We start from the raw sequence: 50,279 nt of genomic DNA on the forward strand, positions 1-50,279 counted from the left end.
GTAGCTGCGAAGCTTTGCCGTTGCCGCGAGAACCTTGGTCAAAAACAGGTTCAGGTAGGCCAGCAAGTCCTTTTCATAGCTCGCGAACCTGACCTGGTGCAGCCAGAACTCCACGCTGCCGCGGGTGAACTTGCCGAGAAACGCAACCACTGTCTGCAGGATGACCTGACTTTCACGTATCAACAGCAAGCACAAACCACGCAAGAACGCTGCTGCTTCCTGCCCAACCAGTGCGCCTGCCATCGAGCCCACGGGAGTGCCCACCGCCCCCACCACAGCGCCGATGATCGGCGCGATCAGGGTCATCAGGCAGGCCACCAGCAACACCCACTCTTGCCATTCCGGCGGCTGCGGCGTTGCCTGGCTGCCGTCCGCCGCGTAGCGCTTGCCCAGGCGCAGGCACACCGCAGCCAGGTCACGGGCACTGAGCACAATCACCACCCCCGGCACCAACGACAGCAGCATGTCGGCGATGACCACGCTCAGTGGCCGCTCCTCGGCAAACTCGCCAAGCACCAGGTCACGCAGCCAGCCAAAGCCGTCGGCCACTTTTTCCACCGCTTGGTCCAGCCAGTCAGCTGTCGAACTCATGGCTGGCCACCTGCTGAGGTGCAGCCGGCAAGCAATGCCTGCAAGGCAGCATCCAGCTCGGTTGCAGTCGTCAGCTGCAGCGGGCCCGGGCCAACTTCGTAGCGCACTTGGGCGCTGCAACCGGGAGTGACGCCAGCCAGGCGGGCATAGCCGTTCTGGTCGACCACGCCCTGGCGCTGGGTGCCATCGGACAACGTTGCCACGTAGGCCGTGCCCGCAATCGGCGTACCGTCGGCATGCACCAGGCGAAACTCGATTTCGTCCTGCTCAGGTGCAGGCGGTACTCCGTAACGTGCAGGCGCCTTGACCTGGGCGATGGCGTGTAACAGCAGTGGTTCGGGGCAACCGATTTCGATGCGGCCATCGCTCAGCTTGATAAAGGCCCCGCCGCAGCTCAGGGTCAGCGACGTTCGGCTGTCGATATGCACATGGCCGTGATGACTGGTGATCGACACATCCTCATCGGCGTCGACCCGCAGTTGCCCGCCGACCTGCACGCGCTTGTCCAGCGCGACCTGCTCGGTGGCCTCAAGGCCGACCATGACACTTAGCGCACCGCCAACGGCCAGCGACTTGCCCAGGCCAATGCTTTCAACTTTGCCAAGGGCGACCGTTTCGCGCTTGCTGGCGCCAACCTTGACGCTGCGGTTGCCGCCGATGTCCACCACTTCGTCATGCTCGACGCGTTCGCTACGGTCATTGCCAATGAGCGTGGTTTCGTTGTGTTTCACAACATTGTTCTGGTCGCGCTCGGCATGTATGAACACTTCCTGCCGCCCCAGCTCGTCTTCGAAGCGCAACTCGTTGAAGCCATCGCCTTTATGGGTCTGGCTCTTGATGGTCATGCGGGTCTTGTGATCCGGAAGGTCGTACGGCGGCAGCTGGTCACCGCAATAGGTGCGCCCGGTGATCATCGGCTGGTCGGGGTCGCCATTGACGTACTGGACAATCACATCCTGGCCGATACGCGGGATGGCCATCGAACCCCAGCTGCCACCGGCCCAGCCTTGCGACACCCGTACCCAGCAGGAGCTGAACTCGTTGTTCTTGCTCTCCCGGTCCCACGGGAAGCTGACCTTGACCCGCCCCCATTCGTCGCAATAGATCTCCTCACCAGGCGGGCCGACCACGGTGGCCATGTGTGGACCATCGATGCGCGGCTTGGCCATGGGGGCCGGGCGCCACTCGGCCATGCCCTGCACCAGCAGCGCATCGTTCACGTAGCGGGTGCCTTGTTCAGCACCAGCCGCTTCTTCCTGCAGGCTGGTGAGCTGGGTACCTTCGTGACACAGGCTGATCACGCGCCAGTGAACATTGAGATCTTCCCGCGGGTGGCCGACGAGGGTGAAGCTCAGGCCTGTCTGCAGGCGCACGTCGTCGCCCTGCACTTCGGCCAGGCATGCGTCGTGGCGCAGCGCCGTCAGCCGCGTTTCAGTGAAGGGCTTGCCCACCGCATCGCGCTTGTAGCGCCCCGGGTAATCAAAGCGCTCATAGTCCAGAGACTGGTGCGTGACGCCACTGGTATGGGCCTTGTGCTCCTGGCGGTAGGCCGGGTTGGTGAAGGTGTAGTCGCGCTGCACTTGCCGCGCAGTACGTACCTGCTCGCAATAGCGCAAACGCCGCAGGCACGCGCGGGCCTGGTCGCCACCACTGCTGGCGTGGTACAGCACCTTGTCGGGGCCGACATCATCCTCATCCAGCCAAAGCGCCTCGTCGTCCTCTGCCTTAAGCGCGCCCCGGCTGAGCAGCCCAAACGACAGCAAGCGGTCGGTAACGATCAGCGTGTGCTGCCGGGCGCAGTGTTCGAAGCGGTAGACGAACCCCTCTTCAGCGGCAAGGCGATGGATGAAGTCGAGGTCGGTTTCACCCGCCTGAACACAAAACTCCCGCACTTGGTGCTGCGCGCTGCTTTTCAGCTCAAAGCGGGTGATGCCCTGACGCTTGAACATGAGTTCAAGAATCTGCGGCACGGTTTTCTGCTGAAAGATCCGCCAGTTCGAACGCAACCGCGCGCGGGCCAGCTGCGGCTCGACCACGGCGTGGTAGCGCGTGCGACAAAAGCCGGTTTCGCCCTGGCTGAAGGCACTGACCAAGCCATGCACATGACGCAGTGGCCGGTCTGCGCAATACAGGGTGAATAGCGCAGGCTTGTCCAGCACCTGGCCGAAGTCGATATCACTTTCGTAGCTGACAAGTTCCAGGTTCAGCACAAATGGCTGGTTGAGTGCTTCATCCAGCTTGAATGAAACCACTTCGAATTCCGTTCGCCCGGCGAGCGCCTGAAAACTGAAGCGAAAGTCAGACTGTTTCATGAGTTGCTCTACCCGCCATCATGTTTACCGGCGAAAAACAACCACACCCTGGCTTTCTTCAAGATGAGAATGTCGAACGAAATTGGCCTGCCACCCAGGTGCAAGCCCGCTAAATGCTTGGCATTGCGGGCTTCACCCCATGATGGCGATCAGGATGAGGCAGTGGATTGAGGAGCAACCTAAACCGTATCACCACGATAAGACAGGAACGGTGGGTTTAATATAAATGGAGATTCCGCAGGCAATTTCCTACAGCATAAACTTACAACTTTTTATCATGAGACCCGTTTGCCTAACTGCCGACCCTGCAACTCAGATAATTATTCGATCCAAACTTCTTGAACCGCTTGGATACTCGCCCCTGTGCAGGGCGTCGCACCGATATAGGATTGGGCACATCCGGACATGCACCAGCCAGCCCCATTTGGCGGTACGAATACGCACCAAAACAGTGCGCAACTGTCATGCATGGGGCAATGCCGTTCGCCCCTCACCCTCTCGCGCGCCCTACGTTCACCTCCGCTTCAATACGCCAACGTTTGCGTCTATTCCGCGGCATCACAATGGTGACCAGTGGGTCACCTTTTTATCTTTTTCTCTCCTACACTCAGGTTTCGGCCCGCCATTTGCTCAATGGAAGAGTGACGAAAAAAAGTCGAACTTTACGGAAAGCGGGCAGGTCAGGAACTAAGTAGGCCAAACGCAAAGGGACTTCCCAGCCACGGCCACCAACCCAACAGCCCAATCGCTTTCGGCCGGAACGCCGATCGCGCCGTGCGTGCGCGCACGACACAGGGGCATGGAACGCACTACGCAGCATTCAGCAAGCAGAGAGAACCAGCACGAAACATCGCCACGGGTGCCAGCACCCGACCAAGCATAGGGACGGAGAGAAGTATGATCAGTGCCGCTGTCGAGCCTCACGTAGACGCTTTCAAACCGGATAACCGCGAGCCGCTCACCCCGGATTTCGCCACGACAGGCAAGGCACCCGGCGCCCAGCGCCAGCACAACCCGAACAAGCGCAAGATTCTGTTCGTGACCTCGGAAATCGCCGACCTGGTGAAAACCGGTGGCCTGGGTGACGTGTCCGCTGCCCTGCCCCGTGCCCTGGCGCACCTGCACGATGTGCGGGTCCTCATCCCCGGCTACCGCCAGGTGATGGAAAGCGACAACCCTATACATATCGTGGGTGAACTGGGCGGCCATGCGGCCCTGCCGCCATGCAAGATCGGGCGCATGGACATGGCCGACGGCCTGGTCATCTATGTGTTGATCTGCCCCGAACTGTACCAGCGCGACGGCACACCCTATGGTGCCAACAATGGCCGCGACTGGCCCGACAACCACATCCGCTTCGCCCGCCTGGGCCTGGCTGCCGCCGAAATCGCTGCGGGCGAAGGCAAGATCCACTGGACGCCGGAAGTGGTGCACGCGCATGACTGGCCGGCCGGCCTGGCCCCGGCCTACATGCACTGGCGCGGCCTGAATACGCCCACGCTGTTCACCATCCACAACCTGGCGTACCAAGGTGTGTACAGCCGCGGCTGCAGCCCGGAGCTGGCAATACCCGAACATGCCATGCAGCAAGAAGGCATGGAATTCTACGGCAAGCTGTCGTTCCTCAAGGCCGGCCTGGCCTACTCCAGCCACATCACCACAGTCAGCGCCACCTATGCCCGGGAAATCACCACCCCTGAATTCGGCTGCGGCCTGGACGGTTTCCTCGCCAGCAAGGCCCAGCAAGGCCTGCTCGGTGGCATCCCCAACGGCATCGACGAAAGCTGGGACTCGGCTACCGACAAGCACCTGCAACACAACTTCAGCATCAATGACTGGGAGGGCAAAGCGCGTAACACCCAAGAGGTGCGCGAGCTGTTCGGCCTGGACGATTCCGAAGGCCCGCTGTTCGCCGTGGTGTCACGGCTGGTCTATCAAAAGGGCCTGGACCTGACCCTGGGCGTGGCCGACTACATCGTCGAGCAAGGCGGGCAGATCGCGATCATCGGCCGCGGCGAGCCGGAAGAGGAACAGGCCATGCGCGAGCTGGCGCTGCGCCACCCGGGCCGCATCGGTGTGCGTATCGGCTTCAATGAAACCGATGCCCGGCGCATGTTCGCCGGCAGCGATTTCCTGCTGATGCCGTCGCGCTACGAGCCGTGCGGCCTCAGCCAGATGTACGCGCAACGCTTCGGCTCGCTGCCGGTAGCACGTAATACCGGTGGCCTGGCCGACACCATCGAGTGCGGCGTGACGGGCTTCCTGTTCAACGAGTCCACCGTCGAGAGCTACCGCGAGGCACTCAGCCGCGCCTTCTATGTATACGGCAAGAAGGACCTGCTGAACGCCATGCGCTGCCTGTCGATGACCCAGCCGTTCAACTGGTGCCAGGCGGTTGAACCCTATGCCCGCCTGTACGAGGACCTGGTCAAGCAGACACAACTGAGCCATTACTGAGCGGGGGTCGGAAGATGCACAGACATGGCGCACACTTGCTGGACGCCACGTCGGCGCGCTTCGCCCTCTGGGCGCCGGATGCGCGCAGCGTGAGCGTGGAACTGGAGCGGCAGCCGGCCATCGAACTGCTGCCGGATGATGAGGGTTGGTACAGCGGCGTTGCGCCATGCCAGGCCGGTGACCGTTACCACTACCGTATCGACGGTGAGCTGCAGGTGGCCGACCCGGCCTCGCGCTACCAGCCCGACGGCGTACACGGGCCAAGCCAGGTAGTGGATGTGGCCGGTTACGCCTGGCAACACCCGTGGCAGGGCCGGCCTTGGCATGAGGCCGTGATCCAGGAGGTGCATGTCGGCCTGCTCGGGGGTTATGCCGGGGTTGCCCGGCAACTGCCGCGCCTGGCCGAACTGGGCATCAGCGCGATCGAGCTGATGCCGCTGGGGCAGTTTCCCGGCGAACGCAACTGGGGCTACGACGGCGTACTGCCATACGCCCCACAGAATACCTACGGCAGCCCCGAGCAGCTGTGTGCACTGGTCGACCAGGCCCACGGCCACGGGCTGATGGTGCTGGTCGATGTGGTGTACAACCACTTCGGCCCCGACGGCAATTACCTGCACCAGTACGCCAGCCCTTTCTTCCGCGAGGACCGGCAGACACCTTGGGGCGCGGCCATCGACTTTCGCCGCCCGCAGGTGCGCGAGTACTTTATCCAGAACGCCCTGATGTGGCTGTGCGACTACCGCTTCGACGGCCTGCGCCTGGATGCGGTGCATGCCATCGACCAGCCCGACTTCCTGATCGAGCTGGCCAAACGGGTGCGCGCCGCCGTAGAACCGGGCCGGCACGTTTGGCTGGTGCTGGAGAACGAGCACAACCAGGCGGGCCTGCTGGAACAGGGTTACGACGCCCAGTGGAACGATGACGGCCACAATGCCCTGCACGTGCTGCTGACCGGTGAAACCGAAGGTTACTATGCCGACTTCCAGCATCGCCCCATCGACCAACTGGCACGGTGCCTTGGCGAAGGTTTCGTGTTCCAGGGCCAGGCCAACCGGCACGGCAAACCACGCGGCGAACCCAGCGGGCATTTGCCGCCCAGCGCCTTCGTGTTGTTCCTGCAGAACCACGACCAGATCGGCAACCGCGCGCTGGGTGAGCGCCTGACCCGCCTATGCCCCGCGCCAGCCCTGCGTGCAGCCACCGGCCTGTTGCTGCTGGCCCCCATGGTTCCGCTGCTTTTCATGGGCGACGAAGCCGGCAGTTGCCAGCCGTTCCTGTTTTTTACCGACTTCCATGACGCGCTGGCCGACGCGGTACGCGAAGGCCGTCGTGGCGAGTTCGCCCACTTCGCCGCGTTCGCCGACCCCAAGCAGCGTGAGCACATTCCCGACCCCAACGCCGAACAGACATTCGCCTCTTCACGCCCGCAGAACAAGGCGGTGATCGCCGGCTGGCACGGCCTTTACCAGCAACTGCTCGACCTGCGCCGCCGCCACATCATCCCGCACTTGCCCGGCAGCCGTGCGCTGGGCGCCGAGGTGCACGCTGACAAAGCGCTGACCGCGCGCTGGCAGCTGGGCAACGGCAACACTCTGCGCATCGACCTGAACCTGGCCGACACCCCACAGGCGGTCGAACTGCCCGCGCCATCCACACGGCTGTTCGACAGCAGCGACACCCGCCACCCGGATACCCACCTGGCTGCCTACAGCTGTGTGGTCAGCCTGCTTCCCCCTGCCCAGGAGCGCCCATGAGCGAAACCGCCCTGCACCGTCTGGCAACCAGCGTCGGGCTGAACCGCGACTGGATCGACGCCAATGCCAGGCCCCAGCGTGTCAGCGACGACGTGCTGCGCAACATCCTCGAAGGCCTTGGCCACCCGGCCGGCGATGATGCGGCCGTTGCCGCCAGCCTGCGTGCGGTGGAAACCGCCGAAGACAGCGAACACCTGCCGCCCTTGCTGACCGCCGACGTAGGCCAGCCGCTGGCGCTGTCGCGCTACTTCAGTGCCGCCAGCGTGGCCCACTGCACCCTGGAAGATCACACCTCGGTCACCCTCAGCCTCGATGACCAGGCGCGCCTGCCCGGCGAGCTGCCCATCGGCTATCACCAAGTGGAAATCGACAGCCGCCGCTTCACCGTGGCGGTGGCGCCAACACGCTGCCACAGCCTGGAAGACAAGGTGCAACAGCCGCCACCACGCTGCTGGGGCCTGGCAGTGCAGCTGTACAGCCTGCGCCGCCCCGGCGATGGGGGCTTCGGCGACTGCCTGGCGCTGGAGCAGTTGGCCCGCTCGGCCGCCGAGCGCGGCGCCGATGCCTTGGCTATCAGCCCGATTCACGCCCTGTCGGCCATCGACCAGGAACACTACAGCCCCTACTCACCGTCCAGTCGCCTGCTGCTCAACACCCTGTACACCAGCCCCGCGGCCCTGCTGGGTGAACGGGAAGTGCGCATGGCCATCGAAGCCTGCGGGCTGGAGCAACAACTCGAAGAGCTGGAGCAGCGCCCTCTGGTCGACTGGCCACGCGCCGCCAGCGCCCGGCTGCGTTTGCTTGAAGCGCTTTACCAAGGCTTCAGCCACGGCGACCACCCGCTACGCACAGATTTTGACAGCTTCCGCGAAGCCGGCGGCCAGACCCTGGAGCACCACTGCCGCTTCGAGGTTCTGCAGGCCCAGGCAGTGGAGCACGGCCTCGGGGCCGACTGGCGCAACTGGCCCAAAGCCTGGCATGACCCCTACCACCCGGAAGTGGAGGCTTTAGCCAATGCCTACCCGGCCAAGGTCGAGTTCCACGCCTTCTGCCAGTGGCTGACTGAACGTGGCCTGCAACGTGCCCACGAAGCGGCCCGCAGCAACGGCATGGCCGTGGGCCTGATCGCCGACCTGGCGGTGGGCGCCGATGGTGCCGGCAGCCAGGCCTGGAGCCGCCAGGACGAACTGCTGGCCGGCCTGAGCGTGGGTGCGCCGCCCGACATCCTCAACCACGTAGGGCAGGATTGGGGCATTTGCGCCTTCTCGCCCGACGGCCTCAAGCGCAATGGCTATCGCGCCTTCATCGAGATGCTGCGGGCCAACCTCGCCCACGCTGGCGGCCTGCGCATCGACCATGTGATGGGCCTGCGCCGGCTATGGCTGATCCCGCAGGGGGCCAAACCCAGCGAAGGCGCCTACCTCGACTACCCGCTAGACGACCTGTTGCGCCTGCTGGCGCTGGAGTCGGTGCGTCACCAGGCGATCATCCTCGGCGAAGACCTGGGCACCGTGCCCGACAGCCTGCGCGAAAAGCTGGCCGAGAAAGCGGTGCTGGGCATGCGCGTGCTGCCGTTCGAGCAGACCCAGCCGGGCCAGTTCAAGCCGATTCTCGACTGGCCGGACAATGCCCTGGCCACAACCGGCACCCACGACCTGGCGCCACTGGCCGGCTGGCTGGCAAACCGCGACATCGACTGGAGACACCGCTTGCACCTGATCGACGCCGCTACCGAATTGCACTGGCGACACGAGCGTCAGAAAGAACGCGAAGGCCTGCGCCGCATCCTGGAGGCCAACTACGGCGAACTGAAGGACAACGACGCGCTGATCGATGCGGCCATCCGCTTCGTTGGCCATACCCGTGCACCGCTGGTGCTGGTACCGCTGGAAGACCTGCTGGGCTGCGACGAGCAACCCAACCTGCCGGGCACCACCAATGGCCATCCCAACTGGCGGCGGCGCTTTGCCCGTCCGGTACGCGAACTGCTCGACGACGAGGATGCCGCACGGCGCCTGGAGCTGCTGGCCCAGGCCCGCGAACAGGCGTGGGAGCGTGACCGATGAAGCCACTGACCGCGACCCTGCGCCTGCAATTCCACAGCGACTTCACCCTCGACCACGCTGTACCGCTGGTGCCGTATTTCGCCCAGCTGGGCATCAGCCACCTGTATGCCTCGCCCATCCTCAAGGCCCGCGCGGGCTCGCGCCATGGCTACGACGTGGTCGATCCTACCTGCGTCAACCCGGAGCTGGGCGGCGAGGCCGCGCTGGAGCGCCTGGTTGCCGCCCTGCGCCAGCATGGCATGGGGCTGATCCTCGACACGGTGTCCAACCACATGGCCGTAGGCGGTGCCGACAACCCCTGGTGGCAAAGCCTGCTGGCCTGGGGACGGCGCAGTCCGTATGCAGAGTTCTTCGACATCCAGTGGCACTCCAGCGACCCACTGCTGGCCGGGCAACTGCTGTTGCCGTTCCTCGGCAGCGACTACGGCGTGGCGCTCAGGAATGGCGAGATACCACTGCAGTTCGACAAACAGCAGGGGCTGCTGCAAGTGGCCCATTACGCGCATCGTTTCCCGATCTGCCCGGTCGATTACGGCTGGATTCTCGCGCTCAGCCCGGAACCTGCACTCAAGGTGCTGGCCGAGCGCTTCACGGCATTGGGCGACTCGGCCACCCCGCTGGCCGATAGCCTGCCGCTCCAAGCCGAACTGGCCCGCCTGGTGCGAGAAGGTGCCGACCTCGAATCGGCCCTGGTGGCCTTCGACAGCCGCAGCGAGGCCGGTTTCAAGCGCCTGCACCTGCTGCTGGAACGCCAGACCTACCGCCTGGCCAGCTGGCGTACCGCTGCCGACGACATCAACTGGCGGCGCTTCTTCGACATCAACGAGCTGGGCGGCCTGCGCGTGGAGCGCGCCGTGGTGTTCGAAGCCACCCATGCCAAGCTGTTCGAACTGATCGAACGCGGCCTGGTGGACGGCCTGCGCATCGACCATATCGACGGCCTTGCAGACCCGCGTGGCTACTGCCGCAAACTGCGCCGAAGGGTTGATAGCCTGCTGGCGCGGCGGCCGCTGAATGCAGGGCTGGAGCACTTCCCTCTGTACGTGGAAAAGATCCTGGGTGCCGACGAGCACCTGCACCGCGACTGGCTTACCGACGGCACCACCGGCTACGAGTTCATGAACCAGGTGTCGCTGCTGCAGCATGATCCGGCCGGCGAAGCGCCGCTGAGCGAACTGTGGAGCAACGTCAGCGAGCGCTCGGACTTCCCTGAAGAAGTGCGCCAGGCCCGTCACCTGGTGCTCAACGCCAGCCTGGCCGGTGACTGCGAGTCGGTGGCCCAGGCACTGTTGCAGGTGGCGCGCAACGACCTGATGACCCGTGACCTGACCCTGGGCGCGATTCGCCGGGCCTTGCAGGCGTTGGTGGCGCATTACCCGGTTTACCGAACCTACTTCAATGCCTGCGGGCGCCCGGCGCAGGACGAAACGTTCTTCCAGCAGGCCCTGACCAATGCCCGGCAAGACCTTGCCGAAGCTGACTGGCCGCTACTGGACCAACTTGAACGGTGGCTGGGCGGGCAAGCCTGGCGGCATCTGCCACCGGGGCGCGCCCGCAAGCAACTGCGCCACGCCTGCGTGCGCTTCCAGCAACTGACTGCGCCCAGCGCCGCCAAAGCCGTGGAAGACACCGCCTTCTACCGCAGCGCGCGGCTGCTGTCGCGTAACGACGTGGGTTTCGAGGCCGAGCGCTTCAGCGCCCCCCCCATGCATTTCCACAACGAGGCCCAGCGGCGCCTGCGCGATTTCCCCGACAACCTGCTGACCACCGCCACCCACGACCACAAGCGCGGCGAAGACACGCGTGCACGCCTGGCCGTACTCAGCGAGCGCGGCACGTGGCTGGCCAGCCGGGTAGAGCATTGGCGTGAGCTGGCCGCCCCCCTGCGCGCGCAGTTGGACGACGGGCTGGCACCCAGCCCCGGCGACGAGTTGATGCTGCTGCAGACCCTGCTCAGCAGTTGGCCCTTGGACCTCGACCTGAACGACGACAATGCCCTGCGTCAATACGCCGAGCGTGTTCGCCAGTGGCAGCAGAAGGCCCTGCGCGAGGCCAAGCTGCGCAGTAGCTGGAGCGCGCCGAACGAGGCCTACGAAGGCGCCTGCGCTCATTACCTCGACGGCCTGCTGCTGGACAGCGAGAACCAGCAACTGCGCAAGTCGCTGGCCGACGCGGCGCAGCTGCTGGCCTGCCCCGGCGCTCTCAATGGCCTGGTCCAGGCCCTGTTGCGCATGACCACACCCGGTGTGCCCGACCTGTACCAGGGTAACGAATACTGGGACTTCAGCCTGGTCGACCCGGACAACCGCCGCGCCGTGGACTACGCTTCGAGGCGTCGCACGCTGGACGATGCCACGCCGGCCGCCGAGCTGCTGGCGCACTGGCGCGACGGCCGTGTCAAACAGGCCTTGATCGCCCGCGTGCTGGACTGCCGCCAGGCCCATGCCGAGCTGTTCCGCCGCGGTGCCTACCTGCCACTGACCGTACAGGGCCGGCACGCTGACAAGGTCATTGCCTTTGCTCGCCTGGGGGAAGGCGAGCACGCCATCGTCGTCGCCCCGCGCCTGGCCAGCAGCCTGCTCGGAGGTGCCGCTACACCGTTGATCCCGGCGCAGAACTGGGACGACACCCGGCTGGTATTGCCGTTTGCCTTGTCACCTGCCAACTCGACGGGACTTTTCGCCTGTGCGGCGGTCAGCTCTTCAAAGGAGTTGCCGTTGAGCGCCGTGCTGGCGGAATTTCCGGTCAACGTGTTGATACAACAATCTTGAGCATCAGGAGCGTCATGATGAGTGTCGATGAAAAGCGTATTCGCGAATTTGCCTACCAGATCTGGGAATCCGAAGGTAAGCCCGTAGGGGAAGAAGAACGCCACTGGGAAATGGCCCGCAAGCTGGCCGAGGCCGAAGCGCTGGCGCCCAAGGCAGCCCCGCGCAAGAAGGCAGCGGCCAAGCCGAAGGCGCCTGCCGAACCCAAGGCGGCTGCCCTGCCGGGGGTTAAACCCACTGCGGTGAAAAAGCCCCGGGCGGTGAAAAAGCCTACTGCCGGTTAAGCCTGTCCGGGCCTCTTCGCGGGTAAACCCGCTCCTACAGGTTCATCACAGGCGCATGTAGGAGCGGGTTTACCCGCGAAGTGGCCAATGCAGGACAGCACAATTCCCCTTCCATCACGGCCACTCGAGGATCGTCATGAGCCCCCGCACCCCAAAGAAAACCCGCTCGGTCGCACCATCGCGCATTCGCGAAGGCATGCCCTTCCCCCTCGGCGCCACCTGGGATGGCCTTGGGGTCAACTTCGCTCTCTTCTCGGCCAACGCCACCAAGGTCGAGCTGTGCCTGTTCGACTCCACCGGCGAGCAGGAACTCGAGCGCATAGAGCTGCCCGAATACACCGATGAGATCTACCATGGCTACCTCCCGGACGCTCACCCCGGCCTGGTCTATGGCTACCGGGTGTATGGCCCCTACGAGCCGGAAAACGGCCACCGCTTCAACCCCAACAAACTGCTGATCGACCCGTATGCCAAGCAACTGGTCGGCAGCCTGAAATGGTCCGAGGCACTGTTCGGCTACACCATCGGCCACCCCGATGGTGACCTGTCGTTCGACGAGCGCGACAGCGCGCCTTTCGTCCCCAAATGCAAGGTTATCGACCCGGCGTTCACCTGGGGCCGCGACCAGCGCGTGCAGATCCCATGGGAGCGCACGATCATCTATGAAGCGCATGCCCGCGGCATCAGCATGCGCCACCCGGCTGTGCCTGAAGAACTGCGCGGCACCTTCGCCGGCCTGGCCAACGACGAGTTGCTCAAACACATCAAGGACCTTGGTGTGTCGAGCATCGAGCTGTTGCCGATTCACGCCTTCGTCAACGACCAGCACCTGCTGGACAAGGGCCTGAACAACTACTGGGGCTACAACAGCATCGCCTTTTTCGCCCCGCACCCGCGCTACCTGGCCAGCGGCAAGATCGCCGAGTTCAAGGAGATGGTCGCGCACCTGCACGACGCGGGGCTTGAGGTGATCCTGGACGTGGTCTACAACCACACCGCCGAAGGCAACGAGCGCGGCCCGACCCTGTCGATGCGCGGCATCGACAACGCCTCGTACTACCGCCTGATGCCGGACGACAAGCGCTACTACATCAACGACTCCGGCACTGGCAACACACTGGACCTGAGCCACCCCTGCGTGCTGCAGTTGGTCACCGACTCGCTTCGCTACTGGGCCGGCGAAATGCACGTGGACGGCTTTCGCTTCGACCTGGCGACCATCCTTGGCCGTTACCACGATGGCTACAGCGAGCGTCATGGCTTCCTGGTCGCCTGCCGCCAGGACCCGATGCTGAGCCAGGTCAAGCTGATTGCCGAACCGTGGGATTGCGGCCCCGGCGGCTACCAGGTGGGCAACTTCGCCCCGGGCTGGGCGGAATGGAACGACCGCTTCCGCGATACCGCACGCGCCTTCTGGAAAGGCGACGAAGGCCAGCTGGCCGATTTTGCCGCGCGCTTGACCGCCTCGGGCGACATGTTCAACAACCGCGGGCGCAGGCCCTATTCCTCGGTCAACTTCATCACCGCCCACGACGGTTTCACCCTGCGCGACCTGGTGTCCTACAACCACAAGCACAACGAAGACAACGACGAAAACAACCAGGACGGCACCGACAACAACCTGTCGTGGAACTGCGGCGTCGAAGGGCCGACCGACGACCCGGCGATCAATGCCCTGCGCATGCGCCAGATGCGCAACTACTTCGCCACCTTGCTGCTGGCCCAGGGCACGCCAATGATCGTTGCCGGCGACGAGTTCAGCCGCACCCAGCACGGCAACAACAACGCTTACTGCCAGGACAGCGAGATCGGCTGGGTGAACTGGGACCTGGACGAGGAAGGCCAAGAGCTGCTGGCCTTCGTCAAGCGCCTGACGCGCCTGCGCCTGGCCTACCCGGTGCTGCGCCGCTCGCGCTTTCTGGTGGGTGACTACAATGAGGCAATTGGGGTCAAGGACGTGACCTGGCTGGCACCCGATGGCAGCGAGATGAGCGTTGAGCAATGGGAAGACCCACACGGGCGTTGCCTGGGCATGCTGATAGATGGCCGGGCGCAGGTCAGCGGTATCGCCCGGCCAGGTGCCGAGGCCACCGTGTTGCTGATCGTCAATGCCCACCATGACATCGTGCCATTCAAGCTACCGGCCGTGCCCGAAGGCGATTACTGGAGCTGCCTGGTCGATACCGACCGGCCGGAGTTGCGCAAGGGGCAGCACCTGCAATTTGATAGTACGTTCGAGGTGAAGGGTCGGTCGATGCTGCTGATGGTGTTGCAGTACGACGAGGAGTGAACGGTGATAGCCCAGGCAGGTCCTACGTTGTGATCGCCACGCCAAACCCGGTGGGAACGGTGTACCGGCCCCCACAGGGTTTGGCGGCGACAGTGAGGCAGGGTTAACTTCAGGAGGAATCGTGAGCCTCGAAGCCGGCAGTAATGGTTTCGCCAGCGTCAGCCAGGCCCCGGCCGTGAAACGCCTGCGGGTACTGACGGTGAATACCCACAAGGGCTTCACCGCCTTCAACCGGCGCTTTATCTTGCCGGAGCTGCGCGAGGCGGTGCGCAGTACACAGGCCGACATTGTCTTCCTTCAGGAAGTGCTCGGCAGCCACGATCGCCACGCCGCGCGCTACCCCGGCTGGCCGCAGACCTCGCAGTACGAATTCCTCGCCGACAGCATGTGGAGCGACTTTGCCTATGGCCGCAACGCGGTCTACCCTGACGGCCACCACGGCAATGCGTTGCTGTCCAAATACCCGATCATCGAGCACCGCAACCTGGACGTGTCGATCACCGGCCCCGAACGCCGCGGCCTGTTGCACTGTGTGCTGGAGGTGCCGGGGCAAGGCCAGGTGCATGCGGTCTGCGTGCACCTGTCGTTGCTGGAAAGCCACCGGCAAAAGCAGCTGCAGTTGCTGCGTAAACTGCTGGACGCCCTGCCGGCCAACGCCCCGGTGATCATCGCCGGCGACTTCAACGACTGGAAAAGCCATGGCAACCGCACCCTTGGCCTGCAACGCGACTTGCACGAAGCCTTCGAGCGCCACCACGGCCACCTCGCCCGCACCTATCCTGCCCGCCTGCCACTGCTGCGACTGGACCGCATTTACCTGCGTAATGCCGAAAGCCATGGGCCGCGGATTCTGGGGCACAAACCTTGGTCGCACCTGTCAGATCATCTGCCGCTGGCAGTGGAAGTGCGCCTTTAGCAATCATTCTTCATAGCCACGGCACGGCAAATAGCGATCCCCGCTATACCCTGCTGTTTTTACCGATAAAACAACAGGTTGAGCGTTACGACGTACCTTGAACACTTCCTTCACGCTTTCTTGACGCAAGCGGTGACCTCTCCTTAGCTGAACAGTACCAAGCTGTAAAAAACTTGCGCCGGGCCTCTAGCTCGCGCCTTCGTGCGCGTTTGCGATAACTGGCGTGCTGGTTTGGGTCGCCCACTGTTTTTGCCGTACAGCTCGTGACAACAGGCCAGGTTCTCGGGCTGCACCACAAAAACAAAGGAGATCCGCCATGAAAAGCACCACGAACCCCTTGCGCTTCGACAGCATTTTCTACGCGGTTTCCACGTCGCTGCTTCTGGCAACCCCGGTGGAAACGATCGCGTACGAACTGCAGGGTGACCCCACCTCCCCCGGCTTTCTGCAGCAACCCGTGGCGGCGCAACTGTCGCTCGACCCGCTCAGTGCCAGTGGGTTGAGTCTCGGCACCCTCAATGCGTTTTCGCAGCAGATGAGCGAACGCCACCAGCAGCCGGCACCGGACCTGATTGCCAGTCAGTGGGCGCAGTTCTTCCCCACCAGTGCGCGCGGCCGCGCGCTGCCCCCGGCACAGCTGGAGGCGCCCAGCCAGCAACTGATGATCGGCCCGGACCTGTTCGTGCGTGAAACTGCAGCGGGCGATGTGCACCGCGCAGGGATTTTCGTGGGGCACAACAACCTGCAAAGCAGCTTCAGAGGCGCGCGCCCTCTGCTGGGCGACAAGCAGCGCAAAGCGGTGAACTTGAGCGGGGAAAGCCTGGGGGTGTACTGGAGCATGACCCATGAACAGGGTTGGCACCTGGATGCCGTAGCCATGGGCTCGCGGATCGACGTGATGGGCCGTGGCGAAAACGGCCAGCGCCTGGACGACAGTGGCCACGCAATGACCTTCTCGGTAGAGGGCGGTTACCCGATCCGCCTGGGGGGCAACTGGGTCATCGAGCCCCAGGCACAGTTGATCAACCAGCAATTCTTCCCTGGCAACCAGGTGCAGGAAGAGACCTTGCAAGCCTTCGACAGCCAGCCGAGCTGGAGCGGCCGGGTCGGTGCCAAGTTGTCCGGGCGCTACGAAGTGCGCGGCATGCCCATCGAACCCTATGTGCGTACCAACGTGTGGTATGACTTCAGCAATGCCGATGAGGTGAAGCTGGACCAGGTCGACAAGATCTCCAGCTCGCGCTATTCGACCACAGTGGAGTTGGGCTTGGGGCTGGTGGCGCGGGTGACGCCTTCGGTGGCGTTGTTCGTCAGCGCCGATTACAGCAGTGATGTGGATGACAATGACCTGAACGGGTTGATTGGCAGCCTTGGGGTGCGGATGCGGTGGTAGGCAGGGCCGGCCCCTTCGCGGGTAAACCCGCTCCTACACGGGTCACCGCCGGGTGCGGTGCCTGCGTAGGAACGGGTTTACCCGCGAAAAGGCCAGTACAGCCAACCGATCAGGCGGGCTTCATGATCAACACCCCCAGCGGCGGCAGGTTCAGGGCCAGCGATAATGGCTGCCCGTGGCTGGCCACTTCGTCACTGGCCACCGCCCCGAGATTGCCGACATTCGACCCGGCATACAGCTCGGCATCACTGTTCAGAAGCTCCTGCCAACGCTCGCCGAACGGCACGCCAATGCGGTAACCCTCACGGGGTACCGGGGTGAAGTTGGCCACCACCAGCACCGGCTCGCCGCTGCTGCTCCAGCGCAGCCAGGCGTACACGCTGTTCTGCGCGTCGTCACCGATCAACCACTGGAAACCCTGCGGCTGGCAATCCTGCTCGTGCAACGCCGGCTCTTCGCGGTACAGGCGGTTGAGGTCGCCCACCAGGCGCTGCACACCCTGGTGCTCGGGATACTGCAGCAGGTACCAGTCCAGTTCGGCGTCGTGGTTCCACTCACGCCACTGGCCGAACTCGCAGCCCATGAACAGCAGCTTCTTGCCCGGGTGTGCCCACATGAAGGTGAGGTAGGCACGCAGGTTGGCGAACTTCTGCCAGCGGTCGCCGGGCATCTTGTCGATCAGCGAATGCTTGCCGTGCACCACCTCATCATGGGAAATGGGCAGGATGAAGTGCTCGGAATAGGCATAGATCAGCCCGAAGCTCATCTCGTTGTGGTGGTAGGTGCGGTGCACCGGGTCGTTCTGGATGTAGTGCAGGGTGTCGTGCATCCAGCCCATGTTCCACTTGTAGGCAAAACCCAGGCCGCCCTGTTGGGTAGGTTGGCTGACCCCAGGCCAGGCGGTGGACTCCTCGGCGATGATCAGCGCACCCGGGGCCTCGTGGGCAGCCACGCCGTTGAGGTGGCGGATGAAGTCGATGGCCTCCAGGTTCTCACGCCCGCCGTGGCGGTTGGGTACCCATTCGCCGGCCTTGCGCGAGTAGTCGCGGTACAGCATCGAGGCCACCGCATCGACGCGCAGGCCGTCGATGTGGAAATGCTTCAACCAGTGCAGCGCCGAGGCCATCATGAAGCCGCGCACTTCATTGCGGCCGAGGTTGTAGATCAGCGTGTTCCAGTCCTGGTGGTAGCCTTCCAGTGGGTTGTCGTATTCGTACAGGGCCGTGCCGTCGAAGCGCGCCAGGCCGTGTTCGTCAGTGGGGAAATGCGCCGGCACCCAGTCCAGCAGCACACCGATACCCCCTTGGTGGCAGGCGTCGATGAACGCGGCGAAATCTTCGGCACTGCCGTAGCGCGAGGTGGGTGCGAACATCGACAGTGGTTGATAGCCCCAGGAGCCGCCGAACGGGTGCTCCATGATCGGCAGCAGTTCGATGTGGGTAAAGCCCAGCTCCTGCACATAGGGCACCAGCCGCTCGGCCAGTTCCCGCCAATTGTAGAAACGCCCGATTTCCCCCGCTTCGTCCAGCTCGCAACGCCATGATCCTGGGTGCAGCTCGTAGATCGACAACGGCGCGTTGTAGGCATGGCGCTGGGCGCGTTGCGCCATCCAGTCATGGTCCTGCCAGGCGTGGCTGAGTTCACCGGCTACCTTGGATGCCGTGCTCGGCGGCAGCTCGGTGGCACGGGCCAGCGGGTCGGCCTTCAGCGGCAGTATGCCGTCCTTGCCGAGTACTTCGAACTTGTAGGTTTCGCCCACGCCCAGACGCGGAATGAACAGCTCCCACACCCCCGCACCGTGGCGCAGGCGCATGGGGTGACGGCGACCATCCCAGTTGTTGAAATCACCCACCACCGACACTCGCCGGGCATTCGGCGCCCAGACCGAGAAACACACGCCGTCGATGCCATCGACCTGAGTCGGCTGGGCACCGAAGCGCCCGGACAAATCGCGGTGATTGCCTTCCGCGAACAAGTGAAGGTCCATGTCTCCCAATTGCGGGCCGAAGCTGTAGGGGTCTTCGGTAACTTGCTCGCCACCGGCCCAGACGATGTGAAGCTGATAGGGCTGTGCCTTATCGAGGTGCGCGCTGAACAACCCGGGCAGGCTGCCCTGCTCCATTTCGGCAAGCACCCGCCCGTCATCCCGGGCCTGAATGCGCACTTTCAGGGCATTGGGCAGAAAGGCGCGGACCACCTGCCCGCCTGCGCCGTCGCCGTGGGGGCCGAGTACCGCAAAAGGATCGGCGTGTTCGGCGCGGGCCAGGGCGTCGAGGTCCCGTTGCCGAAGGCCACCGTTTTCACGCGTTGTAACGTTCATTCTGACTCTCCCCAGGTACTGATCAGTCCATGCAGACCATGCAAAGGCACGGCCAGCCAGCTCGGACGGTTTTCGGCTTCGTATGTAATCTCGTAGGCGGCTTTTTCCAGGCAGAACAGCTCCAGCGCCGCGCGCTCGCCCTCGGCGTGCTGCCAGGCATGGGGCATGGCGGCAGTGGCCAGGCCATAGGCTTCGACAAAGGCATGCCGGGACTGGTGCAGGTACTGCCGGGCAACCCGCTGCCGGGCTTGCCGCGACGGCTCGGAAAGGTCCACCGCAGACGCGCTGCGCAAGATCATCGCAGCAGCATAGTCGAAGGATCGCAGCACGCCGCTGACATCCTTGTAAGGGCTGTGTTTTGCCCGGCGCTCTTCAAGGGGCCGGGAGGGTTCGCCTTCAAAATCGATGAGGTAGGCATCCCCCTGCACCACCAGCACCTGGCCCAGATGCAGGTCGCCGTGCACACGCATCAGCAGGCCACCCTGAGCCTGCTCGGCGAGGTTGTCGATGTGCTGTGCCAGGCCGTCACGCTGTTGCTGCAGGTCGTCGACCAAGGCCTGGCTGTCGCCGTCCAGCGTGTCGCGATGCTGGGCCAGCAGGTCGAGGGCGTGGGTCAGTTCGGTGCTGATCTGTGCACGCCAGCGCTCGCTGTCCTGCGCATCGCTGGGGCGCGGCTGGAAGGCCGGGTCTTCGGTGGGTGCGGCCAGCAGCAGGTGCATCTCGCCCAGGCGCTGGCCAAGCAAGGCGGCAAAGCCGCTGAGTTCGGCCAATGCGTCAGTGTGCGCTTCGGCGTCGTTGCGGGTGGGCTCCATCTGGTCGCGGATGGCCCTTTCCAGCGTGTTCTGGGTCCAACCCCAGGCATCGCCCTGGTTGCTCAGGTAACCCTGGGCAATCATCAGCAGGTGCGGCGCGTGTTGTTCGTCCACCCGGCTGACCCAGGCCAGCAGCGGCGAGATGTTGGCAAAGCCGGCGGCGGTCAGGTAGGCACTCATTTCCAGCTCTGGATGGATGCCCGGGTTGACCCGGCGGATCAGCTTGAGCACCACGCGGTCGCCGATGACCACCGAACTGTTGGACTGCTCGGCGCTGAGGTAGCGCACTTCGCTCTCCTCGTCGAGCGCCAGGCCGGCCAGCTGTTCTGTGCATTCGAAGCGCAATTCACCCTCAGCGTCGCCACACGGCAGACGCAGGCCATCCTGGCAGGCTTGCATCACGGCGTGAATGAACGGCTCGAGGACGAAGGCGTCTGTGATCAAGCCAACCTGGTGGGCACGGCGCACCCGCGACAACGCCAGCTGCTGCGGCAGCGCGGTATGGATCTGTTCCTCACGCAGCAGGCCGAACGGCAGCTGGTAGCGGGTGGCCGTGCCGTCGCTGAGCACCTCGATTTCGCTGAGCAACACCGGCGTGGTGGCGGTGCCGAAACGCACGCCGTAGCACAGGCGCACGGCATCGATCGGCCCTTCCTTGCCGGCGAACCAGCGGCGCTTGGGCAGGTACTGCGGCAGGATGGTGCTTTGCAGCGTATCGCTTGCGGGGGCTTGCAGCAGTTCTTCCATGCGCTTGCGCAGTACCAATGTGGTCAATTCGGGTAACCCCTCGGTGGGCTGGATGTGCCAGCTGGGCATGCGATCGCGGCTGGCCAGCAGGAACCAGTAGAACGCATAAGGTGGCAAGGTCAGCAGAAACGGCAGTTGGCCGATTGGCGGGAACGCGCTGCCACCCAGCATCTCCACCGGTACTTTGTCGGCGTATTGTGACAATTCGAGTTCGGCAGCCTGGGCGGCACGGGACACGTTGGCCACGCAGAGGATGACCTCGGTATTGCCGTCGGCGTCGGTATACTCGCGGATATAGGCAAGGATGCGGCGGTTGCTGGGCGTGAGGGTACGCAGGCTGCCGCGGCCAAAGGCCTTTTGCTGCTTGCGCACCGCCAGCATGCGCCGGGTCCAGTTCAGCAGTGAATGCGGGTCGTGGCTTTGCGCCTCGACGTTGACAGTCTGGTAACCGTAGAGCGGGTCCATGATCGGCGGCAGCACCAGGCGCTGCGGGTCGGCGCGGGAAAAACCGCCGTTGCGGTCTGGCGACCACTGCATGGGTGTGCGAACGCCATCGCGGTCACCCAGATAGATATTGTCGCCCATGCCTAGTTCGTCGCCGTAATACAGGGTTGGCGTGCCGGGCATCGACAACAGCAGGCTGGTCAGCAGCTCTATGCGCCGACGGTCACGCTGCAGCAGGGGCGCCAGGCGCCGGCGAATGCCCAGGTTGATGCGCGCGCGGCGGTCTTCGGCGTAGTAGTTCCACAGGTAGTCGCGCTCGCGGTCGGTGACCATTTCCAGGGTCAGTTCATCATGGTTGCGCAAAAAGATCGCCCACTGGCAGTTGGCCGGGATTTCCGGGGTCTGGCGCAGGATGTCGGTGATAGGGAAGCGGTCTTCCATGGCCAAGGCCATGTACATGCGCGGCATCAACGGAAAGTGGAAAGCCATATGGCATTCGTCGCCGTCGCCTTCGCCGAAGTACGGGCGCGTGTCTTCAGGCCACTGGTTGGCTTCGGCCAGCAGCATGCGATCGGGGTAGTTGGCGTCGATCTCGGCGCGGATCGCCTTGAGCACATCGTGGGTTTCGGCGAGGTTTTCGTTGTTGGTGCCGTCGCGCTCGATCAGGTAAGGGATCGCGTCCAGCCGCAAGCCATCTACACCCAGGTCCAGCCAGAAGCGCATGACGCCGATCACCGCCTTGAGCACCTGCGGGTTGTCGAAGTTGAGGTCCGGCTGGTGGGAGTAGAACCGGTGCCAGAAGTACTGGCCGGCGACCGGGTCCCAGGTCCAGTTGGACTTCTCGGTGTCGAGGAAGATGATGCGCGTGCCGTCGTACTTCTGGTCGTCGTCCGACCACACGTAGAACTCGCGCGCCTTGCTGCCGCGCTTGGCGTGGCGGGCGCGCTGGAACCACGGGTGCTGGTCGCTGGTGTGGTTGATGACCAGCTCGGTGATCACCCGCAGGCCGCGCTTGTGGGCCTCGGCGATGAAACGGCGGGCGTCGGCCATGCTGCCGTAGTCAGGGTGCACGGCCTTGTATTCGGCGATGTCGTAGCCGTCGTCACGGCGTGGCGAGGGATAGAACGGCAGCAGCCACAAGGTGTTGACACCCAGCTCGGCGATATAGTCGAGCTTGCTGATCAGCCCGGCGAAATCGCCGATGCCGTCATTGTTCGAGTCGAAGAACGACTTGATGTGCAGCTGGTAGATGACGGCGTCCTTGTACCACAGCGGGTCGTCGATGAAGGCTGCCGGGCGGGAACGCTTGGCCATGTGCGACTCCTTTCAATTGCATGTTTGCCCCTTCTTGCACCATCGCTGTGGGAGCGGGCGTGCCCGCGAATCAGCCACCGCGGTGCTTGGCACCGGCTCTGCCGGTGTTCGCGGGCGTGCCCGCTCCCACAGGGGAAAAGGCTACAGACCGGTTTTACCCGGCTTTCTCGATGCGCCAGATGCCGAACGGCAGGTGCCAGGGCTCTATGCGCATCCATTGGGTCTTGCCGTACCACGACCAGCGGTGGCCGTTCATCAGGTCTTCACCCTGGGTTTCGGCGTTGTCGTCCAGCCCCAATTCCCACAGCGGCAACTCGAAGTGCGCCTCCTGGGCGTTGTGCGGGTCGAGGCTGACGGCCACCAGGATGTAGTTGTCCCGCTCGGGCGTACGCTTGGCGAAGTACAGGATGTTGTCGTTCCAGCAATTGAAGAAGGCCACGCCCAGGTGGGTTTGCAAGGCGCGGTTCTGCCGGCGAATACGGTTGAGCTGGGCGATCTCGGCGATGATGTTGCCGGGCTGGGTGAAATCGCGTGGGCGGATTTCGTACTTCTCCGAATCCAGGTACTCCTCCTTGCCCGGCAACGGCGTGCCCTCGCACAGCTCGAAGCCCGAATACATGCCCCACAAGCCTGAGCCCATGGTCGCCAGCGCGGCACGGATCAGGAAACCTGCGCGGCCTGAGGTGTGCAGGAAAAACGGGTTGATATCCGGGGTATTGACGAAGAAGTTGGGCCGGTAGCACTGGCTCCACGGCGGCTGATTGAGCTGCTCGAAATATTCGCGCAGCTCCTGCTTGTGGTTGCGCCAGGTGAAATAGGTATAGCTCTGTGCGTAGCCGACCTTGCCCAGGCGCGCCATCATCGCCGGCTTGGTAAAGGCTTCGGCGAGGAAGATGACGTCGGGGTGCTGGCTGCGCACATTGGCGATCAGCCATTGCCAGAACGGCAACGGCTTGGTGTGCGGGTTGTCGACACGGAAGGTCTTGACGCCCTCCTCGACCCAGCCGACCACCACATCGCGCAGGGCGAGCCACAGCGAAGGCACGGCCTCTGGCGCATAGAAATCGACGTTGACGATGTCCTGGTACTTTTTCGGCGGGTTTTCGGCGTAGCGGATGGTGCCGTCCGGACGCCAGCTGAACCAGCCCGGGTGCTCCTTGAGCCAAGGGTGGTCCTGGGAGCACTGGATGGCGAAATCGAGGGCGATTTCCAGGCCGTGTTCCGCCGCCGCAGCCACCAGTCGACGGAAGTCATCGCGGCTGCCCAGTTGCGGGTGAATCGCCTCGTGGCCGCCCTCCGGGCTGCCAATGGCATAAGGGCTGCCCGGGTCGCCCGGCTCGGCCTTGAGGGCGTTGTTGCGGCCCTTGCGATGCTGCATGCCGATGGGGTGGATGGGCGGGAAGTACAGGACGTCGAAGCCCATGTCGCGGATCATCGGCAGCCGTTCGTGCACGTCGTTGAAGGTGCCGTGACGCTGCGGGTCGTCGGTAATCGAGCGCGGGAACAGCTCGTACCAGCTGGCGAACAATGCGGCCGGGCGGTCGACATCAAGGGGGAAATCAGGACTGCGGGTCAGGTAGCTACGGTGTTCGGCTTCACCCATGAGGCGGGCGGTGGTCGGGTCGAGAAACACGGCCACCTGATCATCGGTACTGAGCGTGGCCAGGCGGCTCTGCACAGCCTCGAGCGCCTCGCGCAGGGCGCCGCTGCACAGCTCGATGCCTTTGCCCAGCATCAAGCGGCCTTCTTCCAGTTCCAGTTTTACCTCGACGCCGGCGTGGTACTTCTTCTCCAGATCGTGGCAATAGGTGGCAAACGGGTCGATCCAGGCCTCGATACTGAACCGGTGCGGGCCCAGCTCGGTGGGGGTGAATTCGGCCTGCCACAGGTCGTTGCCCGCCGACTGCATCGGCACGCAATGCCAGCGCCGGCTGTGGGCCTGGCGCCAGTTGAGCATCACCGCCAGGCGGTCGTGGCCGTCGCTGTAGGCCTTGGTGCTGACGGCCACAGGCTGGCCGCTGACGGCCTTGGCGGCGAAGCTGCCGGCGTCGAGCACGGGTTGGGTGTCTTCGATCACGATGCGTGGCGCCAACAGCGCCTGGGCCAGGCTAATGGCCTGGTCCGGGTGATCGTTCGCCATGGGCACGCTTTCAAAGGGCTCGTTTCGTGACATCGACCTTGCTCCCTCAGGCTGGTGGCGGTAAGGGTTCAGAGCCGGGCACAGGCGGGGGGTTCAAAATAATTGAGCGAACGGCAGCTGCCAGCGGTCAGAGCCTACAGCACCTCTTCACCCACCCACGCGAGGTCAGGCCATGAACATTCCCATTCCACCGGAGACACCCGATCCCAATATCGACGACCCGAGCTTGCCGCCACCCGTACCGGAAGAAGACCCGGACGAGCTGCCGATCAAGCCGACCGTGCCGCCGACAGTGGGCGACCCGCCGAGCCAGGAGCCACCGGTGAAGGCTTAAGGGTAGACCACGGCACCGGCGTGAACAGCTGATCTGCGCTGCTCCATTGAAAGGTTGAGGATGACCGGGTGCTTGGCAAGGTGAAGATCTTGCATTGATCGGGCCGGCCTCTTCGCGGGTAAACCCGCTCCTACCAGGGACCGTGCCGGCCTTGAATGCGGCGCTGCCCCTGGTAGGAGCGGGTTTACCCGCGAAGAGGCCGGCCGCGCCAGCACATCAACCCGCAGATGCAGCCGCAATCTCCGCCACACTGATCTCACGCATCCGGAACTTTTGCACCTTCCCGGTCACCGTCATCGGGAAATCGTCGACAAAACGTATATACCGCGGCACCTTGAAGTGTGCGATGCGCGCCTTGCACCAGCCCTGCAGCTCCTCGACCGTGGCGCTGTGCCCCGGGTGCAGCTTGATCCAGGCGACGATCTCTTCGCCATAGCGGCTGCACGGAATGCCGATCACCTGCGCATCGGCCACCGCCGGGTGGGTGTAGAAAAACTCCTCCAGCTCACGCGGGTAAATGTTCTCGCCGCCGCGAATGATCATGTCCTTGTTGCGCCCGACGATGCGCACATAGCCCTGCTCGTCCATCACCGCCAGGTCACCCGAATGCATCCAGCCGGCCGGGTCGATGGCATCCGCCGTGGCCTGGGGGTTGTCCCAGTAGCCAAGCATCACGCTGTAGCCGCGGGTGCACAGTTCGCCAATCTCTCCGCGAGGGACGATGCAGCCATCGGCGTCCACCAGCTTGTTCTCCAGCTGCGGCTGGGTGCGGCCGACGGTGGTCACGCGCAGCTCCAGATCGTCGTCCGGGCCGGTCTGCAGCGACACGGGGCTGGTTTCGGTCATGCCGTAGGCGATCTGCACTTCTGCCATGTGCATCTGGTCGATGACCCGGCGCATCACCTCGATCGGGCAGGTAGCGCCGGCCATGATGCCGCTGCGCAGGGTCGACAGGTCCATGTGGGCACGGGACGGGTGGTCGAGCATGGCGATGAACATGGTCGGTACGCCGTAGAGGATGGTGGCGCGCTCATCGGCCACGGCGCGCAAGGTAAGTTCGGCGTCGAAAGCATCGTTGGGGTAGATCATGGTGCTGCCGTGGGTGATGCAGCCGAGGTTTGCCATGACCATGCCGAAGCAATGGTACAGCGGCACCGGGATCACCATACGGTCGCGGGCCGTCAGGCCAAGGCTTTCACCCACCATGAAACCGTTGTTGAGGATGTTGTAGTGACTGAGCGTGGCACCTTTGGGTGCACCGGTGGTGCCGGAGGTGTACTGGATGTTTACCGGCTGGTCGAATTGCAGGCTTTGCTGACGGGCTGTGCAGGCCTCGACAGACGTCTGCCCTGCCCGCTCGGCAAATGCGTGCCAAGGCAGGAAGCCGGCAGGCGGGTTGGCGGCCAGGCTGATGACGCCACGCAACTCGGGCAGGCATTCACTGACCAGCTCACCAGGCGCGGCACTGGCCAGTTCAGGCACCAGCTCCTGCACCATGGCGTGGTAATCAGACGTCTTGAAGGCTTCAGCGCAGACCAGCCAGCGGCAGCCGGACTGGCGCAACACGTATTCCAGCTCACCCACGCGGTAGGCCGGGTTGATGTTGACCAGAATGGCACCGACCTTGGCACTGGCCAGCTGCAAGATGCACCACTGGGCGCAGTTTGGCGACCAGATGCCAACGCGGTCGCCGGTGTTCACGCCCAGTGCGATCAGGGCGCGGGCGTATATTTCGACCTGTTCGGCCAACTGCCGCCAGCTGTAACGCAGGCCCTGGTGGCGGGACACCAGGGCCTCGCTGTCGCAACAGCGGGCCACGGTGGCATCGAAGGCCTGGCCGATGGTCTGGGTCAGCAAGGGTCGGTCCTGGCGACCGCGGGTATAGCTCGGTTGACTCATGGGTGTCCCTTCTTGTGGTTGTTTTGGGCACGGCTGAAGCAAGCGGGAATACTCTGGCGCAGATTTACGTTTACGTAAAGGTTACGAGTGGATTGACAGTGACCTCATGCAGGTTTACGTTAACGTAAAGGTGATGAACGACACCCACTTGAGGCGCCACGCCGCCCTCTGTGGGAGCGGGCTTGCCCGCGAATGCGACCAATCAGGTAATGACGGTGAACCTGCTGACGTATTCGCGGGCATGCTCGCTCCCACAGGGGGCGGGGCTGGATCCCAAGCTATGGTGTAACCCAATTTCAAGAACAAGAAGGTGCCCCAGCATGCATTACCCCTCCCTGAACTTCGCCCTGGGCGAAACCATCGACATGCTCCGCGACCAGGTGCGCACCTTCGTCGCCGCCGAACTGGCCCCGCGCGCCGCGCAGATCGACCACGACAACCTGTTCCCCGCCGACATGTGGCGCAAGTTCGGTGACATGGGCCTGCTGGGCATCACCGTACCGGAAGCGTACGGTGGCGCTGGCCTGGGCTACCTGGCCCATGTGGTGTCGATGGAAGAGATCAGCCGTGGCTCCGCCTCGGTGGCGCTGTCCTACGGCGCCCATTCCAACCTGTGCGTCAACCAGATCAACCGCAACGGCACCCACGAGCAGAAGCTCAAGTACCTGCCCAAGCTGATCAGCGGCGAGCACATCGGCGCCTTGGCCATGAGCGAGCCCAATGCCGGCTCCGACGTGGTGTCGATGAAACTGCGCGCAGAAAAACGCGGCGATCACTACGTGCTCAACGGCAGCAAGACCTGGATCACCAACGGTCCCGACGCCAACACCTACGTGATTTACGCCAAGACCGACCTGGACAAGGGTGCGCACGGCATCACCGCGTTCATCGTCGAGCGTGACTGGAAAGGCTTCAGCCGCAGCAACAAGTTCGACAAGCTGGGCATGCGCGGGTCCAACACCTGCGAGCTGTTCTTCGACGGCGTGGAAGTGCCGGCAGAGAACATTCTCGGCCAGCTCAACGGCGGCGTGCGCGTCCTGATGAGCGGCCTGGACTACGAACGTGTGGTGCTGTCCGGCGGCCCGACCGGCATCATGCAAAGCTGCATGGACCTGGTGGTGCCGTATATCCACGACCGCAAGCAATTCGGCCAGAGCATCGGCGAGTTCCAGCTGATCCAGGGCAAGATTGCCGACATGTACACCCAGCTCAATGCCAGCCGCGCCTACCTGTATGCCGTGGCCCAGGCCTGCGACCGTGGCGAAACCACCCGCAAGGACGCTGCCGGCGTGATCCTGTACACCGCCGAGCGTGCCACGCAAATGGCCCTGGAGGCGATCCAGATTCTTGGCGGCAACGGCTATATCAACGAATTCCCGGCTGGCCGCCTGTTGCGCGACGCCAAGCTGTACGAAATCGGTGCCGGCACCAGTGAAATCCGCCGGATGCTGATCGGCCGCGAACTGTTCAACGAAACCCGCTGAACATAAGGGACGGGCGCACATGGCTACCTTGCACACCCAGATCAACCCGCGTTCGGCAGAATTTGCCGTCAACAGCGCGGCCATGCTCGAACAGGTCCAGGCCCTGCGCGGCCTGCTCGCCCAGGTTGCCCAGGGCGGCGGGCCCAAGGCCCAGGAACGGCATACCTCGCGTGGCAAACTGCTGCCGCGCGAGCGTATCGACCGCCTGCTGGACCCGGGCTCGCCGTTCCTCGAGATCGGCCAGCTGGCCGCCCATGAGGTGTACGGCGAAGACGTGCCAGCGGCGGGCGTGATTGCCGGCATCGGCCGCGTGGAAGGCGTGGAATGCATGATCGTGGCCAACGACGCCACGGTAAAAGGCGGTTCGTACTACCCGCTGACGGTGAAGAAGCACCTGCGTGCACAAACCATCGCCCTGCAGAACCGCCTGCCGTGCATCTATCTGGTGGACTCCGGCGGCGCCAACTTGCCCCGCCAGGACGAAGTGTTCCCCGACCGCGAGCATTTCGGGCGCATTTTCTTCAACCAGGCCAACATGAGCGCGCAAGGCATCCCGCAGATCGCCGTGGTGATGGGCTCGTGCACCGCTGGCGGCGCGTACGTGCCGGCCATGGCCGACGAAGCGATCATGGTGCGCCAGCAGGCGACCATCTTCCTCGCCGGCCCGCCGCTGGTGAAAGCCGCCACCGGCGAAGTGGTGAGCGCCGAAGACCTCGGCGGCGCCGATGTGCATTGCCGCACCAGCGGCGTCGCCGACCATTATGCCGACAACGACGAACACGCCCTGGCCATCGCGCGACGCAGTGTGGCCAACCTCAACTGGCACAAGCTCGGCAAGCTGCAGCGGTTGGCACCAGTGGCACCGCTTTATGCGGCCGATGAGCTGTACGGCGTGGTTCCGGCCGATGCCAAGCAACCGTTCGACGTGCGCGAGGTGATCGCCCGCCTGGTCGATGGCTCGGTGTTCGATGAATTCAAGGCGCTGTTCGGCACCACCCTGGTGTGCGGCTTCGCCCACCTGCACGGCTACCCGGTGGCGATCCTGGCCAACAACGGCATCCTGTTCGCCGAAGCCGCGCAAAAAGGCGCGCACTTCATCGAACTGGCCTGCCAGCGCGGCATCCCTTTGCTGTTCCTGCAGAACATCACCGGTTTCATGGTCGGCAAGAAATACGAAGAAGGCGGCATCGCCAAGCACGGTGCCAAGCTGGTCACCGCCGTTGCCTGCGCCCAGGTGCCGAAGTTCACGGTGATCATCGGCGGCAGCTTTGGCGCCGGCAACTACGGCATGTGCGGCCGCGCCTACGACCCGCGCTTCCTGTGGATGTGGCCCAACGCGCGGATTGGCGTGATGGGCGCCGAACAGGCCGCCGGCGTGCTGGCCCAGGTCAAGCGCGAGCAGAGCGAACGCAGCGGCCAGCCATTCAGTGCCGAAGACGAAGCCAGGCTCAAGCAACCGATCCTCGACCAGTACGAGCGTCAGGGCCACCCCTATTATTCCAGCGCCCGCCTGTGGGACGACGGCGTCATCGACCCGGCACAGACCCGCGACGTCCTCGGGCTGGCGTTGTCTGCCGCGCTGAACGCGCCGATCGAACAGAGCCGCTTCGGCATTTTCCGGATGTGACCCATGAGCGATTTCAGCACCCTCGAAGTGATCCGCGACCCGCGCGGCTTCGCCACCCTGTGGTTAAGCCGTGAGGACAAGAACAACGCCTTCAATGCGCAGATGATCCGCGAGCTGATCGTGGCCATCGACCAGTTGGCCGAAGACGCCAGCCTGCGCTTTGTGCTGCTGCGCGGCCGTGGCCGGCACTTCAGCGCCGGTGCCGACCTGGCCTGGATGCAGCAGTCGGCGCAACTGGACTTCAACACCAACCTGGATGATGCCCACGAACTGGGCGAGCTGATGTACGCCCTGCATCGCCTCAAGGCCCCGACCCTGGCCGTGGTGCAAGGTGCAGCCTTTGGCGGCGCGCTGGGCCTGATCAGCTGCTGCGACATGGCCATCGGCGCCGAAGACGCCCAACTGTGCCTGTCGGAAGTACGCATCGGCCTGGCCCCGGCGGTCATCAGCCCGTTCGTGGTCAAGGCCATTGGCGAACGCGCCGCGCGCCGCTACGCCCTCACCGCCGAGCGTTTCACTGGCGTGCGCGCACGCGAGCTGGGCCTGCTGGCCGAGGTGTACCCGGCCAGCGAACTGGACGACCACGTCGAAGCCTGGGTAAGCAACCTGCTGCAGAACAGCCCGCAAGCATTGCGCGCCACCAAGGACTTGCTGCGCGAAGTGGACGACGGCGAACTCAGCCCGGCCCTGCGCCGTTACTGCGAAAACACCATCGCCCGTATCCGCGTCAGCGCCGAAGGCCAGGAGGGCCTGCGCGCTTTCCTGGAAAAACGCCGCCCTGCCTGGCAAACCGTTGACAAGAAGGAGCCGCGCCCATGAGCCGCCCCGCTTTGACCACCCTGCTGGTCGCCAACCGCGGCGAAATCGCCTGCCGGGTGATGCGCACCGCCAAGGCCATGGGCCTGACCACTGTCGCCGTGCACAGCGCCACCGACCGTGACGCCCGTCACAGCCGCGAAGCCGACATCCGCGTCGACCTGGGCGGCACCAAGGCTGCCGAAAGCTACCTGCTGGTCGACAAGCTGCTGGCCGCAGCCAAGGCCAGCGGCGCCCAGGCCATTCACCCAGGTTATGGCTTTCTGTCTGAGAACGCAGGTTTCGCCCGCGCCATCGAGCAGGCCGGGCTGATCTTCCTCGGCCCACCGGCCAGCGCCATCGACGCCATGGGCAGCAAATCGGCAGCCAAGGCGCTGATGGAAGCGGCCGGCGTGCCGTTGGTGCCGGGCTACCACGGCGAGGCCCAGGACCTGGACACCTTCCGCGCTGCGGCCGAACGCATCGGCTACCCGGTGCTGCTCAAGGCCAGCGCGGGAGGCGGTGGCAAGGGCATGAAAGTGGTCGAGGAAGAAAGCCAACTGGCCGACGCCCTGGCCTCGGCCCAGCGTGAGGCACAGTCGTCGTTCGGCGATGCGCGCATGCTGGTGGAAAAGTACGTGCTCAAGCCACGCCACGTGGAGATTCAGGTGTTCGCCGATCAGCACGGCAACTGCCTGTACCTCAACGAACGCGACTGTTCCATTCAGCGCCGCCATCAGAAGGTGGTGGAAGAGGCCCCTGCCCCCGGCCTGTCGCCCGAACTGCGCCGGGCCATGGGCGAAGCGGCGGTGCGTGCCGCCCAGGCTATCGGTTACGTGGGTGCCGGCACGGTGGAGTTTCTGCTTGATGCCCGCGGCGAATTCTTCTTCATGGAGATGAACACTCGCCTGCAAGTGGAACACCCGGTCACCGAGGCCATAACCGGCCTGGACCTTGTTGCCTGGCAAATTCGCGTGGCCTGCGGCGAAGCCCTGCCGATCACACAGGAACAGGTACCGCTGATCGGCCATGCCATCGAAGTACGCCTGTATGCCGAAGACCCGGCCAACGATTTTTTACCCGCGACCGGCAAATTAGCGCTGTACCGTGAATCGGCACCTGGCGAAGGCCGGCGGGTGGACAGTGGGGTCAGCGAAGGCGATGTGGTGTCGCCGTTCTACGACCCGATGCTGGGCAAGCTGATCGCCTGGGGCGAAGACCGCGAGCAGGCGCGTTTGCGCTTGCTGGCCATGCTCGATGAGTTCGCCATTGGCGGGCTGAAAACCAACATTGCCTTCCTGCGGCGCATTCTCGCCCACCCGGCATTTGCTGCAGCGGAGTTGGATACTGGCTTCATTCCCCGCCACCAGGATGTGCTGCTGCCGGCGCCACGTGCGCTGCCGGCTGCCTTTTGGGAGGCGGCAGCCGAAGCCTGGCTGCAGGGCCAGGCGGGGCATCAGCGCGAAGACGATCGCCATTCGCCGTGGAGCGGGAGTAATGGCCTGCGCTTGGGCCTACCGGCACGCAGCAGCTTGCATCTGGTGAGCGCTGGGCAAGATCAGGCAGTGGCCCTGGAACGCAGCGCTGCTTCTACCTGGCAGCTGCAAGGTGAGCAGTTGGTGCATGACCAGAACGGCGTGCGTCGCCAGCATCTGGCAATCCGTCGCGGTGGCACGCTGTACCTGCACTGGGAGGGCGAAATGCATGCCATCGAAGCTTTCGACCCGATTGCCGAGGCCGAAGCCAGCCACAGCCATCAGGGTGGGCTGGGTGCGCCCATGAACGGCAGTATCGTGCGGGTGCTGGTCGAACCTGGCCAGGTGGTGGAAGCCGGTACTGCGCTGGTGGTACTGGAGGCCATGAAGATGGAGCACAGCATTCGTGCGCCGCATGCCGGCACGGTGAAGGCGCTGTTTTGCCTGGAGGGGGATATGGTCAGCGAAGGGACTGTGCTGGTCGAACTGGTGGAATAACGGTGCCGGAGGGCCGCTTTGCGGCCCTAACGCAACACAAGGCCGCCCCTGCAACAGCCCGTAGGAGCGGGTTTACCCGCGAAAGGGCCGGGCCTGCTGGCCAATCTCTACCCGTCGCTCACCGTTGCCGCCGCTACCGTATTCGCGGGTAAACCCGCTCCTACATCCGATCGGGGGTGGACACATGTTGGTGATTAGGCGCAGGCCGCGTGTAGGAGCGGGTTTACCCGCGAAAGGGCCGGCCCTGCTGGCCAACTTCCACCCGCCGTTCACCGTTGCCGCCACTACTCAAACCCTTTCAAAAAGCCCCATGCACCCGCACGACCACCCCAAGAAATTCGCAACCCTCTTCGCACAACAGCGCCGGGTAGTTACTGTTCAATGCCTTCAGATAACGCTGCCCACCTTCCTCGGCCAGCTCGCGGAAAATCGCCGGCTTGCCCGGCTGACGAGCGATAACCAAACGCCCCGCCTCAGCCTCTACACCTGGGTCCACCAGCATTCGCATGCCCTGCGGCACACTGCGGCCACTGACAGCGCTCATGGCATCGTTTTCCACGGTTAGCCAGAACGCCTTGCCCTGTGCCAGGTAGTCAGTCTGCTCGAAAACAGCAGGCTCTACAGCCGTCGCAGCCTCTAACTCACTCCAACCCAGCACCGGGTAACGGAAGCAAACGATGTACCGCATGAGGTCGAGTTCATCATCGTCTGCTATCTCGTAAACACTACGCTCCTCGCCAACCTGCCCCTGGATACGCAGCTGCAGGCTGACGTTGTAATGAGGCATTCCAAGCTCGACGAACGTGCGGTTCATCGATTCGATTTTCGGCTGACGCCGCTTGTTCACCCAATGACCGACACTGCCTTGAGACACACCAACGCGCTCGGCAAGCTGCTCTTGAGTGAGCCCTAGCTCCTCCATCCGGTCACGGACGAGGGCAATCCATTTATCCATATTCATCGCTGGCACGATACGGACTGCCTTCAAGCGCTCAATAAACATTCAGTATTATTTATCGGGAAGAATAAAAATACTGTAGGTATTACCATCGACCTGACCCCTTCCCTACTGGCTCCGGCAGGTATCAGGATGAAACTACCGAAAAACGACGAAACAGATCTCGACAGCGAAGCCGCCCGCCGCGCGCTCGACTATTACCTCAACCCCAACCCACCGCGGCCCACCCTGGACAACAGGATCTGGACCCTGCACGAAGGCGTAACCGGCGAACAGGCCAAGGAACACGCCATCGCCCTGCTGCGCTGCGCTGCGGCCACCGCCCAGGAAACCGCCACCCACAGCACGGCAGCCAGCGCGAACTGACGTTCGCGTTGATGCACATGATGGACATGGCTCGCGCACTGCTGGAGCACAAACACACCGAGTGACCGGGTTTATAGACAAGAAAGGAGGGAGAGTACGTGATGGCCGCGTAACGGCAGAAGCCCCGATTGCCGGGACAAGGAAGCGCGCCGGTAAAACTTTTTTACCGGATTAGCGAAAATTCATTTGACTGCCAAATGATAACGATTATTATTGCACTCAGCTGATCGCGAGATCCGCTGGATAACCTGAAAGCTTAGGTCGCTCTCAGATTATCTCCTCATCAGGCTAATCACGGTTTTTGACCCGGCTTTTTTGCCGGGTCTTTTTTTTGGCTCTTCAGGCTAATGAAGATCGTGATGGCGCGCATGATAGCAAAGGTGTTTCAGGGCGTGAACGCTCGTTACAAAACTTTGCGGAATCAGCACTTGAGAATCAATATCGTTTCGACTACGCTGTTTCCGCATCAAGGAAGATGCCCCCTCCTCCCCTTTATAGAGCAAGGAGCTGTCCATGACCCGTCTGCTGCTGCCCCTTGAGCACCCCACTCCTGCTGCCGAGCATGATGCCGACGATGCCCTGCTGCATGCACTGAGGCGGCTACCACGGCGCGTACAGCAAGTATTCCTGCTTAACCGCCTCGATCAGCTGGACTTCGCCAGCATCGCTGTGCGCCTTGACCTGCCACTGGCGAGTATCGAGCGCAACATGGGCCAGGCACTGCAGGCTGGCCGCTCGCGCCGGGATGTGCTGGCGAGCGTGGCCGGGCAATGGTATGTGCGCTTGCAGAGCCCGCAGGTGACGGCGTGCGAGCGTATCGACTTCCGCCGCTGGCTGGATGCCGATACGGCGAACTTGCAGGCGTTTCACGATACGGAACTGCGGTGGCGCAGCCTGCTGGCGCCGGCACGGCAATTGGGCCATGACGGCTGGTATCGGCAAGGCCGGGCGGCGCTGTCGCTGGGCGGCTGCTCGGTTGCGGTCGGGCTGGGCGTGGCGGCGTTGGTGCTGGTTGGGTTCTGGGCTTGATCAGCGCTTCAGCATGCCTGTACGTCCCTGCCGCTGAGCATGCACCGTGCGCATGCCCGACTTCAGTTGCTCGATAGCTTGGGTACAGACATGCCGTGCCTGGGCTCGCTCTTCGTTTTGCACCGCCTCCTGCCTACATGACAGGCACATCCGCCTGTTCGGCCAACGCCACCCTGACTGGCTGTTGCAACAACCCTCGGGGCAACCGAAAACCTTTGAACGGTTGTTGAGTAATAGGATTGAAGGCCTTTTCCGCGTTCAGCCGGTAGCGCATCACACCATCACCTGTTTTGAAGCTCAGGTCCACGCTGGTTGCCGTACGCCCATTGAGCGCACCGCGGCTCAGCAGGCGAAACATCGACCAAGGCCCTCGATACTCCAGGCTGCTGCTATTGCCGTTCTGCCTGAGCAGGGTCAGGTTGCTGCGCACGTGTTGCCCCAAGGTATTGGGCCAGACAATACCGGTGATCTGGCTTGGGCCGTGGGTGTAGGAAATCAGCTGGCCATCCAGATCCAGCAGGCTGGTGCGTTGATTTGCACTAAGCCCCAACGGCTCGATACTGAACTGCACGCTGAGGTTACCGCGCTGATCAAAGAACGTTTCGCGGATGCGATCGGCCCGTTCCAGCTGCTCGATCACATCGGTACGGATCAGGGATCGCCCCTGCAAACCATTCTGCAAGGCTTCCAGATTGTCCTTGAGGAAAAGCTTCAGATATTGATCCTGGAACTGCTGCAGTCGCCCATTCGGCCCGAAGAACGCTTCAAAGTCTTCCAGCGAAGCGTCGGGTGCCCTGACTACGAAAGGGTAGCGCTCTGCCAGGCGCTGCTGGAAGAAGCTGTAGACTTCAGCATCCCATCGCCGCTCCAACTCGCGCAGCGCTTCAACGTTCAGCACCTGTGCCGTTTGATGTGCCACCTTTCTAACGTGGTGATTGATTGGCTCCGGCAAGCCAGTGGCAACGCGTTGCAAGGTGCCGATGGGGTCGTGCCCGGTCATTGAAAAGCGTTGATGCACTGCGTGCAGCGCAGCCTTGCCTCGGTCTGGGCTACCCTGTACCGCCTTGGCATAGTCGTGGACGGCGACTATGGCTGCGTGGGTTTCATCGTAGTAGCTCGGTTTTTCGCCTGCAGCGTGCAACATGGCGCTCAAGCCTGCAAACGCCCGCTGAATGACCAGCGCCTGTTGTTGCTCAGGCTTGCTGTTGATCGAAACGGGCGAAGGGGCCTCATCCGCCACGCCAACATTAACCGGTGATAACAGCGAACTGTTGTCGCGAACCGTCTCCAGCAATCGGTGCAACGGCGCCGCTGGCCCGGCCAACTGTTCAAGGATCGTGACGCCATGATCCAGGTCTCGAAAATCCGCCACGGAGAATGCGTTCAAGGCGCGGCGCCAGCTGTCGATGTAGTCGGCGCTGTACAGGTTGCGCAGGCGCTCGTTCAGCGCAGCCTGGTCGGCATCGGAGTAATCCAGTTGAGCACGTTCCCCCAGTGCCCACTGGTCGATCATGGCCATTTCCGTAAAGCGCTGACTACGCGGTTCAAAGTACTCCTTGAAGCCTTTGGCGGTGAGCATTGGCGCCAGCAAAACACCATTGTCGCCCTGGCTCGAGCCGGAAGACAGCTGGTAAACGACATCGAACGCAGGCCCCACCTGATGACGCAGGTCCAGACCGGTATGCAACTGCTCCTGGGCCTGCTGCTTCAGGCCCGCATACACGCGTTGTGGCAACGGCACCTTACGCAATGTCTGCTGCACGTGGCTGACACGCTGGCGATACTGCGGCAGGTCGGTATCCGCGTAGGTCAGCGCATACTTCAGGTGCCGCATGAGGTCTCGTTGCAGCTGCCCCTGGCCGGGGAACGCCTGTTGCCACTGTCGCGCCATCCAGTCCTCGACCCATTCCGCTCGACGGTTCCGGCGATCCTCAAGCATCCGGTAAACCCGGAGCGCGGCCATTTGCTGCTCGCTGCCGGGGGGCGCCGCATCCATGGCCTCGATCACGCCGCTGGCCAACGCAGGCAAGAAGCGCCTGGACAACAAGCTGAGGTACGCCTCATCCACGGTCGGCCCGATGGTACGGCCCTGGTACAGCCCCAGATCAGCAACACCCGGCCACGCAGCGCGGTAGTCGCCAAACACTGCTACCGCATCGCGGATCTGGTCCAGCGGCTCCAGCAAGTTGCGCCCGGTCGGGTCCAGACGCTGATCCACTTCGTGATGGCTGTACTCCCGGCTCTTGGCCAGCACGCTGGCGGCTTTGACGCCATTGATGTCGAAGTAACGATGCCAGCTGGCGATGGCGACGCAGAAGGCCAGAACGCCTACAGAAGAACCCACCCACAGCAGTTGGCGCTTGCGCCGAGCCACCCTGACGTTATCGCCGGCAAGGCCGGCCTCTTTGTAGATGACCCGCCCAAAGGCCTGTTGAATGAAGTAGGCCAACGCCTTGGCCTGCGGCTTGCCCTCAAGCAACGGGAGGCTGGTCTTGTAAGGCTGCGCCGCCTCACGGACAAAGGCGTTGCGCACGTCACCGTGCTGTACGACTGACGACCAATACACACCGCGCACCAGCGCCGGGGTGGTGAAACGGTCACTTGCCAAGGTCTCGCGCAGAAAACTCAACAGCATTGGACGCAACCCGAGCAACTGCCTATGCAGTGAGTAGAGACGTGAACGCAACGCAGGGCTACCCTGCACGTCCAGACGATCGATCACCTGCTCGAACAGCTGCTCCAGCAACCGATCGTAGTGTTCGCCATACTCGCCCAGCCAAGCGTCGAAGGTGTCGACAGCATCCAGCTTGAACGTGAATCCAAACAGGCTATTGCGCTTGGCGGCCGAAAGCTTGCTGTAGAATTGGTCGAAGCCGTCCAGCAGATCGAACTTGCTCAACACGACATACAGCGGCAAGCGCGAGCCCAACTGGCTGCTCACCTCGTAAAGACGTGTGCGCAGCAGGTGGGCAAGGGCCGTGCGTTGCTCGACGGTACCGTGCAGTAGCGCAGGCAGGTCGACAACCAGCACCAGGCCGTTGAGGGCTCTCTGGCTTCGATTGCGCTGCAGCCAATCCAACAGATGCTGCCACAGTTTGGCTTGGGTTCCAGACGGTACCGAAGACTCAACGTCAGTGGAGTCACTGCCCAGCGAATCTGCGGGGCCGTTCTGGCTGATAAAGGCACCGGGCGGGTCGATGATCACCGCATCATTGCTGATCCACCACCCCACGGGGTAGGCGAGCGCCTGCGCTGGCCGGCCCCGTGCCTGCGCCTTGTCGATGCGGGTCAACGAGAAACTTTGATCGGTGCAGTCAATAAAGCTGCTCTTGCCGGCCTGCCTGGCGCCCAGCACGAGGTACCACGGCAATCGGTACAGCGCGCGACGCCCACCGGCATTGTCCAGGTAGCGTGCGAGCCCTTGGCTCAACGCCTTCTCTTGTGCATGAACGAACGGTTGCGTCGGATCCACCTCGGCAGCCATCGCCTGCTGACGTTCTGCTTGCAAGCGACGAAAGCGCGTTCTCAAGACAACCAGCCAGCTCAACAGCGCCACCAACACGAACACCAGGCTGGCCATACTACGATGCGCCACACTGGCCAACGGCTGCTGATCGCGCCACGTCCATTGCGGGCCGAGCCACCAGATGGCGACCAGCATCAGCACAGCGCCAAGCCCAAGTAGCAGCGGCATTGCCAGACCGATACGGGTCATCAGCGGCCAGCCCCAACGTTTGAGGTACTTCCAGAGTTGATTCATCGAGGCTCCTGCTCCTTGTTCCGATCGGCCAGCACGTGGGAGGACGCGTATTGTTGAAGCCGCTGGAATACCTCGGGCTCCCAGTCGCTGGCGGTGGTTTGCTGCATCGTGCGCGCTACCCCGGCGCACAGGTCCTGGGCTAACCAGGACACGCCTCGTGCGGCCAACAGGTCCGCTGCGATGAGGGTGGTATGGCAGCGCTCGCGAGGGGCTCGAAAATCTGCCTGCATCCCCTGCAGCCTTAGCAACACCGGTTCTACGCCGCCGCTTTCCAGCTGGCTGACCAGTTCTTCGCGAAGGCTGGTGAACTCTTGGGAAGCTTCGGCTTGCTCGGATTGCCCGTCTGCCCCTTTGAGCCAGGCCAGGCATTGGTCGTCGACAAACACCCGACCGTCGCTGAAGCACAGCTGCTGCAGCGCTGGCATGCGCAGCACGAAACGAGCGGTCGCCGCACGGATGGCCTCAGCCACTTCGCCCATCGCCAGCCGCGACGCGGCGGTTGCGGCAAGAAAGCTGCCGCGAATCCAGAAGGGCGAAGCCGACACACTTTTTTCGACCCGCTGGAGCAACGCTGCGTCGATTACAGTGCCGGCGATGGCCTCCTCATAGTCGCTGGCAATATCCCGCGGCACTGCCATCAACTCTGTACGGTTGCACTGCCGGGTTTGCGGTGCGGCCTGAATGTGGGCCCACAGACCGAAGCGCCGCAGTTGATAGCCGGTCGGGTCGTAAGGGTCCTGCTGATTGATCAGCTCGGCCATGCTCAAGATGGCTCGGCGCGTCTCGCGCTCGTTACCGCCCGACAAGCAGGGTTTCGGCGTGGCGATGACATCCGCCAGCGGCGCAGGTTGCGGGCTCTCCACCGGAGCCTTGGGCGCATCGCGCTCGCCAATACCGTTGGCAAGCGCCGTGTGTTTGTGCAACAGGCGCTCCAGCTCAACCAGAACAGCCGGGGCAAGCTGGGCGGCTTCCTGCTGACGTAGCAAACGGGCCAATGCACCCTTCGCCGCTGCGGCGTGAGCCGGGGTGTACGTGAAACGATCAAGGCGCGGCAGCGCATCGATCAAGCGATTGAACAACAGGCCAACGATCTTGCGCTTGGTCAGGAAGCCTTTCGGGCCAGGCGTTGGATGAGCGGTTTCCCAATAGTTGTCGATCATTCCGCCCAGCAACGCCAAGGTGAACCCCCAGCGCTCCCAACAGCCACTGCGCAGCCACGCAACGCTCAAGTGCGCGACGATCCGCAGATGCTTGCACTGTCGCTCCAGGTACTGAGCAGAGGCCTCCTCGATGTAGTCCCAGTCGATAGACGCTTCCTGCAGCCCACCCAGCTTGACCATCTCCTGGTCAATGGCCTGGTAGGTTTCGTCTTCCCCATCGAACAGCCCCGCCGGCACCTGGGCATCGATGGGTGCGAGCAACCGTGTGATTTCTTGCGCCTCGACATCAGCTACCAGCGACATGTCTTGCGAGCCTCGTCGATAAGCGGGTCCAGCCCCTGAGCGTCAAAAACGAGTCCATCAACGGCAGGGTTGTCGCTCTCTACGTGAATGCGATGGGCCCCGATCAATTGCTTGATCTGCTCGATACCCGGCAGGCCTCTGCCGGCGTCGAGCACTTGGCCGTTTTCCATCACTTGCCACGGTGTGGGTACAGTAGCGCCCCGCTCCCCTCTCAACCGCACCTGCACTCGGCTGGCATCGACGGGTTGGGCGGTGACCAGTTGCAACCTCGAGATGTTCTGCACGCAGCTGATGATCAGGTAGGGGTGCGGTGCAACTGAAGCAATCGCAGGTGCAGAGATCAGGAGCCCGCCTTCTTCAGAGCGGAGGCGAAACCTCAAGTCCTCGGGCGCCCGCCCCGTCTCATGGATCAATACGCGACGCACCGTGGGTGCCTCCAGCTCCTGCGCTGACCACTGTCGCTGCGGCGTGAATCCCGGCGTACCCGCCGCCTGATCGAAACACGCCAGGCGCTCGATATTGGACACGATCCGTGGGCAGTCCGGCGATGCACGGGTCAAGGCAGGCATTAACAAGAACAGGAATGAAAGTCCGACGCCACCTGCATAACGAATAATCATCTCACCTTAACTCTCCCACTCAATCGTACACATGCCCGTGAATTAACCCAGCCATCCCAACAGCGGAAAAGAGGCTAGTACATAAACTCAATTCTATTCAAGAATTTATTTTGTTACATATTTGAACTCGACGCTCAACGATTATCCAGCGCATGGTTTTTACGCAACGAATAACTCAAATCCCAAGAATCATGCTTATTAAACGTTTAACGCGCAAGCTTACTTGTAGGAAGCGTCCTACATATAAAACCCACACTAAAAAAGATATATAACCATGACTAAACGCTCCGATTCCGTTGCACCCAAAGAACGCATCAACATCAAATATGTGCCCGCCACCGTTGACGAGCAGGCCGAGGTAGAGCTGCCGCACAAGATGATGGTGCTGGGCGACTTCGGCCTCGATGACAGCCGCTCCCTCGAAGACCGCCAGGTCATGCGCATCGATAAACACACCTTCAACAACGTGTTGAATGACGCCGATGTGAGCCTGGCCATGTCGGTGCCCTCCGCGCTTGACGCTACTCCGGATGCAGAGCTGGCAGTCAACCTGCAATTCAAGTCCATCCAGGACTTCGGGCCAGACCGCATAGCACGGCAGGTGCCCGAGCTGAACAAGCTGCTGCAGTTGCGTGAAGCGCTGGTTGCCCTGAAAGGCCCACTGGGCAACGTGCCCACCTTCCGCAAACAGCTGCAGCAGCTTCTGAACGACGCGCATGCCCGCAAGCAACTCGCGCAAGAACTCGACCTGGTGCTTGAAGCGCCAAAAGCAGACTGAGACAACGGAGCGTCCCCATGCCAAAGCCAAGCACAACTGTCACTGTTGAAACACAGGCCGAAACACTGAGCAATGCCACCTTGCTCGACCAGATCATGGCAGAGACCAAGTTGGTTCCCACACAAGAGGGTTACCAAGTGGCCAGGCAGGGTGTATCCGCCTTCATTGCCGAAATTCTAAAAAACAATGACCCAGATCAATTGATCAACAAACACCGCGTCGACCAGATGATTGCCGAGCTGGATCGGGTCCTCAGCAAGCAGATGGATGCCATTCTGCATGAACCCGCGTTCCAGCAACTTGAATCCGCGTGGCGAAGCCTCAAACTTCTGGTCGACCGTACGGACTTTCGCGAGAACATCAAGCTCGAAGTCTTGCACGTCAGCAAGGAAGACCTGCTCGATGACTTCGAGAACGCCGCCGACATTACCTGCAGTGGTATTTATAAACACGTCTATACCGCCGGCTACGGCCAGTTCGGTGGCGAGCCGGTCGCGGCAATGGTTGGCAACTACAACTTCGGCCCCTCTTCGCCTGATATCAAACTGTTGAGCTACATGGCGTCAGTCGGTGCCATGTCGCATGCGCCCTTCATTGCGGCACCCTCCCCAGAGTTCTTCAACCTGAGCAGCTTCGAAGCGCTACCCAACCTGAAAGAAATCAAAGACATCTTCGCCGGCCCACGGCATGCCAAGTGGCGCGCGTTCCGCGAGAGCGAAGATGCCCGCCACATCGCGCTGACCGGGCCGCGCTTCATGCTGCGCTCCGCCTACCATCACCAGGACCAGCCGATCAGCAGCTTCAATTACGATGAGAACATCAACGGCCGGCACGACAATTACCTGTGGGGCAGCTCAGCCTTCCTGTTGGCCAGCTGCATTAACGACAGCTTTGCCCGCTACCGCTGGTGCCCCAACATCATCGGCCCGCAATCGGGAGGTGCCGTCGAAGGCCTGCCGGTGCATCTGTACGAATCGCTGGGCCAGCTGCAGGCCAAGATCCCTACCGAGGTACTGATTTCCGACCGCAAGGAGTTCGAGCTGGCCGAAGAGGGCTTTATCGCCCTGACCATGCGCAAGGACAGCGACAACGCCGCGTTCTTCTCAGCCAACTCGGTGCAGAAGCCGAAAAACTTCCCCAAGACACCCGAAGGCCTGCAGGCACAGACCAACTACAAGCTCGGCACCCAACTGCCCTACCTGTTCATCGTCAATCGCCTAGCCCACTACATCAAGGTGCTGCAGCGCGAGCAGATCGGCAGCTGGAAGGAGCGACGGGACCTTGAGTCCGAACTCAACAAATGGATCAAGCAATACGTCGCCGACCAGGAAAACCCTTCGGCCGATGTGCGCAGCCGTCGGCCGTTGCGTGCTGCCAGGGTCGAGGTCTCGGACGTGGCGGGTGATCCGGGCTGGTACCAGGTCTCGCTCGCCGTGCGCCCGCACTTCAAGTACATGGGCGCGAACTTCGAAATTTCCCTGGTAGGCCGGCTCGACACGCAATGAGTGGTTTCTTCGATCGCTTGATGGCGGACCCGTCCGCCATCCGGGAGCCGTCTCGCCAGGAAAGCGCTTCGCACAAGTTCGCGGCCATCAAGCGCCACCTCGAAACGTTGCTGAACGCTCGCCAAGGTTGCTCCCAGAGCAGCCCCGAGCTGGGCCTGCGCGACTTCAACGGGCATGACGTCAGCAGCGGCGACCTGCTGCAGCAAGTGAGCGCCGATATCCGCCGTACCCTCCAGCGCTTTGAACCGCGCATCCACGTGCGCGCGCTCAAAGCGGTACCGGATTGTCACGCCCCGTTGGAACTGCATTTCAGGCTCGACTGCCAGGTGCAGGTCAACAACCAGGCAGAGCAGTTGCAGCTGGAGCTGCTGGTAAACGGACACAACCGCTACACCCGAGTGAGGTGACCCATGTCACTGAAGGACAGATTCAGCGAAGAACTGCGTTACCTGCACGAGTTGGGAAACGACTTCGCCAAGGACAACCCTCAGCTTGCCCGGCTGCTAGGCAAGGCGGGCAGCGACCCCGATGTCGAGCGGTTGATGGAAGCCTTTGCGTTTCTAACGGCCAAGCTTCGGCTGAAGCTGGAAGATGACCTGCCAGAACTCACCCACCCCATGCTGCAGATACTGTGGCCCAACTACCTGCGCCCATTGCCCAGCGCCACGATTATCCGATTCTCGCCACGCAAACAATCGCTCAGCCAGTCACAGCACATTCCCAAAGGTGCAAGGTTGTTCTCGAAACCCGTGGACGCCGTGCCCTGCGAGTTTCGTACCTGCACGGGAGTGAGCCTTCATCCGTTTGAAATCAGCGCCGTCAGCGCAACCCAGACACTCGACAGCTCTGTGGTTCGCATCGGCCTGCAAACCTTGGTCGAACGGCCCCTGAATACGTTGGGCTGCGCCCGTCTGGATTTCCACCTCAGCGGCGACAACCGCACCGCTCTGACGCTTTATCTATGGATTTCTCAATACCTCAAACACGTCAGCGTGATCATGAACGGCGAGGTGCGCCGGCTACCGGCCAACAGCATCGGGTTCCCAGGTTTCAGCCCTGAGGAGGCCTTGCTGCCCTACCCGCAGAACGTGTTCGATGGCTACCGTATTCTGCAGGAATACTTCGTGTTCCCGAAGCGCTTCCACTTCTTCAGCATTACCGGCCTGGAAAAGCTGTGGCCGGCACAAGCCTGCCCACAGGTGGGCATCGAGTTCCATTTCACGCGTCAACTGCCAGACACCCTTCGCGTTGGCACAGAAGATTTCAGCCTGTTCTGCACCCCGGCTGTCAACCTGTTCAAGCACAGTGCCGAGCCCATCGACCTGGCCAGCGAGGCTGCCCAGGTAGAGCTGAAGCCCAGAAGCGAGGCGCAGTCCGCTTACGAAATCTTCAGTGTCGACGAAGTCATCAGCACCCGAACGACCACTGACGGAAGTACCGGGGAGCACCTGCGGACTTTTCGCCCTTTCGAATCGTTCGCCCACGAAATCGAGCATGCCCAAGGCCGCACGGCGCTCTACTACCGCTACCAACTCGAAGAGTCCCTGCGCGGCGATGGCGTGACCCACCGCATCGCCTTCGTGCGCGCCGATGCCAACAACTATATAGGCGAGCTTGAAACTGCATCCATCGACCTGACCTGCACCAACAGGGACTTGCCGCTGGCGCTGGGCGTGGATGACATCAACGTCCTCACCGAAGTCACGCCGCCCCTGGCGACCTATACCAACATCTGCGCCCCCACCCGCCCCTACCGGCCCGTGCTGGATGGCCAGTTGCAGTGGGCGTTGATCTCCAACATGTCGCTCAACTACCTGTCGCTGCTGTCGGTCGAGCCGCTCAAGGCGGTGATTCGCACCTACGACTTCGCGGCGTTGCACGACATCCAGCAAGCGCGCACCACCGGCAAACGCCTCGACGGTATCCGCGAAATCCACACACAGCCCATGGACTGGCTGATCAAGGGGCAACCCATTCGCGGCCTGCACACCCGGCTGAAACTGGACCAGACCGCCTTCCTCTGCGAAGGCGACCTCTACCTGTTCGGCTGCGTGCTCGCGCACTTCTTCGCCCTGTACGCCAGCATCAATTCCTTCCATCAACTGGAAGTGATCAACACCACCAACAACGAGCACTACACATGGCCCATCCAGACCGGCAAGCAACCGCTGATCTAGCCGACAAGCTGCTCGCCAACGCGCACCAGTACAACTTCTTCCAGTTGCTGGAGCGGTTGCATGGCCTGCACGGCGACGACCTGGAACCGCGTTGGGCGGATGAGGCCACCCGGCTGCGCGTGCGGCTGGCCAGCGACCCGCGCCTGACCTTTCCCGTCTCTGATGTGTACAAGGCCGAGCGGATGCCCGGGGAGGATGAGCGCTATCGCGTGTGCACCACGTTCATGGGGCTGCACGGTACCGACTCGCCCTTGCCCACCTATTACCTGGAACAGGTGGCCTATGAACATGCCCAGGGTGTAGGCGTGCGGCCGGCCTTCTTCGACTTCTTCAACCATTACCTGCTCAGCCTGCTGCACCGGATCTGGCGCAAGTACCGCTATTACATCCGTTTTCAACCCGGTGCGCGGGACGGGTTCTCCCAGTACATGTTCGCCCTGCTCGGGCTGAACGACAAACAGCTGCGCGGCGACACGACACTGCCCTGGAGCCGCCTGCTCAGCTTTGCCGGTGTTATCGCCAGCCGCGGCCGCGCACCGGGGACCGTCGCCGGCATCATCGCCCACTGCTTCGATCTGACGCACGTGCAGATCCGCGAATTCGAGACGCGCACGGTCACCACCAACAGCAAACAGCTTGTAAGCCTCGGGCGCAGCAACGGCGAGCTTGGCAGCACGTTCATGGTCGGCAGCCGCACCCGCACCCGCAGCAGCAAATTCACCATCCTCATCAGCGAACTCGACCAGGCGCAGCTGCATGACTTGCTGCCCAGCGGCATCAACTTCGGACGCTTGCGCGCCTTGATTGATTTTCTGCTGCGCGATGGCCTGGCGTATGACCTGGAGCTGCGCCTGAAACAAAACGCACTGTCGCCGTTCTACCTGCACCGCAGCCAAGGCGCCTACCTGGGCTGGACCAGCTTCGTCGATGACCACGATGGCCAAATCAGTCCCGTTGTCCGCTTCCGGGGGCGGTCATGAGCCGCCTGGCCGTCTGGATTGCGCCTCTGCTGGTCGTGCTGGTCGGACTGCCAGGTTGCACGTCCTTGAGCAGAGCCACCAAGGTGGCGCTGGACCACTCGTTACCAATCGGGCCGCCCAAGGACAACCCAACCCAAGTCGCGTTCAGCATCAACGTCAGCCCAACGCTCAACAGCAACCCGAACAGTGTCGACGTGGCGGCCATCCCTGAGAGCATCCTGGAACCCAGCCCCTACGCAGTCACCTTGAGCGCCGGCGATCCGCACGCACTGACCGACAAAGTCGGGACCTTGCTTGAGTACCTGCAAGCGCAATTCCCCGCGATGTCCCGCGTGGAAACCGGCGAAGAGGACCAAAGCGAATGGGTTCGCTCCCCGATGGAAGAAAGCTCGCCCGGCAGCTATGACGACCCCACGGTGGTGCTCACGCTGCCGGGCAGCAAGGCCGAAGCCAGCGTGCCTGTCGCCACACCGATTGCCATCAAGATCCTGCAACTGCGCGATGACTCGCTGCTGCGCAACAGCGTGTACCAACTGCTGGACGATGACCCCGCCAAGGCACTGCGCAGTACCTACATCCGCGATGACGATTACCTGCTGAACCCAGGCCAGTTCAAGTTCATACCGTTTGAGCCCATCGAGCCCGAGACCCGCTTCGTCGCGGTGATCGGCGACTACAGAAACCAGGAGAACGCGACCTGGCAGCAAGTGTTGCGGATTCCGCCACGCGGCCACCAGATCATTCTCTCAGTGCTGGTCAATGACGCGCAGATCCTGCTCAAGGAGGAGGAATGACAGCGCCTCTGCACCCTATCCCCCTTACTCACGCTGACACGGAGCGCTCATGAGTTCACGTAACCCCGTTCTGTGGCCCGAAGGCCTGTTCGTCAAACCACAACATTTCCAACAAGCTGCGCGGGCCAGTGAAGCGGCCTTGCATCAACGCCTTGGCAGCCTCAACGCGGCCTTCTACGGCTTCAGCGAACTGCAGCTGAGCACCGAATACCTGAGCCTGGGCAAGGTCGCCATCACCAAGGCGCGCGGCATCATGCCCGATGGCACGGTGTTCGATATTCCTGCCGATCTGCCGCCGCCGCCGCCCCTGGAAATCGAGGACGACGGTTCGAAAGACAGCGAGATATTCCTGTGCTTGCCGCTGCGTACCGAGGGGGGCCGTGAAGTCAGCTGGCCCGACAATGCCGCCAACTTCCGCTACAACGCTCAGGCAGAGGAGATCAAGGATACCCACAGCGCCGACGGTGACCTGGTGCAGGTCGACCTGGCCGTGCCCAACCTGCAGCTCAAACGCAAAGCCGATGACAGCAGTGCCTACACCCGCCTGGCCGTGGCTCGTATCCTGGAGCGGCGCCCTGACGGTAGCCTGCTGTTGGATGAAACGTTCTACCCCACCAGCGTTTCGGTGCGGGCAGTGCCGGCCCTTCAGCGGTTTCTTGAAGAAATCACCAACACCCTGCGCGAGCGTGCGCGCAATCTTGCCGCCCGCATTGGCGCTTCGGGCCAGTCGGGTATCGCCGACATCCGTGACTTCAACCTGCTGCAGGCCATGAACCGCTGGTGGCCGTGCTTCAACCACCTGGCCCGGCAAGGACAAACACACCCCGAGCAGTTGTACCTGTCCATGAGCCAGGCGTGTGGTGAATTCGTCACCTTCACCGACGAGAACCGGCTGCCGCAGGAATACCCGGCCTACCACCACACCGCACTGCGTACCTCGTTCAAGCCCCTGGAGGACACGCTCCGTCGAGCCCTGAGCACGGTCCTGCAACCCCGCGCCGTGTCACTGCCGCTGGAGACCCTGGACTTTGGCGTGATGACAACCACGCTGGAAGACCGGCGCCTGATCGACGAAGCCGATTTCATCGTCGCCGTGCGCGCCGACCTGCCGCCGCAGACGTTGCGCCAGATGTTCATACAGAAAGCCAAGGTCACCTCACTCGAATCCTTGAATGACCTGGTGCCGTTGCAACTGCCGGGCATCCCGCTGCTGCCCCTGCCGGTTGCACCACGCGACCTGCCCTTCCATGCGGGCTTCAGCTACTTCGAACTGGACCGCCGTGACCCCGCCTGGGCCTGCATGAAGACGGCCAACGGCTTCGGCTTCCACGTTGCAGGTGAGTTCCCAGGGCTTGAACTGCAGTTCTGGGCGATCAGGGGTGAATGATATGGAAAACAGTAACCCTACCCTCAACGACGCGAAGCACGTTGCGGAAACGGATTTGCAGTCGATGCTTGAGAAGTCGTTGCCCAACGACGCACCCGCAGCTGCAGCTGCAGCTGCAGCTTCCACTGCATCTGCACAGGAGCAGAAGCCGGAACCTGCCTATCAGGGCTACCCCGCGGACCCGGAGTTTCAGCTCAGGGGTGGCTGCGCCAATCTCATGCTGGATGCTGCGGCACCCTTGTTCGGGCTGGTAATGCGCCTGCGCACGCTCGATGAACTGCCCAACATCAAAGATGTGCATCAGCAAGTGCGTATTCAGATCGACAGCATCCGGGAAGAAATACGCCAGCACGGCTATGAGCCCGCTCAGTTGCTGGCGTACTCCTACGGCCTGTGCCTGTACATCGATGAAGCGGTGATGGAGCGGCCCTGGGGCAAAAGCAGTTGCTGGAGCCACGAGCCGCTTCTCAGCATCTTCCACGACGAGACCTGGGGTGGGGAAAAAATCTTCACCGTGATTACCCGCCTGATGCAGGAGCCCAAGCGTTATCAGGACGTACTGGAGTTCATGTACTTCGCCCTGTGCCTTGGGCTGAAGGGCAAGTATGCGCTCGCGCCGAAAGGCGAAGAAACACTCAACGCACTGATTCACCAACTGCACGGGATCATCCGCGAACTGCGCGGCCCCACCCCCGAAGAAGTCTGCGACCCCTACACCAACGTCGCCCCCAGAAACTTCCGCATGAGCCGGATATGGCCGTGGTGGAGCCCGTTGGTCATCTCCGCCATCGCCATGGCGGTGGCCTACGGGATTTACAGCTACCGCCTGCACCTGATCACAACCGAGGTGCTGGAGTCGCTGAACGGCATCTTGCAGCAATAGCCAACCGTGACACAGCACCACTGAGTTCAACGAATTCGCGAGGTTTTTGCCTCGCTGACAAGCCCATCGTTTCCGATGGCCACGCCACCTGTGGTGTGCGTGCTTTACCCACATGGACGCAGGAGTAACTGCCATGCCAACACCCGCTTACATCAAGATCGTAGGCCAGACCCAAGGCAACATCACCGCGGGCGCCTTCACCGCTGACTCCGTCGGCAACGTGTTCCAACAAGGCCATGAAGATCAGATTCTGGTTCAGGAAATCAAGCATGAGGTGACTACGCCCACTGACCCCCAGAGCGGTCAACCGAGTGGCCAGCGCGTGCATAAGCCTTTCATATTCACCAGTTCACTGAACAAAGCTACCCCCCTGATGTATCAGGCACTTGCCACCGGCGAAATGCTGCCAACAGTCGAGGTCAGCTGGTATCGCACCTCATCGGAAGGCAAACAAGAGCATTTTTTCACCACCACGCTCGAAGACGCCACCATCGTCAGCATCAATACCGTGCTTCCCCACGCACTCGACAAAGACAATGAAAACTACACCCAGCTGGTTGAAGTATCGCTGGCGTATCGAAAGATCACGTGGGCTCACGATGTAGCCAATACCGAAGGCTCTGACGACTGGCGCGCACCCGCCGCCTGACCCGTGCAAATGCCCCGGGCAGGCCATGCCCGCCCGGGCTTTGTGTTGATTCAGACGGCGGACAAGGATCTTTTATGCCTAGCCAATCTGATTTGCGCTACAGCTTTGAGGCACTCGTTGGCAAAGCTGCATTCGAAGTGGTGTCGTTCGAACTCCGAGAGGGCATCAGCGCACCCTTTGAACTGGAGCTGAAACTGATCAGCTTCG

General features: G+C 62.7%; 34 protein-coding genes and 1 pseudogene (1 of these 35 only partly in view). 24 read left to right on the forward strand and 11 right to left on the reverse strand.

What is annotated here, in order from left to right; genetic code table 11:
* Both ACF8O8_RS02730 and ACF8O8_RS02735 read right to left on the reverse strand, forming a co-directional pair.
* Positions 1-591: the beginning of a hypothetical protein gene (locus ACF8O8_RS02730; protein WP_051122585.1), read on the reverse strand. Its footprint begins 813 nt before the window's first position; the window shows 591 of its 1,404 coding nt (coding positions 1-591); its start codon is at positions 589-591; its stop codon lies off the left edge, out of view.
* Complete coding sequence (locus ACF8O8_RS02735; RefSeq protein WP_350298083.1) at positions 588-2,903, reverse strand: type VI secretion system tip protein TssI/VgrG; 2,316 nt, start codon at positions 2,901-2,903, stop codon at positions 588-590. Before ACF8O8_RS02735 ends, ACF8O8_RS02730 begins: the two co-directional genes overlap by 4 nt.
* 897 nt (positions 2,904-3,800) lie before the next feature.
* Between ACF8O8_RS02735 and glgA the strand changes: the two genes are divergently transcribed.
* From glgA to ACF8O8_RS02770, 7 genes are all read left to right on the forward strand, one after another.
* Positions 3,801-5,360: a glycogen synthase GlgA gene (glgA, locus tag ACF8O8_RS02740; RefSeq protein WP_010954845.1), complete on the forward strand. Its 1,560-nt coding sequence runs from the start codon at positions 3,801-3,803 to the stop codon at positions 5,358-5,360.
* Between the two features lie 14 nt (positions 5,361-5,374).
* Complete coding sequence (gene treZ, locus ACF8O8_RS02745; RefSeq protein ID WP_392509200.1) at positions 5,375-7,117, forward strand: malto-oligosyltrehalose trehalohydrolase; 1,743 nt, start codon at positions 5,375-5,377, stop codon at positions 7,115-7,117.
* On the forward strand, positions 7,114-9,183 hold the full coding sequence (gene malQ, locus ACF8O8_RS02750) for a 4-alpha-glucanotransferase (protein ID WP_392509201.1): 2,070 nt from the start codon (positions 7,114-7,116) through the stop codon (positions 9,181-9,183). Before treZ ends, malQ begins: the two co-directional genes overlap by 4 nt.
* The gene (locus ACF8O8_RS02755; RefSeq protein ID WP_392509202.1) at positions 9,180-11,954 is read left to right on the forward strand and encodes a malto-oligosyltrehalose synthase; all 2,775 of its coding nucleotides are present in this window, start codon (positions 9,180-9,182) and stop codon (positions 11,952-11,954) included. Before malQ ends, ACF8O8_RS02755 begins: the two co-directional genes overlap by 4 nt.
* A 14-nt stretch (positions 11,955-11,968) precedes the next feature.
* Entirely contained in the window at positions 11,969-12,235 is a 267-nt protein-coding gene (locus tag ACF8O8_RS02760) for a DUF2934 domain-containing protein (protein ID WP_049588259.1), read from the forward strand.
* 136 nt (positions 12,236-12,371) lie between these two features.
* Positions 12,372-14,525 (forward strand): glycogen debranching protein GlgX, encoded by a 2,154-nt coding sequence (glgX, locus tag ACF8O8_RS02765; protein ID WP_010954850.1) that lies wholly within the window; start codon positions 12,372-12,374, stop codon positions 14,523-14,525.
* A 121-nt stretch (positions 14,526-14,646) separates the two neighbouring features.
* On the forward strand, positions 14,647-15,441 hold the full coding sequence (locus ACF8O8_RS02770; RefSeq protein ID WP_003251297.1) for an endonuclease/exonuclease/phosphatase family protein: 795 nt from the start codon (positions 14,647-14,649) through the stop codon (positions 15,439-15,441).
* 3 nt (positions 15,442-15,444) lie between these two features.
* On the opposite strand, the gene ACF8O8_RS02775 is transcribed toward ACF8O8_RS02770, so the two are convergent.
* Positions 15,445-15,570: a hypothetical protein gene (locus tag ACF8O8_RS02775; protein WP_257645116.1), complete on the reverse strand. Its 126-nt coding sequence runs from the start codon at positions 15,568-15,570 to the stop codon at positions 15,445-15,447.
* Between the two features lie 187 nt (positions 15,571-15,757).
* Between ACF8O8_RS02775 and ACF8O8_RS02780 the strand changes: the two genes are divergently transcribed.
* Positions 15,758-16,834: an autotransporter domain-containing protein gene (locus tag ACF8O8_RS02780; RefSeq protein WP_392509203.1), complete on the forward strand. Its 1,077-nt coding sequence runs from the start codon at positions 15,758-15,760 to the stop codon at positions 16,832-16,834.
* 109 nt (positions 16,835-16,943) lie between these two features.
* On the opposite strand, the gene glgB is transcribed toward ACF8O8_RS02780, so the two are convergent.
* The 3 genes from glgB to ACF8O8_RS02795 all read right to left on the reverse strand — a co-directional run bounded on the left by glgB (position 16,944) and on the right by ACF8O8_RS02795 (position 24,644).
* Positions 16,944-19,154 carry a 1,4-alpha-glucan branching protein GlgB gene (glgB, locus tag ACF8O8_RS02785; protein ID WP_010954852.1) on the reverse strand — a complete coding sequence of 737 codons (2,211 nt, stop codon included), beginning with the start codon at positions 19,152-19,154 and terminating at the stop codon, positions 16,944-16,946.
* Positions 19,151-22,471 carry a maltose alpha-D-glucosyltransferase gene (gene treS / locus ACF8O8_RS02790; RefSeq protein WP_392509204.1) on the reverse strand — a complete coding sequence of 1,107 codons (3,321 nt, stop codon included), beginning with the start codon at positions 22,469-22,471 and terminating at the stop codon, positions 19,151-19,153. Before treS ends, glgB begins: the two co-directional genes overlap by 4 nt.
* A 154-nt stretch (positions 22,472-22,625) precedes the next feature.
* Positions 22,626-24,644 carry an alpha-1,4-glucan--maltose-1-phosphate maltosyltransferase gene (locus ACF8O8_RS02795; protein WP_274146547.1) on the reverse strand — a complete coding sequence of 673 codons (2,019 nt, stop codon included), beginning with the start codon at positions 24,642-24,644 and terminating at the stop codon, positions 22,626-22,628.
* 139 nt (positions 24,645-24,783) lie between these two features.
* Here ACF8O8_RS02795 and ACF8O8_RS02800 point away from each other — a divergent pair, with 139 nt between their 5' ends.
* The gene (locus tag ACF8O8_RS02800) at positions 24,784-24,945 is read left to right on the forward strand and encodes a hypothetical protein (RefSeq protein ID WP_003251307.1); all 162 of its coding nucleotides are present in this window, start codon (positions 24,784-24,786) and stop codon (positions 24,943-24,945) included.
* A 216-nt stretch (positions 24,946-25,161) separates the two neighbouring features.
* Here ACF8O8_RS02800 and ACF8O8_RS02805 read toward each other — a convergent pair whose 3' ends face one another.
* Positions 25,162-26,844, reverse strand: a complete 1,683-nt coding sequence (locus ACF8O8_RS02805; protein ID WP_392509206.1) for an AMP-binding protein — start codon at positions 26,842-26,844, stop codon at positions 25,162-25,164.
* Positions 26,845-27,164: 320 nt separating this feature from the next.
* Here ACF8O8_RS02805 and ACF8O8_RS02810 point away from each other — a divergent pair, with 320 nt between their 5' ends.
* Genes ACF8O8_RS02810 through ACF8O8_RS02825 form a run of 4 tightly spaced genes read left to right on the forward strand, consistent with a single transcriptional unit; the run spans position 27,165 to position 32,723 of the window.
* A complete protein-coding gene (locus ACF8O8_RS02810) occupies positions 27,165-28,328 on the forward strand; it encodes an isovaleryl-CoA dehydrogenase (protein WP_392509207.1) in 1,164 nt (387 codons plus the stop codon).
* 19 nt (positions 28,329-28,347) lie between these two features.
* Entirely contained in the window at positions 28,348-29,955 is a 1,608-nt protein-coding gene (locus ACF8O8_RS02815) for a propionyl-CoA carboxylase (RefSeq protein ID WP_010954858.1), read from the forward strand.
* 3 nt (positions 29,956-29,958) lie between these two features.
* The gene (locus ACF8O8_RS02820; protein WP_003251320.1) at positions 29,959-30,774 is read left to right on the forward strand and encodes a gamma-carboxygeranoyl-CoA hydratase; all 816 of its coding nucleotides are present in this window, start codon (positions 29,959-29,961) and stop codon (positions 30,772-30,774) included.
* On the forward strand, positions 30,771-32,723 hold the full coding sequence (locus ACF8O8_RS02825; protein ID WP_350298093.1) for an acetyl/propionyl/methylcrotonyl-CoA carboxylase subunit alpha: 1,953 nt from the start codon (positions 30,771-30,773) through the stop codon (positions 32,721-32,723). The genes ACF8O8_RS02820 and ACF8O8_RS02825 overlap by 4 nt, the downstream gene beginning before the upstream one ends.
* 298 nt (positions 32,724-33,021) lie before the next feature.
* Here ACF8O8_RS02825 and ACF8O8_RS02830 read toward each other — a convergent pair whose 3' ends face one another.
* Complete coding sequence (locus ACF8O8_RS02830; protein ID WP_010954860.1) at positions 33,022-33,726, reverse strand: LexA family transcriptional regulator; 705 nt, start codon at positions 33,724-33,726, stop codon at positions 33,022-33,024.
* Between the two features lie 87 nt (positions 33,727-33,813).
* Here ACF8O8_RS02830 and ACF8O8_RS02835 point away from each other — a divergent pair.
* Together ACF8O8_RS02835 and ACF8O8_RS02840 are read left to right on the forward strand one after the other, a co-directional pair.
* Positions 33,814-34,112: pseudogene (locus ACF8O8_RS02835) on the forward strand (DUF6124 family protein).
* A gap of 448 nt (positions 34,113-34,560) precedes the next feature.
* Positions 34,561-35,076, forward strand: coding sequence for a DUF4880 domain-containing protein (locus tag ACF8O8_RS02840; RefSeq protein WP_392509208.1), 516 nt, complete (start codon positions 34,561-34,563; stop codon positions 35,074-35,076).
* A 133-nt stretch (positions 35,077-35,209) separates the two neighbouring features.
* On the opposite strand, the gene tssM is transcribed toward ACF8O8_RS02840, so the two are convergent.
* The 3 genes from tssM to vasI are packed head-to-tail and all read right to left on the reverse strand — an operon-like array spanning position 35,210 to position 40,919.
* Positions 35,210-38,836, reverse strand: coding sequence for a type VI secretion system membrane subunit TssM (gene tssM / locus ACF8O8_RS02845; protein WP_010954863.1), 3,627 nt, complete (start codon positions 38,834-38,836; stop codon positions 35,210-35,212).
* Positions 38,833-40,299 (reverse strand): type VI secretion system protein TssA, encoded by a 1,467-nt coding sequence (tssA, locus tag ACF8O8_RS02850; protein WP_010954864.1) that lies wholly within the window; start codon positions 40,297-40,299, stop codon positions 38,833-38,835. Before tssA ends, tssM begins: the two co-directional genes overlap by 4 nt.
* Complete coding sequence (gene vasI / locus ACF8O8_RS02855) at positions 40,287-40,919, reverse strand: type VI secretion system-associated protein VasI (RefSeq protein WP_392509209.1); 633 nt, start codon at positions 40,917-40,919, stop codon at positions 40,287-40,289. Before vasI ends, tssA begins: the two co-directional genes overlap by 13 nt.
* 274 nt (positions 40,920-41,193) lie before the next feature.
* Here vasI and tssB point away from each other — a divergent pair, with 274 nt between their 5' ends.
* From tssB to ACF8O8_RS02900, 9 genes are all read left to right on the forward strand, one after another.
* The gene (tssB, locus tag ACF8O8_RS02860; RefSeq protein WP_392509210.1) at positions 41,194-41,697 is read left to right on the forward strand and encodes a type VI secretion system contractile sheath small subunit; all 504 of its coding nucleotides are present in this window, start codon (positions 41,194-41,196) and stop codon (positions 41,695-41,697) included.
* 17 nt (positions 41,698-41,714) lie between these two features.
* On the forward strand, positions 41,715-43,202 hold the full coding sequence (tssC, locus tag ACF8O8_RS02865; RefSeq protein ID WP_392509211.1) for a type VI secretion system contractile sheath large subunit: 1,488 nt from the start codon (positions 41,715-41,717) through the stop codon (positions 43,200-43,202).
* Positions 43,199-43,609 (forward strand): type VI secretion system baseplate subunit TssE, encoded by a 411-nt coding sequence (tssE, locus tag ACF8O8_RS02870; protein ID WP_121783149.1) that lies wholly within the window; start codon positions 43,199-43,201, stop codon positions 43,607-43,609. The genes tssC and tssE overlap by 4 nt, the downstream gene beginning before the upstream one ends.
* A 3-nt stretch (positions 43,610-43,612) precedes the next feature.
* Positions 43,613-45,379 (forward strand): type VI secretion system baseplate subunit TssF, encoded by a 1,767-nt coding sequence (gene tssF / locus ACF8O8_RS02875; RefSeq protein ID WP_392509212.1) that lies wholly within the window; start codon positions 43,613-43,615, stop codon positions 45,377-45,379.
* Positions 45,343-46,359 (forward strand): type VI secretion system baseplate subunit TssG, encoded by a 1,017-nt coding sequence (gene tssG, locus ACF8O8_RS02880; protein WP_010954869.1) that lies wholly within the window; start codon positions 45,343-45,345, stop codon positions 46,357-46,359. Before tssF ends, tssG begins: the two co-directional genes overlap by 37 nt.
* A complete protein-coding gene (tssJ, locus tag ACF8O8_RS02885; protein WP_392509213.1) occupies positions 46,356-47,153 on the forward strand; it encodes a type VI secretion system lipoprotein TssJ in 798 nt (265 codons plus the stop codon). Before tssG ends, tssJ begins: the two co-directional genes overlap by 4 nt.
* A 49-nt stretch (positions 47,154-47,202) precedes the next feature.
* Complete coding sequence (gene tssK / locus ACF8O8_RS02890) at positions 47,203-48,540, forward strand: type VI secretion system baseplate subunit TssK (protein ID WP_392509214.1); 1,338 nt, start codon at positions 47,203-47,205, stop codon at positions 48,538-48,540.
* Position 48,541: 1 nt separating this feature from the next.
* Positions 48,542-49,423, forward strand: a complete 882-nt coding sequence (gene icmH, locus ACF8O8_RS02895; protein ID WP_392509215.1) for a type IVB secretion system protein IcmH/DotU — start codon at positions 48,542-48,544, stop codon at positions 49,421-49,423.
* 133 nt (positions 49,424-49,556) lie between these two features.
* Complete coding sequence (locus tag ACF8O8_RS02900; protein WP_010954872.1) at positions 49,557-50,072, forward strand: Hcp family type VI secretion system effector; 516 nt, start codon at positions 49,557-49,559, stop codon at positions 50,070-50,072.
* The last annotated feature ends 207 nt before the right edge of the window (positions 50,073-50,279 follow it).

The sequence above is a fragment of the Pseudomonas sp. TYF_14 genome, assembly GCF_043105275.1.
Taxonomy (GTDB): Bacteria; Pseudomonadota; Gammaproteobacteria; order Pseudomonadales; family Pseudomonadaceae; genus Aquipseudomonas; species Aquipseudomonas alloputida.

Excerpts from the sequence above, each read along its gene's own strand:
- ACF8O8_RS02735 (WP_350298083.1), bottom strand. The coding sequence starts at position 2,903 with ATGAAACAGTCTGACTTTCGCTTCAGTTTTCAGGCGCTCGCCGGGCGA.
- glgA (WP_010954845.1), top strand. The coding sequence starts at position 3,801 with ATGATCAGTGCCGCTGTCGAGCCTCACGTAGACGCTTTCAAACCGGAT.
- treZ (WP_392509200.1), top strand. The coding sequence starts at position 5,375 with ATGCACAGACATGGCGCACACTTGCTGGACGCCACGTCGGCGCGCTTC.
- malQ (WP_392509201.1), top strand. The coding sequence starts at position 7,114 with ATGAGCGAAACCGCCCTGCACCGTCTGGCAACCAGCGTCGGGCTGAAC.
- ACF8O8_RS02755 (WP_392509202.1), top strand. The coding sequence starts at position 9,180 with ATGAAGCCACTGACCGCGACCCTGCGCCTGCAATTCCACAGCGACTTC.
- ACF8O8_RS02760 (WP_049588259.1), top strand. The coding sequence starts at position 11,969 with ATGATGAGTGTCGATGAAAAGCGTATTCGCGAATTTGCCTACCAGATC.
- glgX (WP_010954850.1), top strand. The coding sequence starts at position 12,372 with ATGAGCCCCCGCACCCCAAAGAAAACCCGCTCGGTCGCACCATCGCGC.
- ACF8O8_RS02780 (WP_392509203.1), top strand. The coding sequence starts at position 15,758 with ATGAAAAGCACCACGAACCCCTTGCGCTTCGACAGCATTTTCTACGCG.
- glgB (WP_010954852.1), bottom strand. The coding sequence starts at position 19,154 with ATGAACGTTACAACGCGTGAAAACGGTGGCCTTCGGCAACGGGACCTC.
- treS (WP_392509204.1), bottom strand. The coding sequence starts at position 22,471 with ATGGCCAAGCGTTCCCGCCCGGCAGCCTTCATCGACGACCCGCTGTGG.
- ACF8O8_RS02795 (WP_274146547.1), bottom strand. The coding sequence starts at position 24,644 with ATGTCACGAAACGAGCCCTTTGAAAGCGTGCCCATGGCGAACGATCAC.
- ACF8O8_RS02800 (WP_003251307.1), top strand. The coding sequence starts at position 24,784 with ATGAACATTCCCATTCCACCGGAGACACCCGATCCCAATATCGACGAC.
- ACF8O8_RS02805 (WP_392509206.1), bottom strand. The coding sequence starts at position 26,844 with ATGAGTCAACCGAGCTATACCCGCGGTCGCCAGGACCGACCCTTGCTG.
- ACF8O8_RS02810 (WP_392509207.1), top strand. The coding sequence starts at position 27,165 with ATGCATTACCCCTCCCTGAACTTCGCCCTGGGCGAAACCATCGACATG.
- ACF8O8_RS02815 (WP_010954858.1), top strand. The coding sequence starts at position 28,348 with ATGGCTACCTTGCACACCCAGATCAACCCGCGTTCGGCAGAATTTGCC.
- ACF8O8_RS02820 (WP_003251320.1), top strand. The coding sequence starts at position 29,959 with ATGAGCGATTTCAGCACCCTCGAAGTGATCCGCGACCCGCGCGGCTTC.
- ACF8O8_RS02825 (WP_350298093.1), top strand. The coding sequence starts at position 30,771 with ATGAGCCGCCCCGCTTTGACCACCCTGCTGGTCGCCAACCGCGGCGAA.
- ACF8O8_RS02830 (WP_010954860.1), bottom strand. The coding sequence starts at position 33,726 with ATGTTTATTGAGCGCTTGAAGGCAGTCCGTATCGTGCCAGCGATGAAT.
- ACF8O8_RS02840 (WP_392509208.1), top strand. The coding sequence starts at position 34,561 with ATGACCCGTCTGCTGCTGCCCCTTGAGCACCCCACTCCTGCTGCCGAG.
- tssM (WP_010954863.1), bottom strand. The coding sequence starts at position 38,836 with ATGAATCAACTCTGGAAGTACCTCAAACGTTGGGGCTGGCCGCTGATG.
- tssA (WP_010954864.1), bottom strand. The coding sequence starts at position 40,299 with ATGTCGCTGGTAGCTGATGTCGAGGCGCAAGAAATCACACGGTTGCTC.
- vasI (WP_392509209.1), bottom strand. The coding sequence starts at position 40,919 with ATGATTATTCGTTATGCAGGTGGCGTCGGACTTTCATTCCTGTTCTTG.
- tssB (WP_392509210.1), top strand. The coding sequence starts at position 41,194 with ATGACTAAACGCTCCGATTCCGTTGCACCCAAAGAACGCATCAACATC.
- tssC (WP_392509211.1), top strand. The coding sequence starts at position 41,715 with ATGCCAAAGCCAAGCACAACTGTCACTGTTGAAACACAGGCCGAAACA.
- tssE (WP_121783149.1), top strand. The coding sequence starts at position 43,199 with ATGAGTGGTTTCTTCGATCGCTTGATGGCGGACCCGTCCGCCATCCGG.
- tssF (WP_392509212.1), top strand. The coding sequence starts at position 43,613 with ATGTCACTGAAGGACAGATTCAGCGAAGAACTGCGTTACCTGCACGAG.
- tssG (WP_010954869.1), top strand. The coding sequence starts at position 45,343 with ATGGCCCATCCAGACCGGCAAGCAACCGCTGATCTAGCCGACAAGCTG.
- tssJ (WP_392509213.1), top strand. The coding sequence starts at position 46,356 with ATGAGCCGCCTGGCCGTCTGGATTGCGCCTCTGCTGGTCGTGCTGGTC.
- tssK (WP_392509214.1), top strand. The coding sequence starts at position 47,203 with ATGAGTTCACGTAACCCCGTTCTGTGGCCCGAAGGCCTGTTCGTCAAA.
- icmH (WP_392509215.1), top strand. The coding sequence starts at position 48,542 with ATGGAAAACAGTAACCCTACCCTCAACGACGCGAAGCACGTTGCGGAA.
- ACF8O8_RS02900 (WP_010954872.1), top strand. The coding sequence starts at position 49,557 with ATGCCAACACCCGCTTACATCAAGATCGTAGGCCAGACCCAAGGCAAC.